The 56,001-nt window shown below is 64.9% G+C and carries 55 protein-coding genes and 1 tRNA gene (2 of these 56 only partly in view); 32 read left to right on the top strand and 24 right to left on the bottom strand.

Translation table 11 applies throughout. The features are described 5' to 3' along the window. From rng to LFL96_RS05510, 8 genes are all read right to left on the bottom strand, one after another. Nucleotides 1-862, bottom strand: partial view of a ribonuclease G gene (gene rng, locus LFL96_RS05475; protein ID WP_280998882.1) — the 5' portion only. Its footprint begins 608 nt before the window's first position; the window shows 862 of its 1,470 coding nt (coding positions 1-862); its start codon is at nucleotides 860-862; its stop codon lies off the left edge, out of view. A 9-nt stretch (nucleotides 863-871) separates the two neighbouring features. Next, nucleotides 872-1,501, bottom strand: coding sequence for a Maf family protein (locus tag LFL96_RS05480; RefSeq protein ID WP_280998884.1), 630 nt, complete (start codon nucleotides 1,499-1,501; stop codon nucleotides 872-874). Nucleotides 1,502-1,530: 29 nt separating this feature from the next. Continuing rightward, complete coding sequence (gene rlmH, locus LFL96_RS05485; RefSeq protein WP_280998886.1) at nucleotides 1,531-2,001, bottom strand: 23S rRNA (pseudouridine(1915)-N(3))-methyltransferase RlmH; 471 nt, start codon at nucleotides 1,999-2,001, stop codon at nucleotides 1,531-1,533. Nucleotides 2,002-2,076: 75 nt separating this feature from the next. Next, entirely contained in the window at nucleotides 2,077-2,529 is a 453-nt protein-coding gene (gene rsfS, locus LFL96_RS05490) for a ribosome silencing factor (RefSeq protein ID WP_280998888.1), read from the bottom strand. Between the two features lie 4 nt (nucleotides 2,530-2,533). Next, nucleotides 2,534-3,250, bottom strand: a complete 717-nt coding sequence (locus LFL96_RS05495) for a nicotinate-nucleotide adenylyltransferase (RefSeq protein ID WP_348638419.1) — start codon at nucleotides 3,248-3,250, stop codon at nucleotides 2,534-2,536. A gap of 88 nt (nucleotides 3,251-3,338) precedes the next feature. Continuing rightward, on the bottom strand, nucleotides 3,339-4,262 hold the full coding sequence (hemF, locus tag LFL96_RS05500; protein WP_280998892.1) for an oxygen-dependent coproporphyrinogen oxidase: 924 nt from the start codon (nucleotides 4,260-4,262) through the stop codon (nucleotides 3,339-3,341). Between the two features lie 393 nt (nucleotides 4,263-4,655). Then, nucleotides 4,656-5,954, bottom strand: a complete 1,299-nt coding sequence (gene purD / locus LFL96_RS05505; protein WP_280998894.1) for a phosphoribosylamine--glycine ligase — start codon at nucleotides 5,952-5,954, stop codon at nucleotides 4,656-4,658. A 102-nt stretch (nucleotides 5,955-6,056) separates the two neighbouring features. Beyond that, nucleotides 6,057-6,785 carry a YebC/PmpR family DNA-binding transcriptional regulator gene (locus tag LFL96_RS05510; RefSeq protein ID WP_280998895.1) on the bottom strand — a complete coding sequence of 243 codons (729 nt, stop codon included), beginning with the start codon at nucleotides 6,783-6,785 and terminating at the stop codon, nucleotides 6,057-6,059. A gap of 540 nt (nucleotides 6,786-7,325) precedes the next feature. Here LFL96_RS05510 and LFL96_RS05515 point away from each other — a divergent pair. Further along, nucleotides 7,326-7,748 carry a type II toxin-antitoxin system HicB family antitoxin gene (locus LFL96_RS05515; protein WP_281000582.1) on the top strand — a complete coding sequence of 141 codons (423 nt, stop codon included), beginning with the start codon at nucleotides 7,326-7,328 and terminating at the stop codon, nucleotides 7,746-7,748. A 95-nt stretch (nucleotides 7,749-7,843) separates the two neighbouring features. Here the strand turns inward: LFL96_RS05515 and upp are convergent, their stop codons facing one another. Further along, on the bottom strand, nucleotides 7,844-8,494 hold the full coding sequence (gene upp / locus LFL96_RS05520; RefSeq protein WP_280998897.1) for a uracil phosphoribosyltransferase: 651 nt from the start codon (nucleotides 8,492-8,494) through the stop codon (nucleotides 7,844-7,846). Nucleotides 8,495-8,770: 276 nt separating this feature from the next. Between upp and LFL96_RS05525 the strand changes: the two genes are divergently transcribed. The 3 genes from LFL96_RS05525 to LFL96_RS05535 all read left to right on the top strand — a co-directional run bounded on the left by LFL96_RS05525 (nucleotide 8,771) and on the right by LFL96_RS05535 (nucleotide 11,193). Beyond that, on the top strand, nucleotides 8,771-9,550 hold the full coding sequence (locus LFL96_RS05525) for an SDR family oxidoreductase (RefSeq protein WP_280998899.1): 780 nt from the start codon (nucleotides 8,771-8,773) through the stop codon (nucleotides 9,548-9,550). A 203-nt stretch (nucleotides 9,551-9,753) separates the two neighbouring features. Further along, nucleotides 9,754-10,143 (top strand): methylglyoxal synthase, encoded by a 390-nt coding sequence (locus LFL96_RS05530; RefSeq protein WP_280998901.1) that lies wholly within the window; start codon nucleotides 9,754-9,756, stop codon nucleotides 10,141-10,143. A gap of 75 nt (nucleotides 10,144-10,218) precedes the next feature. Then, a complete protein-coding gene (locus tag LFL96_RS05535) occupies nucleotides 10,219-11,193 on the top strand; it encodes a quinone oxidoreductase (RefSeq protein ID WP_280998903.1) in 975 nt (324 codons plus the stop codon). Nucleotides 11,194-11,217: 24 nt separating this feature from the next. Here the strand turns inward: LFL96_RS05535 and LFL96_RS05540 are convergent, their stop codons facing one another. Continuing rightward, on the bottom strand, nucleotides 11,218-12,477 hold the full coding sequence (locus LFL96_RS05540; protein ID WP_280998905.1) for a hypothetical protein: 1,260 nt from the start codon (nucleotides 12,475-12,477) through the stop codon (nucleotides 11,218-11,220). A gap of 274 nt (nucleotides 12,478-12,751) precedes the next feature. Between LFL96_RS05540 and LFL96_RS05545 the strand changes: the two genes are divergently transcribed. The 12 genes from LFL96_RS05545 (at nucleotide 12,752) to LFL96_RS05600 (ending at nucleotide 26,274) form a co-directional block, all read left to right on the top strand. Then, on the top strand, nucleotides 12,752-12,865 hold the full coding sequence (locus LFL96_RS05545) for a potassium ABC transporter ATPase (protein ID WP_120345708.1): 114 nt from the start codon (nucleotides 12,752-12,754) through the stop codon (nucleotides 12,863-12,865). Further along, nucleotides 12,862-12,954, top strand: a complete 93-nt coding sequence (kdpF, locus tag LFL96_RS05550; protein WP_144155821.1) for a K(+)-transporting ATPase subunit F — start codon at nucleotides 12,862-12,864, stop codon at nucleotides 12,952-12,954. Before LFL96_RS05545 ends, kdpF begins: the two co-directional genes overlap by 4 nt. Then, a complete protein-coding gene (gene kdpA, locus LFL96_RS05555; protein ID WP_280998910.1) occupies nucleotides 12,951-14,756 on the top strand; it encodes a potassium-transporting ATPase subunit KdpA in 1,806 nt (601 codons plus the stop codon). Before kdpF ends, kdpA begins: the two co-directional genes overlap by 4 nt. Nucleotides 14,757-14,823: 67 nt before the next feature. After that, nucleotides 14,824-16,908 (top strand): potassium-transporting ATPase subunit KdpB, encoded by a 2,085-nt coding sequence (gene kdpB / locus LFL96_RS05560; RefSeq protein ID WP_280998912.1) that lies wholly within the window; start codon nucleotides 14,824-14,826, stop codon nucleotides 16,906-16,908. A gap of 45 nt (nucleotides 16,909-16,953) precedes the next feature. Then, nucleotides 16,954-17,532: a potassium-transporting ATPase subunit KdpC gene (gene kdpC / locus LFL96_RS05565; protein ID WP_280998914.1), complete on the top strand. Its 579-nt coding sequence runs from the start codon at nucleotides 16,954-16,956 to the stop codon at nucleotides 17,530-17,532. Between the two features lie 118 nt (nucleotides 17,533-17,650). Continuing rightward, nucleotides 17,651-20,614 carry a DUF4118 domain-containing protein gene (locus LFL96_RS05570; protein ID WP_280998917.1) on the top strand — a complete coding sequence of 988 codons (2,964 nt, stop codon included), beginning with the start codon at nucleotides 17,651-17,653 and terminating at the stop codon, nucleotides 20,612-20,614. Beyond that, nucleotides 20,607-21,305, top strand: a complete 699-nt coding sequence (gene kdpE, locus LFL96_RS05575) for a two-component system response regulator KdpE (RefSeq protein ID WP_280998919.1) — start codon at nucleotides 20,607-20,609, stop codon at nucleotides 21,303-21,305. Before LFL96_RS05570 ends, kdpE begins: the two co-directional genes overlap by 8 nt. A gap of 121 nt (nucleotides 21,306-21,426) precedes the next feature. After that, nucleotides 21,427-21,747, top strand: coding sequence for a quaternary ammonium compound efflux SMR transporter SugE (sugE, locus tag LFL96_RS05580; RefSeq protein WP_280998921.1), 321 nt, complete (start codon nucleotides 21,427-21,429; stop codon nucleotides 21,745-21,747). 297 nt (nucleotides 21,748-22,044) lie between these two features. Then, a complete protein-coding gene (locus LFL96_RS05585) occupies nucleotides 22,045-22,656 on the top strand; it encodes a DUF4126 domain-containing protein (RefSeq protein ID WP_280998923.1) in 612 nt (203 codons plus the stop codon). Continuing rightward, on the top strand, nucleotides 22,653-25,235 hold the full coding sequence (locus LFL96_RS05590) for an FtsX-like permease family protein (RefSeq protein WP_280998925.1): 2,583 nt from the start codon (nucleotides 22,653-22,655) through the stop codon (nucleotides 25,233-25,235). The genes LFL96_RS05585 and LFL96_RS05590 overlap by 4 nt, the downstream gene beginning before the upstream one ends. 26 nt (nucleotides 25,236-25,261) lie before the next feature. Continuing rightward, the gene (locus LFL96_RS05595; RefSeq protein WP_280998927.1) at nucleotides 25,262-25,675 is read left to right on the top strand and encodes a group II truncated hemoglobin; all 414 of its coding nucleotides are present in this window, start codon (nucleotides 25,262-25,264) and stop codon (nucleotides 25,673-25,675) included. After that, nucleotides 25,672-26,274, top strand: coding sequence for a DUF924 family protein (locus tag LFL96_RS05600; protein ID WP_280998929.1), 603 nt, complete (start codon nucleotides 25,672-25,674; stop codon nucleotides 26,272-26,274). The genes LFL96_RS05595 and LFL96_RS05600 overlap by 4 nt, the downstream gene beginning before the upstream one ends. A gap of 33 nt (nucleotides 26,275-26,307) precedes the next feature. Here LFL96_RS05600 and LFL96_RS05605 read toward each other — a convergent pair whose 3' ends face one another. The 11 genes from LFL96_RS05605 to LFL96_RS05655 all read right to left on the bottom strand — a co-directional run bounded on the left by LFL96_RS05605 (nucleotide 26,308) and on the right by LFL96_RS05655 (nucleotide 36,270). Further along, complete coding sequence (locus tag LFL96_RS05605) at nucleotides 26,308-28,242, bottom strand: glycosyl transferase (RefSeq protein WP_280998931.1); 1,935 nt, start codon at nucleotides 28,240-28,242, stop codon at nucleotides 26,308-26,310. 253 nt (nucleotides 28,243-28,495) lie between these two features. After that, nucleotides 28,496-29,242: an SDR family oxidoreductase gene (locus LFL96_RS05610; RefSeq protein ID WP_280998933.1), complete on the bottom strand. Its 747-nt coding sequence runs from the start codon at nucleotides 29,240-29,242 to the stop codon at nucleotides 28,496-28,498. Between the two features lie 159 nt (nucleotides 29,243-29,401). Further along, a complete protein-coding gene (locus LFL96_RS05615; protein WP_280998935.1) occupies nucleotides 29,402-29,986 on the bottom strand; it encodes a TIGR00730 family Rossman fold protein in 585 nt (194 codons plus the stop codon). A 2-nt stretch (nucleotides 29,987-29,988) separates the two neighbouring features. After that, complete coding sequence (locus tag LFL96_RS05620; RefSeq protein WP_280998937.1) at nucleotides 29,989-30,714, bottom strand: TetR/AcrR family transcriptional regulator; 726 nt, start codon at nucleotides 30,712-30,714, stop codon at nucleotides 29,989-29,991. Nucleotides 30,715-31,007: 293 nt separating this feature from the next. Further along, entirely contained in the window at nucleotides 31,008-31,739 is a 732-nt protein-coding gene (locus LFL96_RS05625; RefSeq protein WP_280998938.1) for a diacylglycerol kinase, read from the bottom strand. A gap of 20 nt (nucleotides 31,740-31,759) precedes the next feature. Next, complete coding sequence (locus LFL96_RS05630) at nucleotides 31,760-32,791, bottom strand: glycosyltransferase family 1 protein (RefSeq protein WP_280998941.1); 1,032 nt, start codon at nucleotides 32,789-32,791, stop codon at nucleotides 31,760-31,762. A gap of 45 nt (nucleotides 32,792-32,836) precedes the next feature. Then, nucleotides 32,837-33,778 (bottom strand): UDP-2,3-diacylglucosamine diphosphatase, encoded by a 942-nt coding sequence (locus LFL96_RS05635; protein WP_280998943.1) that lies wholly within the window; start codon nucleotides 33,776-33,778, stop codon nucleotides 32,837-32,839. Between the two features lie 177 nt (nucleotides 33,779-33,955). Then, nucleotides 33,956-34,477 (bottom strand): RDD family protein, encoded by a 522-nt coding sequence (locus LFL96_RS05640; RefSeq protein WP_280998945.1) that lies wholly within the window; start codon nucleotides 34,475-34,477, stop codon nucleotides 33,956-33,958. 26 nt (nucleotides 34,478-34,503) lie between these two features. Then, nucleotides 34,504-35,265 carry a DUF3106 domain-containing protein gene (locus tag LFL96_RS05645; protein ID WP_280998947.1) on the bottom strand — a complete coding sequence of 254 codons (762 nt, stop codon included), beginning with the start codon at nucleotides 35,263-35,265 and terminating at the stop codon, nucleotides 34,504-34,506. Between the two features lie 16 nt (nucleotides 35,266-35,281). After that, the gene (locus LFL96_RS05650; protein WP_280998949.1) at nucleotides 35,282-35,710 is read right to left on the bottom strand and encodes a DUF3619 family protein; all 429 of its coding nucleotides are present in this window, start codon (nucleotides 35,708-35,710) and stop codon (nucleotides 35,282-35,284) included. Continuing rightward, complete coding sequence (locus LFL96_RS05655; RefSeq protein ID WP_280998951.1) at nucleotides 35,707-36,270, bottom strand: RNA polymerase sigma factor; 564 nt, start codon at nucleotides 36,268-36,270, stop codon at nucleotides 35,707-35,709. Before LFL96_RS05655 ends, LFL96_RS05650 begins: the two co-directional genes overlap by 4 nt. A gap of 361 nt (nucleotides 36,271-36,631) precedes the next feature. Here LFL96_RS05655 and LFL96_RS05660 point away from each other — a divergent pair, with 361 nt between their 5' ends. The 6 genes from LFL96_RS05660 (at nucleotide 36,632) to LFL96_RS05685 (ending at nucleotide 43,651) form a co-directional block, all read left to right on the top strand. Further along, nucleotides 36,632-38,395: an acetolactate synthase 3 catalytic subunit gene (locus LFL96_RS05660; RefSeq protein WP_280998953.1), complete on the top strand. Its 1,764-nt coding sequence runs from the start codon at nucleotides 36,632-36,634 to the stop codon at nucleotides 38,393-38,395. Between the two features lie 111 nt (nucleotides 38,396-38,506). After that, nucleotides 38,507-38,998: an acetolactate synthase small subunit gene (gene ilvN / locus LFL96_RS05665; RefSeq protein ID WP_117338215.1), complete on the top strand. Its 492-nt coding sequence runs from the start codon at nucleotides 38,507-38,509 to the stop codon at nucleotides 38,996-38,998. A gap of 118 nt (nucleotides 38,999-39,116) precedes the next feature. Next, nucleotides 39,117-40,133 carry a ketol-acid reductoisomerase gene (ilvC, locus tag LFL96_RS05670; protein WP_280998957.1) on the top strand — a complete coding sequence of 339 codons (1,017 nt, stop codon included), beginning with the start codon at nucleotides 39,117-39,119 and terminating at the stop codon, nucleotides 40,131-40,133. 128 nt (nucleotides 40,134-40,261) lie between these two features. After that, the gene (locus LFL96_RS05675) at nucleotides 40,262-40,900 is read left to right on the top strand and encodes a phosphatidylserine decarboxylase (protein ID WP_280998959.1); all 639 of its coding nucleotides are present in this window, start codon (nucleotides 40,262-40,264) and stop codon (nucleotides 40,898-40,900) included. A 23-nt stretch (nucleotides 40,901-40,923) separates the two neighbouring features. Then, nucleotides 40,924-41,790 (top strand): CDP-diacylglycerol--serine O-phosphatidyltransferase, encoded by an 867-nt coding sequence (gene pssA / locus LFL96_RS05680; RefSeq protein ID WP_280998961.1) that lies wholly within the window; start codon nucleotides 40,924-40,926, stop codon nucleotides 41,788-41,790. 313 nt (nucleotides 41,791-42,103) lie between these two features. After that, nucleotides 42,104-43,651 (top strand): 2-isopropylmalate synthase, encoded by a 1,548-nt coding sequence (locus LFL96_RS05685; protein WP_280998962.1) that lies wholly within the window; start codon nucleotides 42,104-42,106, stop codon nucleotides 43,649-43,651. A 123-nt stretch (nucleotides 43,652-43,774) separates the two neighbouring features. Here LFL96_RS05685 and LFL96_RS05690 read toward each other — a convergent pair whose 3' ends face one another. The 3 genes from LFL96_RS05690 to LFL96_RS05700 all read right to left on the bottom strand — a co-directional run bounded on the left by LFL96_RS05690 (nucleotide 43,775) and on the right by LFL96_RS05700 (nucleotide 47,063). Then, the gene (locus LFL96_RS05690) at nucleotides 43,775-45,376 is read right to left on the bottom strand and encodes a SulP family inorganic anion transporter (protein ID WP_280998964.1); all 1,602 of its coding nucleotides are present in this window, start codon (nucleotides 45,374-45,376) and stop codon (nucleotides 43,775-43,777) included. A 220-nt stretch (nucleotides 45,377-45,596) separates the two neighbouring features. Next, on the bottom strand, nucleotides 45,597-46,232 hold the full coding sequence (locus LFL96_RS05695) for a carbonic anhydrase (RefSeq protein ID WP_280998966.1): 636 nt from the start codon (nucleotides 46,230-46,232) through the stop codon (nucleotides 45,597-45,599). Nucleotides 46,233-46,466: 234 nt separating this feature from the next. Further along, nucleotides 46,467-47,063 (bottom strand): hypothetical protein, encoded by a 597-nt coding sequence (locus LFL96_RS05700; RefSeq protein WP_280998968.1) that lies wholly within the window; start codon nucleotides 47,061-47,063, stop codon nucleotides 46,467-46,469. Between the two features lie 161 nt (nucleotides 47,064-47,224). Here LFL96_RS05700 and LFL96_RS05705 point away from each other — a divergent pair, with 161 nt between their 5' ends. The 10 genes from LFL96_RS05705 to LFL96_RS05750 all read left to right on the top strand — a co-directional run. Next, on the top strand, nucleotides 47,225-48,697 hold the full coding sequence (locus LFL96_RS05705) for a branched-chain amino acid ABC transporter substrate-binding protein (RefSeq protein WP_280998970.1): 1,473 nt from the start codon (nucleotides 47,225-47,227) through the stop codon (nucleotides 48,695-48,697). A 262-nt stretch (nucleotides 48,698-48,959) separates the two neighbouring features. Then, entirely contained in the window at nucleotides 48,960-49,232 is a 273-nt protein-coding gene (gene rpsO, locus LFL96_RS05710; protein ID WP_280998972.1) for a 30S ribosomal protein S15, read from the top strand. Nucleotides 49,233-49,621: 389 nt separating this feature from the next. Then, on the top strand, nucleotides 49,622-51,757 hold the full coding sequence (gene pnp, locus LFL96_RS05715; protein ID WP_280998977.1) for a polyribonucleotide nucleotidyltransferase: 2,136 nt from the start codon (nucleotides 49,622-49,624) through the stop codon (nucleotides 51,755-51,757). A gap of 157 nt (nucleotides 51,758-51,914) precedes the next feature. Further along, nucleotides 51,915-52,931 carry an NAD(P)H-quinone oxidoreductase gene (locus tag LFL96_RS05720; protein WP_280998980.1) on the top strand — a complete coding sequence of 339 codons (1,017 nt, stop codon included), beginning with the start codon at nucleotides 51,915-51,917 and terminating at the stop codon, nucleotides 52,929-52,931. A 164-nt stretch (nucleotides 52,932-53,095) separates the two neighbouring features. Next, the gene (tpiA, locus tag LFL96_RS05725) at nucleotides 53,096-53,878 is read left to right on the top strand and encodes a triose-phosphate isomerase (protein ID WP_280998982.1); all 783 of its coding nucleotides are present in this window, start codon (nucleotides 53,096-53,098) and stop codon (nucleotides 53,876-53,878) included. An 81-nt stretch (nucleotides 53,879-53,959) separates the two neighbouring features. After that, nucleotides 53,960-54,337: a preprotein translocase subunit SecG gene (gene secG, locus LFL96_RS05730; RefSeq protein ID WP_280998984.1), complete on the top strand. Its 378-nt coding sequence runs from the start codon at nucleotides 53,960-53,962 to the stop codon at nucleotides 54,335-54,337. A gap of 112 nt (nucleotides 54,338-54,449) precedes the next feature. Beyond that, nucleotides 54,450-54,534: transfer RNA gene (locus tag LFL96_RS05735), tRNA-Leu, on the top strand. 164 nt (nucleotides 54,535-54,698) lie between these two features. After that, nucleotides 54,699-55,058 (top strand): NADH-quinone oxidoreductase subunit A, encoded by a 360-nt coding sequence (locus tag LFL96_RS05740; RefSeq protein WP_013339872.1) that lies wholly within the window; start codon nucleotides 54,699-54,701, stop codon nucleotides 55,056-55,058. A 62-nt stretch (nucleotides 55,059-55,120) separates the two neighbouring features. Next, nucleotides 55,121-55,600: an NADH-quinone oxidoreductase subunit B gene (locus LFL96_RS05745; RefSeq protein WP_006052903.1), complete on the top strand. Its 480-nt coding sequence runs from the start codon at nucleotides 55,121-55,123 to the stop codon at nucleotides 55,598-55,600. Nucleotides 55,601-55,621: 21 nt separating this feature from the next. Beyond that, nucleotides 55,622-56,001: the 5' portion of an NADH-quinone oxidoreductase subunit C gene (locus tag LFL96_RS05750; RefSeq protein ID WP_105511585.1), read on the top strand. Its footprint extends 223 nt past the window's final position; 380 of the gene's 603 nt are visible here — the first part of the coding sequence; the start codon lies at nucleotides 55,622-55,624; its stop codon lies off the right edge, out of view.

Genomic DNA, 56,001 nt, shown 5'->3' on the forward strand with positions numbered 1-56,001 from the left:
ACTTCAGATCCACGCGGCGCGACAACGCGCGCTGGATCTCCGCCTCGATGTTGTACAGATCGAACAGCGGCCGCTCGCCGGTGTAGTGATGCAGCTTCGCCGACACGGCCGGCGTGAACTCCGCCGCGAAGTCCGCGAGCATCTGGTACGTCTCGCGCGAATCGACCTGAATGCGCGAGGTCTCGTCATTGACGAAATCGCGCAGCACGCGCTGCGCGAGATTCAGATCCTGGTAGAGCAGGCTGGTCGGCGGCATGCGCTGACCCTGCGAGATGATGGTCGCCCACGTCTTGCGCAGATACGCGACGTCGGCCGCGAGTTCCTCGCTGGTGGCATCCTCGGCGATCGTGCGGACGATGTAGCCGCCTTTCTCGTCGGCAGGCAGCACGGCGGTCAGGCGCGCGCGCACCGCTTCGCGTTCGGCCTCGCTCTCGATCTTCTGCGAGATGCCGATGTGCGGTTCCTGCGGCAGATACACGAGCGTGCGGCCCGCGATGCTCACCTGCGTGGAGAGCCGCGCGCCCTTGGTGCCGATCGGGTCCTTCACGACCTGCACCATCAGCGTCTGACCTTCGAAGACGATCTTCTCGATCGGCTGATGCGGCGCCTGATGTTGTGGCTCGCCGGCAATGCGCGGATGCCAGATGTCGGCCACGTGCAGGAACGCGGCGCGTTCGAGACCGATGTCGATGAAGGCGGATTGCATGCCCGGCAGAACCCGGACGACCTTGCCGAGATAGACGTTGCCGACGCGGCCGCGCGACAGCGTTCGTTCGACGTGAAGTTCCTGGACGGCGCCTTGCTGGACTAGCGCGACGCGCGTTTCCTGCGGCGTGACATTGATCAGGATTTCTTCATTCATGGTGTTGTTCTAGAAGTCGATGCGCGCTGCGCGCAGGAGCGCAGCGGTTTCAAAAAGCGGCAAACCCATGATACCTGAATAGGACCCGTCGATATGTTCGATAAACTCCGCGGCGCGTCCCTGCACGCCGTACGCGCCGGCCTTGCCGAGCGGCTCGCCGCTGGCTGCGTAGCGGCGGATCGCGTCTGCGTGCAATGCAGCAAAACGCACCTTCGAAACCGACAGGGCCGCGGGCAGTAATACACCGTCTGCATCGATCACGGCGAGCGCGGTCAGCACTTCATGATCGCGGCCGGCAAGGCGCGTGAGCATCGCGACCGCGTCGTCGGCATCGAGCGGCTTGCCGAGAATCGCGCCGTCGATCGTGACGGTTGTGTCCGCAACCAGGATGGGCCGTGCCTCGTGGCCGCCGGCTTCGAGCCGTGCGCGCGCGGCGCGCGCCTTGGCGATGCAAACACGCTGCACGTAGTCGCGCGCGCTCTCGCCGGGCAGCTCGGCTTCGAGCGCTTCGGCGTCTTCATCGGGGCGGGGCAGCAGCAGTTCGAATCGCACGCCGAGCTGTTGCAGCAATTCCTGGCGGCGGGGACTTTGCGAAGCGAGATAGACGGACGGATAAAGCGAAGCGGCGGAGATGGGCATGGGCGATTCCGTGCGGCGGTCTGCTCCGCTCACACGCGATGGTAGGGATGATTTTGCGTGATGGTCCACGCGCGATAAAGCTGCTCGGCGAGCAGCACGCGGACCATCGCGTGCGGCAAGGTCAGGCTCGACACGCGCAGCAGCATGTCCGCGCGCGCCTTCAGATCGGGGTCGAGCCCGTCCGCGCCGCCGATCAGAAACGCCACGTCGCGGCCGTCCTGCTGCCACCCGGGCAGCGCGGTGGCGAGCTGCATCGTGGTCCAGTCCTTGCCGCGCTCGTCGAGCGCGACGATGCGCGCGTTCTTCGGCAACGCGGCCTCGATCTTCTGCCGCTCGGCGGCCATCACGCTTTCCGCCGAACGCCCCGACGAACGTTGCTCGGGCTTGATCTCGCGCAACTCGATGCGCAGCTCGGGCGGCATGCGCTTCGCGTATTCGTCGAAGCCGGTGGCGATCCAGTCCGGCATCTTGTGGCCGACAGCGAGAATGTGCAGTTTCATCAGCGGTGATGTCGAAGACGTGGGCGGCGCCTGGCGGCACCGGGGCCGACCCGGGCCAAGGCCAGGCCTCGGCCGTTACTTGCGGCGGGCGGCCGTTTTGCGCGCGGGCTTTTTCACGGCCGGCGCGTCGTCTTCTTCCTCGTCGTCGGGCTCGCTCGCGCGTGCGCCGCCGAACGGATCGGGCGTCGACAGCTTCAGCCGCACCGGCTTGTCGCCCCAGATCTCCTCGAGGTTGTAGTACTGGCGCAGCGCCGGTTGCAGGATGTGGACGACCGCGTCGCCGCAGTCCACCAGCACCCATTCGCCGATGTCCTCGCCCTCGGTGCTGATGATTTCGCCGCCGTTTTCCTTGACGCTTTCGCGCACGCTGGAAGCGAGCGCCTTGGTCTGACGGTTCGACGTGCCGCTTGCGACGATCACGCGATCGAACAGCGAGGTCAGGTGGCTGGTGTTGAACACCTTGATGTCTTGCGCTTTGACGTCTTCGAGAGCGTCGACGATCACGCGTTGTAGTTTGCGAATATCCATGAGGTTACCGGTGGTACAGATGATGTTGAAGAATATAGTCCCACACCGCGGTGGGGACATGGCTTGCGGCCCGCGCCTGGCTCGGGTCGCGCGGCCCGGCGCCCGCGAGGGCGAGCCGCTGGGTGGCGAGCCGTTCGGTCACCTGTTCGCGCAGATGCGCGCGAATGTCGGTGGCCGAGACGTTGAACGCAAGCGTCGTGTCGATCAGCAGATGTCCGCTGGGCGTGGCTTGCAGTACCTCGGCGCGGGCGCGGCGCGCGTCGATTTCCTGGGCGACCGCCGGCGGGATCGACGCGAGGTCGAAACCCGGCCGGGTGGCCGCGCCGATGTGCGCGTAGTCGAACAGGCGCCGCCAGTCGCGCCATGTGTCGAGATGCACCAGTTGATCCGCGCCGATCAACAGCACGATCGATGCATCGTCGCCTTCGCGTTCGCGCCAGCGTCGCAGCGTGTCGACCGTGTAGGTCGGGCCGTCGTGATCGATCTCGTCGGTCGCGACGCGCACGGTCGTGTCCGGCAACGCCAGTTCGCCGGCCGCCGCGCGGGTCATCGCGAGACGGTGCACGGCGGGCGAGACATCCGATTTCTGCCAGGGCTGACCGGCCGGCAGCAGCACCAGCTCGGTCAGTCGCAGCACCTCGGCGAACCGCCGCGCAAGCGCGAGATGGCCGTCGTGGATCGGGTCGAAGGTGCCGCCGAGCAAACCGATCCGGCGCGGCAGGGCAACAGGGTGAGCGGTCGGCTTCAGGTGAAGGTCCTTTGTCGTGGCCACGTGCGGGGCAGGGCGGAACAGGCTGGCGACGGGCGCTTTACACCCAGTCGCGCGGCACCAGAAAATCGCTGTAAAGACGCGCTTCCGGCGTGCCTGCCTCGGGTTGCCAGTTGTAGCGCCAGTTCACCACCGGCGGCATGGACATCAGGATCGATTCCGTGCGTCCGCCGCTTTGCAGCCCGAACAGTGTGCCACGGTCGAAGACCAGATTGAACTCGACGTAGCGTCCGCGCCGGTAGGCCTGGAAATCGCGCTCGGCCTGGCCGTACGGAATGTTGCGGCGCTTTTCGATGATCGGCAGGTAGGCCGCGAGGAACGCGTCGCCGACGCTTCTGAGCATCTCGAACGAACGGTCGAAGCCCGGCGCCGAAAAATCGTCGAAGAAAATCCCGCCGATGCCGCGCGGTTCGTTGCGATGCTTGAGGAAGAAATACTCGTCGCACCAGCGCTTGAAGCTCGGGTAGAGGTCCGCGCCATAGGGCTGCAGCGCGTCGCGGCAGGTGCGGTGAAAGTGCTGCGCGTCTTCCTCGTAGCCGTAATACGGCGTCAGATCCATGCCGCCGCCGAACCAGAACACCGGCTCTTCACCGGCCTTGGTGGCGATCAGCAGCCGCACGTTCATGTGCACGGTCGGGCAGTGCGGATTGTGCGGGTGCAGCACGAGCGACACGCCCATTGCCTCGAAACCGCGACCGGCCAGTTGCGGACGCGCGGCGCTTGCCGAACCCGGCAGCGCGTCGCCGGCGACGTCCGAAAAGCCGATGCCGGCGCGCTCGAAGAACCGGCCGCCTTCCAGAATGCGCGTACAGCCGCCGCCGCGTAGCTTTTCGCCGGGCGCGCGTTGCCACGCGTCGGTGGCGAACGGCGCGCCGTCGAAAGCGCCGAGCGTGTCCGCGATATGCGATTGCAGGCCTTGCAGCCAACTGCGGACAGCTTGTACGTCGTAGCTCGAATCGGTCATGAATGCAGATGCTGAGGGCGGCGCGCCGTGCGTGCCGCGGGTTCGTTGTGAGAGGCGGTGGCCGGGTGTTCGCGAATGGCGCTGCGTGAACATCCGGCGGTGAATGGCAGACCGTGTTGCGGCTGGTGGGCTTTGGTCGGCCTTGGGTTTGCCTGGGTTGCCGTCGGTAGGTGTGACGGCTAACCGCGGCGACCTTCGCGAAAACCCGCAGTGTAGCGCCGCCGGCGCTTCACGCGGGCAAGCGGGGTTGCGAATGAGACGGCCAATCCGGTTATAGGCCGGTTATGAGCCGGCTTATAAACGTGGCTCCAAGCCTGGCCACCAGCCTGTTCGAACCCGGTCGCAAGCCGGCTTGCCGAACCGCTGCAAGCCAGGCTGCAACGGGACGACGGCTTAGTGTTTGCCGTCGGCCTTCGCGTCGTGCTTGCGATTCAACGCGCGATAACCGATGTCGCGGCGATACTGCATGCCGTCGAACGCGATCTGGTTGATCGTTTCATAAGCCACCGACTGCGCGCTGCGCACCGAGTCCGCCAGCCCCACCACGCACAGCACGCGGCCGCCCGAGGTGGACAGCTTGCCGTCGGCGAGCGTGGTGCCTGCATGGAACGTGACCGAATCCGCCGTTTCCGCCGGAATACCGTTGATACGGTCGCCCTTGCGCGGTGTGTCCGGGTAGTTGTGCGCGGCAAGCACCACGCCGAGCGCGGTGCGGCGGTCCCATTCCAGCTCGACCGTATCCAGCGTCCCGGCGATAGCCTGCTCGACCACCTTCGAGAAATCGCCCTTCAGGCGCGCCATGATCGGCTGCGTTTCGGGGTCGCCCATCCGGCAGTTGAATTCGAGCGTCTTCGGGTTGCCTTGCGCGTCGATCATCAGACCCGCGTACAGGAAGCCGGTGAAGCGGATGCCTTCCTTCTCCATGCCGCGCACGGTGGGCAGAATGATTTCGCGCATCACGCGCGCATGCAGTTGCGGCGTGACGATCGGCGCGGGCGAGTAGGCGCCCATGCCGCCGGTGTTCGGGCCCTGGTCGGCATCGAGCAGGCGCTTGTGGTCCTGGCTCGACGCGAGCGGCAGCACATGCTTGCCGTCGACCATCACGATGAAGCTCGCTTCCTCGCCGGCGAGGAATTCCTCGATCACGACGCGCGCGCCGGCATCGCCGAGCTTGTTGTCCGACAGCATCATGTCGACCGCGGCGTGCGCTTCCTCCAGCGACTGCGCGACCACCACGCCCTTGCCGGCGGCGAGGCCGTCGGCCTTGATCACGATCGGCGCGCCCCTGGCGTCCAGATACGCGTGCGCGGCGGCGACGTCGGCGAAGGTTTCGTACTCGGCCGTCGGAATCGCATGGCGCTTCATGAAGGCCTTCGCGAAGTCCTTCGAGCTTTCGAGCTGGGCGGCTTCTTTGGTCGGCCCGAAAATCTTCAGACCGCGCGAGCGGAACAGATTGACGATACCTGCCGCCAGCGGCGTTTCCGGCCCGACCAGCGTGAAGGCGATCTGCTCCTTCTCGACGAAATCGGCGAGCGCGGCCGGCTCGGTGATGTCGACGTTGCGCAGGCGTTCGTCCTGCGCGGTGCCGCCATTGCCCGGCGCCACGTAGACGAGCTGGACCCGCGGCGATTGCGCGAGCTTCCATGCGAGCGCATGTTCGCGACCGCCGGAACCGACGACGAGTAACTTCATGTGAATCCCCGAGACTTAAAAACCATAAACGGCTGAGGCAACCCGCTCAGCCGTGCAATAACAGCCAGTTCGCGATGCGCGGCGCGCATTGCCCGCGCACGCTCATTCGTCGGCGATCGCGGCGTTTGTGTAGACTTCCTGCACGTCGTCCAGATTCTCCAGCGCGTCGAGCAGCTTCTGCATTTTCAGCGCGTCGTCGCCGGTGAATTCGACTTCCGTCTGAGGTTTCATCGTGACCTCGGCCAGTTCGGCCTTGAAGCCCGCGGCTTCGAGCGCGGCCTTCACCTTCGGGAAATCGTTCGGCGGGCACAGCACTTCGATACTGCCGTCTTCGTTCGTGACGACGTCGTCGGCGCCGGCTTCGAGCGCGGCTTCCATCAGTTTGTCTTCCGCCGTGCCGGGTGCGAACAGGAACTGGCCGACGTGATCGAACATGAACGACACCGAGCCGTCCGTGCCCATGTTGCCGCCGTTCTTCGAGAACGCGTGACGCACTTCCGCGACGGTGCGGGTGCGATTGTCGGTCATGGTGTCGACGATCACCGCCGCGCCGCCGATGCCGTAGCCTTCGTAGCGGATTTCTTCGTAGTTTGCGCCGTCCACACCGCCCACACCGCGCTGGATCGCACGGTTGACGTTATCTTTCGGCATGTTGGCGTCGTACGCCTTTTCGACGGCGAGCCGCAGACGCGGGTTCGAGTCGATGTCGCCGCCGCCCATGCGCGCCGCGACCTGGATTTCCTTGATGAGCCGCGTCCAGACCTTGCCGCGCTTGGCGTCGGCCGCTGCTTTCTTATGCTTGATGTTGGCCCATTTCGAATGACCCGCCATACCTTTCTCCATCGCGCGCGCCGCTCTGGCGCACGCATAGTGCCATTGTCGTTGCGATGCTGGGGCGCTTGCGCGTGAGTCGCGAATGCGCGCCGTTGCGCCTTGATGTCTAACCGTCTGGGGTTCGCCGCCCGCTTGAGGCGCGCCGCGCCGGGTGGTCGCACCGGTTGATCGCGCAGTTGAGTCGCTCTTTGACTCGCTCATTGAGCGGATTCGAATTTTATCACGCCGGGGCCGGGCGGCCGAGGGGAGATGGCGCGAAATGGGCGGGGCGGACAGCGTTTGCGGGCATCTCCGGCGACTTAATGCACGTCCGGGATGGCGGCATCATGTGCAAAAGTAAACATTTTTGTTTATATTTTGCTTTGTGTTCATGGACACAGGAGGGCCGGTGAAGCAAAGCGAGTTCAGACGATGGCTCGCTGACCAGGGAGCGACTTTCGAACAAGGCAGCAAGCATTGCAAATAAAGGCAAGCCCCGCGAGGGGCTTCGTCACCGCCCGACGTTTCACCCGTGCACGGACTTTTGGAGAGTTATTTATGTTTCGCTATCCAGCCCGCATCGAAGCGGACGAAGCTGGTTTTACCGTGTCGTTTCGCGATATTCCGGAGGCGTTGACGTCCGGCGCGACGCTTGACGAAGCGCGCGAGATGGCGGCCGACGCGCTCGCGACGGCGATGGATTTTTACTTCGAAGATAAGCGCCAGGTGCCCGTGCCGTCGAAAGCGCGGCGGGGCGAGGAGGTCATCGAGCTGCCCGCCAGCCTGGCGGCCAAGGTGCTGTTGCTCAACGAAATGCTGGCCCAGAAGGTGACGCCTTCCGAGCTGGCGCGGCGCCTGCACACGCGCGCGCAGGATATCCAGCGGGTGATCGATCTTGGCCACGTGACCAAGATCGATACGATCGCGTCCGCGTTCGCGGCGCTCGGCAAACGGCTCGAACTGTCGATCGTGCCGGCATAAGTGAAAATCAGCTGAAAATCAGGCAACCACGAAAAAAATCGACGCGGGCGGCGCGACCTTATCTCGCGCCGCACGGTGACGCTTCCATCATCCCGTCAGTTCTTCGTCCCGAACAACCGGTCACCGGCATCGCCGAGACCCGGCACGATGTACGCGTGTTCGTTCAGATGCGAATCCAGCGAGGCCACGTACAGCTTGACGTCCGGGTGCGCGTCCTGGAACACCTGCACGCCTTCGGGCGCGGCCACCAGCGCGAGGAACATGATGTTCTCGCCGGCCACGTTGCGGCGCTTGAGCACGTCTACCGCGTGCACGGCCGAATAGCCGGTCGCGACCATCGGGTCGCACAGAATGAACGTGCGGTCTTCCAGGTCCGGCAGGCGCACCAGATACTCGACCGGGCGATGGTCCTCCGCGCGGTACACGCCGATGTGACCCACCCGCGCCGACGGCACCAGTTCCAGCAGTCCGTCCGACATGCCGATGCCGGCACGCAGCACCGGCACGATCGCGAGCTTCTTGCCGGCGATCACCGGCGCGTCGATATCGACGAGCGGCGTGGTCAGGCGGCGCGTGGTCATCGGCAGGTTGCGGGTGATTTCATAGCCCATCAGCAGCGTGATTTCGCGCAGCAGTTCGCGGAACGTGCGGGTCGAGGTGTCCCGGTCGCGCATATGCGACAGCTTGTGCTGGATCAGCGGGTGATCGAGGATGAATAGATTGGGAAAACGGCTGTCCTGGGTCATGGCGGGGGCGCAAACGGCGGCTAGAGGGATCGGGGATCCGGGGATCGTTCCGGCGCGCCGCCGCCGGCCGAAGCGGGCTGGCGGACGCGCCACGGCGCAAGTTTACCGAAAGAGCGCCGCGCGACATACCGGAGATTGCAGCGTCCCGGCGCAGTCCGGCACCGATTCTTCTAGAATCGGGGGATTCCGCCGCGCGCGTCGATCGTCGAGGATCGTCAGGCATTGTCAGCCTTCAGGTCTGGGCCCGCGCGCCGCCACCATCACGAGGACACGCACATGGACATGGGAATCGCCGGACGCACCGCGCTGGTCTGCGCGGCCAGCAAGGGCCTGGGGCGCGGCTGCGCGGAAGCGCTCGCCGCCGAGGGCGTCAACCTGACGATCGTCGCGCGCACCGCGGAGACGCTCGAGGCGACCGCCGCCGAGATCCGCAAGCAGAGCGGCGTGGAAGTGCGCACGGTGGCCTGCGACATCACCACGCCCGAAGGCCGCGCGGCGGCGCTCGCCGCGTGTCCGCAGCCGGACATTCTGGTCAACAACGCGGGCGGGCCGCCGCCGGGCGATTTCCGCGACTTCTCGCACGAGGACTGGATCCGCGCGCTGGAAAGCAACATGCTCACGCCGATCGAACTGATCCGCGCGACCATCGACACGATGAGCGCGCGCGGTTTCGGGCGCATCGTCAACATCACGAGTTCGGCGGTGAAGGCGCCGATCGACGTGCTGGCGCTGTCGAACGGCGCGCGCTCGGGGCTGACGGGTTTCGTCGCGGGCCTCGCGCGCAAGGTCGCGCCGACCGGCGTGACGATCAACAACCTGCTGCCGGGCATCTTCGACACCGACCGCATCGCCGTCACTTTCGACGCGCAGGCCAAGGCGCAAAACATTTCCGTCGACGACGCCCGCAAGCAGCGCATGAAGACGATTCCCGCGGGCCGCTTCGGCACGCGCGACGAATTCGGCCGCGCGTGCGCGTTCCTGTGCAGCGCGCATGCGGGCTACATCACCGGCCAGAACTGGCTGATCGACGGCGGGGTGTATCCGGGCACGTTCTGACCGGTCGCGTTCCGGGCGCGTAAGTGTCCGGCGCGGCTTCGCGGTTTGCGCCTTGATAGGTCTTAGGGCTGGATAGCTTCACAGCTTCACGGCTTCGCAGAAAGTTTCACCGACAACTTCCCGGTTCCACGGCAGCGCCGCCGCCGGCAGTTTCATCCTCACTACAACAACGACAATCACAACGGTTTCAGGAGTCTTACGTCATGAGTACCCGCATTGCCCTGATCGCGCACGATCACAAGAAGGACGACATCGTCAAACTGGCCGGCGAGTACGTCGATACGCTGCGGCGTTGCGAGATCGTCGCGACCGGCACGACCGGCGGACGCATCGCCGACACGCACGGCCTGACGGTCGAGCGCATGCTGTCGGGCCCGCACGGCGGCGATCTACAGATCGGCGCGCAGCTCGCGGAAGGCCGCGTGGACATGGTGATCTTCCTGCGCGACCCGATGACGCCGCAGCCGCACGAACCGGACATCAACGCGCTGGTGCGCGCCTGCGACGTGCACAACATCCCGTGCGCGACCAATATTTCCACCGCGCGCATGCTGCTCGACGCGCTGACCTTGCGCGTGAGCCAGCAGGTTTGAGACGGCAGGTCTGAAGCGGAAGCGCCCAGGCGGCGCGTCCGGCTGCTCACGCAACAACACCATCAAGGAGACGTAATGGTCAAAGCAATCCGATTCGATAAAACCGGCGGCCCGGAAGTCATGAAATGGGTCGACGTCGAGGTGGGCGAGCCGGGCGCGGGCGAGATCCGCATCCGCCAGACGGCGGTCGGGCTGAACTATATCGACGTCTATTTCCGCACCGGTCTGTATCCGCTGCCGCTGCCCGGCGGGCTCGGCATGGAGGCCGCCGGCGAAGTGACGGCGGTCGGCGCGGGCGTGACGGACCTGAAGGCGGGCGACCGCGTCGCCTATGTCGCGCGGCCGCCCGGCGCCTACACGCAGGAACGCGTGCTGGCCGCCGCGCAGGTGGTGAAGGTGCCCGACGCGCTGACCGACGAGCAGGCCGCGTCGGTGATGCTGCAAGGCTTGACCGCGCAGTATCTGCTGCGCCGCACGTATCCGGTGAAGGCCGGCGACACGATCCTGATCCAGGCCGCGGCGGGCGGCGTCGGGCTGCTGGTGTGCCAGTGGGCGAAGGCGCTGGGCGCTACGGTGATCGGCACCGTCGGCTCGGATGAAAAGGCGGAGATCGCGAAAGCGCACGGTTGCGACCACGCGATCGTCTACACGCGCGAGAACTTTACGAAGCGCGTGCGCGAAATCACCAACGGCGCGGGCGTGCCGGTGGTGTACGACTCGATCGGCAAGGACACGTTTGCCGCGTCGCTCGACTGCCTCGCGCCGCTCGGTATGTTCGTGAGCTTCGGCAATGCGTCGGGGCCGTTGCCGCCGATCGATTCGTCCGAGTTCGCGGGGCGCGGCTCGCTGTTCTTCACCCGTCCGACGTTGTTCACCTATATCGCGAAGCGCGGCGATTACGAGGCGATGTCGAAGGAACTGTTCGACGTGCTGGTGTCGGGCAAGGTGAAGACGAGCATCAACCAGCGCTATGCGCTCGCGGATGTCGGTCAGGCGCACGCGGACCTGGAAGGGCGCCGCACGACGGGGTCGACGATTCTGTTGCCGTAATCGTCGTTCGCAGGGTGGGGCCGCTTACTTCGCGGCCACGTTGGGACCGCTGGCTGCATCGCCGGTGGAATCCGCGGCGGGCGCGGCGCTCGCGCCACCCGTCGCCGCCGCGTTGCGCTCCTTCAACCGGTCGATCCGTCCATTCACGACGGCCTTCAGGAACGCCTCCGGGAAACCGTCCGCCATCGTCCAGCTATTGCCGCTGCCGACGAACACGAACTCCCCGCGCACCTTCGTCACCGCCGGCGCGCCGACGATCGCCATCAGATCGTCGCGATAGTCGATCGCCACCGGGCACGACTGACGGCCGTCGGCGACCGTCTTGCAATCGGCGCTCGGCACGACGTCCAGCACGCTCTCGGCGAGCGTCGGCGGAAGATCCTCGCCTTCCTTGCGCACCAGCGCCGGGCCATGCGTCTGCTCGTCGAACTTCGCGAGCGCGGCCTTGATCGCCGACTCCATGTTGTCGCGGCCGACCGGTTTGCCGAACGTATTGTTCAACGCAGCCGCGTCATAGCGCGACTGAATGTACTCGGGCGGGAAGGCCTGCACCGCGAACTTGTCCTTGTCGTCCGGCGTACGGAGCACCATGTAGCCGATCGCCTCCTTCTCGGCACCGTCGCCGATATCGGCGAGACAGCCACGCGAATGATCCTTGCTGTCATAACCGACCTCGCGATGATTGCGCACGGCCGGCATGCCGCCTTTCGCGAGCATCTGCGCGCCGGCCATGCTCTTCAGCGCGCCTTCGAACAGGAGCGAGTGCAGCGCCGCCGTGGTGGACGACGCCGTGCAACCCGGCGTCGAATCGGGCATGAGCGCATAAATGCCGAAGCCGCCCAATATCGCCGCGACCACGCCGAAATTGATCAGCAGACTTCTTTTCGCTTTCTTTTTGCGCAAGTCGGCCAGCGCATGCAAACGCGCGTCGATACGCGGATCGATCTCGCGAATAAACAGCAATATCGCCAGCCGTTTTTCGATATCGACGCTATTGTCTTCCGACCATTGCAAGGTCTGAAGCGTGGCTTTTTCCTCGATATCCCGATCCGTATACTTTTCGGCGATCAGCCAGTCCAGCATGCGCCTCACCGTTGCCGGTTCGAATTGAATCTCCGGATGCGCGATCAGCCGCTGACGTACCGTTTCGGCAGGTTCCGCCTCGATATATTCCTTGAATTCCAGAATGGCCAGCATGGTCAGGCGATCGTCTTCGGGCGTTTCGGTCCCGTTAAGGCCTTGCTGGTTATCCTGGTTATTCTGGGTATCAGTATCGGTTGTCATATCGGGCGTCGTTATTGAATGGAATATCGGCGCGTCATTATGCGCGAACGATTCGCCGTCTGACCAGAGTTAATTCTTCCCAATGCGTATTCCCACCACCTGATCGGCATTCGCCGATTTAAATCGCCCGGCCGAATGGATCGCGTGACCGGAATGCCGATTCAGGTTCTTTCGTTTACGCAATTTTTACATCGCGCCTCGACTCTTTGACCAGCCCTTTACGCGGTTCGGCATAACGTTCCATCCATCCAAAGTCCGTGAATGGAGAACAAAAATGGATGTGCTGTATGTCGGGGGGCTGGTGCTGTTTTCCGCGCTGACCTTTGCATTGATTGCCGGCTGCGAGAAGTTGATGCAGTTCCGTCGTGGGCAGGGAGCGCGGTCATGAGCTGGATTCTCTGGTTGTCCGGCGCCGCCACCGCGCTGCTGTTTATCTACCTGGTCTATGCGCTGTTGCGCGCGGAGGACATTGAATGAACGCGAACAATGTCCTGCAAGCCGGACTCTTCATCGTCGTGCTGCTGGTCGCCGCGGTGCCGATGTCCCGCTACCTGAGCGCCGTGATGGACGGCAGCTCGCGCGTCGTGCGCGTGGGCGGTCCGCTCGAACGTCTGCTGTACCGAATCGCCGGTGTCGATCCGTCGGCGGAAATGGGCTGGAAGCACTACGCGATCGCGACGATCGCATTCAACGTGCTCGGCGTGCTGTTCCTGTACGCGCTGCTGCGCGTGCAGCAATGGCTGCCGGGCAATCCGCAGCAGTTCGGCCCGATGACGGTGGACGGCGCGTTCAACACCGCCGTCAGCTTCGTCACCAATACGAACTGGCAGGACTACACGCCCGAGCAGACCGTCGGCTATCTGACGCAGATGCTCGGCCTGACCGTGCAGAACTTCCTGTCCGCGGCCACCGGCATCGTGGTGGTGATCGCGCTGATTCGCGGCTTCGCGCGTCACACCGCGCAAACCATCGGCAACTTCTGGGTCGACATCACGCGCGTGACGCTGTACGTGCTGTTGCCGATGGCGGCGATCGTCGCCGCGTTGCTGATGAGCCAGGGCGTGGTGCAGAACTTCAAGGCCTATCAGGACGTGCCGACCCTGCAGACCACCACCTACGCCGCGCCGAAGCTCGACGCGCAAGGCAATCCGGTGAAGGACGCGAAGGGCAATCCGGTCACGGTCGATACGCCGGTGAAAACGCAGACCCTCGCGATGGGTCCGGTCGCGTCGCAGGAAGCGATCAAGATGCTCGGCACCAATGGCGGCGGCTTCTTCAACGGCAACTCGGCGCATCCGTATGAAAACCCCACGCCGTTCTCGAACTTCCTGCAGATCTTCTCGATCCTGATCATCCCGGCGGCGCTCGCGCTGGTGTTCGGCCGCATGATCGCCGACCGCAAGCAGGGCGTGGCGGTGCTCGCGGCCATGACGATCGCGTTCGCGGCCTGCGTGTTCGGCGAGATAACCGCGGAGCAAGGCGGCAATCCGGCGATCGCCGCGCTGCACGTCGATCAATCGGCCAACGCGCTGCAATCGGGCGGCAACGCCGAGGGCAAGGAAACGCGCTTCGGCATCGCGCAGTCGGGCATCTTCACGGTCGCGACCACGGCAGCCTCGTGCGGCGCGGTCGCCAATACGCACGATTCGCTGACGCCGATCGGCGGCCTCTATCCGATGCTGCTGATGCAACTGGGCGAGGTGATCTTCGGCGGCGTCGGCTCCGGCATGTACGGGATGCTCGTGTTCGCACTGCTGGCCGTGTTCGTCGCGGGCCTGATGATCGGCCGCACGCCGGAATACGTCGGCAAGAAGATCGAAGCGTACGAAATGAAGATGGTATCGATCGTGGTGCTGCTCACGCCGCTGCTGGTGCTGGTGGGCACGTCGATCGCGGTGTTGACCGACGCGGGCAAGGCCGGCATCGCCAACCCCGGCGCGCACGGCTTCTCCGAAATCCTCTACGCGTTCAGCTCGGCCGCCAACAACAACGGCAGCGCGTTCGCCGGCTTGACCGTGAGCACGCCGTTCTACAACTGGCTCACCGCGATCGCGATGTGGTTCGGCCGCTTCGGCACGATCATCCCGGTGCTCGCGATCGCCGGTTCGCTGGCGGCGAAAAAGCGCATCGGCGTCACGGGCGGCACGCTGCCCACGCATGGCCCGCTGTTCGTCGTGCTGCTGCTCGGCACGGTGCTGCTGGTCGGCGCGCTGACCTATGTGCCGGCGCTCGCGCTCGGTCCGGGTGTCGAACATCTGATGATGATGGGCGCGCATTGAGCCGCCCGTCGAAATCACATGAATGAACCGCGACTGAACAGGCGCAAACGGGAAATTCGAGGATTCAATGACTGAACATAATGCAACCAGGTCCATGTTCGATCCGGCGCTGCTGCGCCCGGCGATCGTGGACTCCTTCAAGAAGCTCACGCCGCGCACGCAATTCCGCAACCCGGTGATGTTCTGCGTGTACGTCGGCAGCATTCTGACCACCATTCTGTGGATCGCCGCGCTCGGCGGCCAGGCCGAGGCGCCCGCAGGCTTCATTCTCGCGGTCGCGTTGTGGCTGTGGTTCACGGTGCTGTTCGCGAACTTCGCGGAAGCGCTCGCCGAAGGCCGTTCCAAGGCTCAGGCGGCGTCGCTGCGCAGCGCGAAGAAAGACGTGATGGCCAAGAAGCTCAACGAGCCGCATCCGAAATCGCCGATCCGCATCATGACCGCCTCGGACCTGCGCAAGGGCGACGTCGTGCTGGTCGAAACTGGTGACGTGATCCCGGCCGACGGCGAAGTGATCGATGGCGTCGCCTCCGTCGACGAATCGGCGATCACCGGCGAATCCGCGCCGGTGATCCGCGAGTCGGGCGGCGACTTTTCGTCGGTGACGGGCGGCACGCGTGTGCTGTCCGACTGGATCGTCGTGCGCGTCACGGCCAATCCGGGCGAGGCGTTCCTTGACCGCATGATCGCGATGGTCGAAGGCGCGAAGCGTCAGAAGACGCCGAACGAAATCGCGCTGACGATCCTGCTGGTCGCGCTGACGATCGTCATGCTGCTCGCCACCGCGACGCTGCTGCCGTTCTCGATGTTCTCCGTCGAAGCGGCCAAGGCCGGACACGTGGTGACGATCACCGCGCTGGTCGCGTTGCTGGTGTGTCTGATTCCGACCACCATCGGCGGCCTGCTGTCGGCGATCGGCGTGGCCGGCATGAGCCGCATGATGCAGGCCAACGTGATCGCCACCTCCGGCCGCGCGGTGGAAGCCGCCGGCGACGTCGACGTGCTGCTGCTCGACAAGACCGGCACGATCACGCTCGGCAACCGTCAGGCGTCGCAGTTCGTGCCCGCGCCGGGTTTGACCGAGGAAGCGCTCGCCGACGCCGCGCAACTGTCGTCGCTCGCCGATGAAACGCCGGAAGGCCGCAGCATCGTCGTGCTGGCCAAGCAGCGCTTCAACATCCGCCAGCGCGACATGGCGTCGCTGCAGGCGACCTTCCTCGCGTTCACCGCGCAAACGCGGATGAGCGGCGTGGACTTGCACGGCCGCGAAATCCGCAAGGGCGCGGCCGACGCGGTCAAGCATTACGTCGAAGCCAACGGCGGCCGCTTCCCGAACGAAGTCAGCAACGCGGTGGCCGAAGTCGCGCGGCGCGGCAGCACGCCGCTGGTGGTCGCCGAGAAGGGCGAGCAGGGCGCGCGCGTGCTCGGCGTGATCGAGCTGAAGGACGTGGTGAAGGGCGGCATCAAGGAACGCTTCGCCGAACTGCGCAAGATGGGCATCAAGACGGTGATGGTGACGGGCGACAACCGCCTGACCGCCGCCGCGATCGCCGCCGAGGCGGGCGTCGACGATTTTCTCGCCGAAGCCACGCCGGAAGCGAAACTCGCGACGATCCGCGCGCACCAGGCCGAAGGCCGCCTTGTCGCGATGACCGGCGACGGCACCAACGACGCCCCGGCGCTCGCGCAGGCCGACGTCGCGGTGGCGATGAACACGGGCACGCAGGCGGCCAAGGAAGCGGGCAACATGGTCGACCTCGATTCGAATCCGACCAAGCTGATCGAGATCGTCGAAATCGGCAAGCAGATGCTGATGACGCGCGGCTCGCTCACCACCTTCTCGATCGCCAACGACGTCGCCAAATACTTCGCGATCATTCCGGCCGCGTTCGCCACGACCTACCCGGCGCTGAACGCGCTGAACGTGATGCATCTGGCCACGCCGGCCTCGGCCATCATGTCGGCGGTGATTTTCAACGCGCTGATCATCGTGCTGCTGATTCCGCTGGCGCTCAAGGGCGTGCGCTATCGCGCGCTCGGCGCGGCGGTGCTGCTGCGTCGCAATCTGCTGGTCTACGGGCTGGGCGGGATCATCGTGCCGTTTATCGGCATCAAGCTGATCGATATGGTGCTGGCCGCGTTCGGCTGGGTTTGAATACCGCCGGGCGTTCGCGGCAAGACCTGACAAGGAATACCCATCATGAAAAATCTGTTCCGTCCATTGCTGGTGATCTTCGCGGTGCTGACCGCGCTCACCGGACTCGCTTACCCCGCGGTGATGACCGCCGTCGGCCAGGCCGCGTTCCGCGATCAGGCCAACGGCAGTCTCGTCGAACAGAACGGCAAGGTGGTCGGCTCGAAGCTGATCGGCCAGCAGTTCGATGCGCCGCAATACTTCTGGGGCCGTCTGTCGGCCACCAGCCCGATGCCGTACAACGCGACCAATTCGGGCGGCTCGAACCTCGGGCCGACCAATCCGGCGCTGCTCGATGAAATCAAGGGCCGCCTCGACGCGTTGAAGGCAGCCGGCACGGACATGTCGAAGCCGGTGCCGGTGGATCTGGTGACTTCGTCGGGCAGCGGTCTCGATCCCGAGATCAGCCCGGCGGCGGCGGCGTATCAGATCGCACGTGTCGCCGCGGCGCGCAAGCTGGGCGTCAACGACGTGCAGGCGCTGGTCGACCGTTACACGACTGGACGCCAGTTCGGCGTGCTCGGCGAGCCGCGCGTGAACGTGCTGCAATTGAATCTCGCGCTCGACGAGATGAAGCGCGGGTAAGTGGGCTCGGGCGCGGGGCGTGCGCCCACGCGCGCGCCCCGCGCCGCGATTTGCGGGCCGGCGGCCGGCGTGCCACCATGCACGCACCGCCGCTCGCCATACGAAGAAAACATTGCGCATGAACCGCCCCGATCCCGATGAACTGCTCGACAAACTGCAACGCGACGAAGAGAAGCGTCAGCGTGGCCGGCTGAAGATTTTCTTCGGCGCGTCGGCTGGTGTGGGCAAGACTTACGCGATGCTGCAGGCCGCGCGGCGCCGCTTCGACGAAGGCGCGGATGTGCTGGTCGGTATCGCCGAAACGCATGGGCGCCGCGAGACGGCGGCGCTGCTCGACGGGCTCGACGTGCTGCCGCTCGCGCATATCGAGTATCGCGGCCGCAAGCTCGGCGAGTTCGATCTCGACGCCGCGCTCGCGCGCAAGCCGCAACTGATCCTGGTCGACGAGCTCGCGCATTCCAACGTTCCGGGCGCGCGGCATCTGAAGCGCTGGCAGGACGTGTACGAACTGCTCGACGCGGGCATCGACGTCTACACGACCGTCAACGTGCAGCACCTCGAAAGCCTGAACGACGTGGTCGGCCAGATCACCGGCATCCGCGTGTGGGAGACGGTGCCGGACCGCGTCTTCGATCGCGCCGACGAAGTCACGCTGGTGGATCTTCCCGCCGAGGAACTGCTCGACCGGATGCGCGACGGCAAGGTGTACATGCCGCAGCAGGCCGAGCGCGCGGTGCGCAATTTCTTTCGCAAGGGCAACCTGATCGCGCTGCGCGAGCTGGCGCTGCGCCGCACCGCCGACCGCGTCGACGCGCAGATGCGCGAGTACCGCGCCGACCGTTCGATCCAGCGGATCTGGCAGGCGCGCGAGCGCCTGCTGGTGTGCGTCGGTCCGGGTCCGGAAGCACCGTTGCTGGTGCGCGCGGCGGCGCGTCTCGCCGCGAGTCTGAAGGCCGACTGGCTCGCCGTGTATGTCGAAACGCCGTCGCTGCAACGCCTGCCCGATGCACGCCGCGAACGCACGCTCAATGCGTTGAAGCTGGCCGCCGAACTCGGCGCGGAAACCGCGACGCTCGCGGGCGCCGATGCGGTTGCCGCGCTGGTCGGCTACGCGCAGGCGCGCAACGTGTCGAAGCTGGTGGCGGGGGCGTCGACGCGCAGCGGCTGGCAACGGCGTCTACGGCCGCCGTTCGGCGAACGGCTCGCCGAACGCGGCGGCGAACTCGATCTCACCTTGATCCGCGCGTCGGCCGAACAGGGCAGCGAGCATCGTCATCTGCTGACCACCACCGCGAACGCGTGGCGCGAAGCGTTGACGGCGGCGCGCGAGCGTCGTTCGCCGCCGCGCGCGTACGCCATCGCGCTGGCGATCTGCACAGGCATCACGCTACTGTCGAGCCAGTTGATCGACCACATCGATCTGACCAACCTCGTGATGCTGTACCTGCTCGGCGTGATCTTCGCCGCCGTGAAACTGGGACGCGGCCCCGGCGTGATGCTGTCGTTCCTCAGCGTCGCCGCGTTCGATTTCTTCTTCGTGCCGCCGCGCCTGTCGCTGTCGGTGTCGGACACGCAGTATCTGCTGACCTTCCTCGGCATGCTGCTGACTTCGCTCGTGATCAGCCACCTGACGTCGAGCCTGCGCCGCGAGGTGCTGGTCGCGCGGCGCCGCGAGCAACGCACCGGCGCGATGTACGCGATGGCGCGCGAACTCGCGGCGGCGCTCACCACCGAACAGATCGTCGAGATCGGCAGCCGGCATGTCAGCGAAGTATTCGGCGCGCGCGTCGCGATCCTGTTGCCGGACAGCGCCGATCAGGTGAAGCAGAAGATCGAGGACCCGGACGCGTCGGTCACGCTCGACGGCGAACTGCTGGACAGCGACGTCGGCCAATGGGTCTACGACCAGCAGAAGCCCGCCGGTCACGGCACCGACACGCTGCCGGCGGCCGCGGCGCTGTATCTGCCGCTGAAAGCGCCGATGCGCACGCGCGGCGTGCTCGCGGTCGCGCTGCGCGATCACGGCGAGCTCGACGTGCCCGAACAGCAGCGCATGCTCGACGCGTTCGCCGCGCAGATCGCGCTGGCGCTGGAACGCGTGCACTACGTGGACATCGCGCGCGATGCGCTCGTCAACATGGAGTCCGAGCGGCTGCGCAATTCGCTGCTGTCCGCGATTTCGCACGATCTGCGCACGCCGCTGACGACCATCGTCGGGTTCTCGTCGATGCTGGCGCAGTCGCGTGAGCTCGCGCAGTCGCGTGATGCGCACGACGCGTCGCCGGGCGCCGCGAACCCGGTTGTGAGTCCGGCTGCGAGCCCAGCTGTGAACCCGGCGGCGAAAAATCCCGCGCAGCCTGGCGACGATCTCGTCGATGCGATCCACGAGGAAGCGCTGCGCATGACCGGCATCGTCACAAACCTGCTCGACATGGCGCGGCTGCAGGCGGGCAGTCTGCAACTGAACCGGCAGTGGACGCTGCTCGAGGAAACGGTCGGCGCCGCGTTGCGCGCCTGCAAGCGCGTGCTGGCGAAACATCCGGTGCAGGTTCGGCTACCCGCCGATCTGCCGCTGCTGCATCTCGACGCGGTGCTGATGGAGCGGCTCTTTTCGAACCTGTTCGAAAACGCGGCGAAATACACCGCGCCCGACACGCCGCTGACCATCGGCGCGCAGCGTCTCGACGCGGACGGTCATGCGTTCGTGCGCGTGACCGTCGACGATAACGGCCCCGGCTTGCCCGCCGGCATGGAAGCGCGCGTGTTCGAGAAATTCACGCGCGGCGAGAAGGAGTCGGCCAAGCCGGGCATCGGACTCGGCCTTGCGATCTGCCGTGCGATCGTCGAGGCGCACGGCGGTACAATCGGCGCGCTCAACCGGGTCGCCGCGGACGGCCGGCTCGAAGGCGCGCGCTTCTGGTTCACGCTGCCCGTGCAAACGCCGCCGGATGCGCCCGACGTGCTGGAAGACGAAGGCGCGGACGACGACGAAGCCGCGGCCGGCCACGATGCTTCGACGCCGTTGCCCGCTTCATCCCCTTTGCCTCTTAACTCCCCGCAGCCCAAGCCTAGCCATGAGTGACCCCAGCATCACCGTCGTGCTGATCGAAGACGAAAAACAGATCCGCCGTTTCGTGCGCACCGCGCTGGAAGGCGAGGGGATCGTCGTGCACGACGCCGAGACCGGCAAGCAGGGGCTCGTGGAAGCGGCCACGCGCAAGCCCGACCTCGTGATCGTCGATCTGGGCCTGCCCGACACCGACGGCCTCGACGTGATCCGCGAATTGCGCGGCTGGAGCGAACTGCCGGTGATCGTGCTGTCGGCGCGCACCCAGGAAAGCGAGAAAGTCGCCGCGCTCGACGCCGGCGCGGACGACTACCTGACCAAACCGTTCGGCGTGTCCGAACTGCTCGCGCGGATTCGCGCGCATATGCGGCGGCGCAATCAGGGCGGCGCGAACGAATCGCCGCAGGTGCGTTTCGGCGCGGTGACCGTCGATCTGGCCTTGCGCCAGGTCACGCGCGAAGGCGCGGCGATTCATCTGACGCCGATCGAATACCGGTTGCTGGCGACGCTGGTGCGGCACGCCGGGCGCGTGTTGACGCACCGGCAACTGCTGCGCGACGTGTGGGGGCCGTCGCATGTGGAGAGTCATCACTATCTGCGTATCTACATGGCGCATCTGCGCGGCAAGCTGGAGCGCGACCCGGCGCAGCCGGAGCATATCGTGACGGAGACCGGCGTCGGCTACCGGTTGGTGGGCGCGGTTTGAAGGCTTGCGGTGCCGGCGCGGGCGGCAAATCGCCAATTTTGATATAATTTACAGTTCGTAAGGACGACCTTACGCATCCGCTACGAACGGGGACGGCCCCATCTGACCATGGAGTTGTCTCATGTCCTGGTTTCTCCTGCTGATTGCCGGCTTGCTCGAAGTTGCCTGGGCCGCCGGTCTCAAGACCTCCGAAGGTTTCACCCGCCTGTGGCCGTCCGTGTTCACGATCGTGACCGCGCTCGGCAGCTTCGCGCTGCTCGCCATGGCCATGCGCCAACTGCCGCTCGGCACTGCGTATGCCGTCTGGACGGGCATCGGCGCGGTCGGCGCGTTCATCTTCGGCATCGTGATGATGGGCGAGGCGTTGACCGTCGCGCGCGTGGCCAGCGCCGCGTTGATCGTGATCGGACTGATCGGGCTCAAGCTGTCGTCGGGACACTGAATTCGCGGTTCGGGCGAAAAACGCCGGCCATCGTCAGGCAGCCCGGCCCGCCACATCCCGCCACATCCCGCCACATCCCGCGCGAAGCACCCGCCACAAGGGCCGGCCGAACCCGCCAAATGTTCGCGTCTCTGCGTTCTGCGAATTAACGTGGCTATAATGAGATCGAATCCAACCTGACATTCCGCGGCCTGCCCGGCGCGGCCTGCTTGGCGCGGGTCTGACGACTTCGGTGCGGTGGCGGCGTCCACGTATCCGTCGAAGCGCCCGGCACGCACCGCGCGCCTGGAGGCGGCCATGCTTGAATCTCTTTCGCTTGCTGCGGGCCTTTCCTGGGGCAGCGGCCTGCGCCTCTATCTGACGGTCCTGCTGGCCGGCGTGTTCGCCCGCCTCGGGCTGGTCCATCTTCCCGATACGCTGTCCGCGCTGTCGTCGCCATGGGTGATCGGCGTGGCCGGCGTGCTGACCGTCACCGAATTTCTCGCCGACAAAATCCCCGCGTTCGATTCGCTGTGGGACGCGATCCATACCTTCATCCGCATTCCGGCCGGCGCCGTACTGGCCGCCGGCGCGCTCGGTCACGCCGATCCGGCGCTGCTGACCGTTGCCGCGCTCGCGGGCGGCACGCTGGCCGGCACCGCGCATCTCGCGAAGGCGGGCACGCGGGCGCTCATCAACCTGTCGCCGGAACCGGTGTCGAACGTGGTCACCTCGACCGCCGAGGACGGCCTCGTGTTCGGCGGCATGCTGCTCGCGCTGTTCGTGCCGCTGCTGTTCCTCGTGCTGATGGTCGGTTTCCTGATGCTCGCGGCCTGGGCGCTGCCGCGTTTGTGGCGCGGCGTGCAGGGCGGTTTTCGCGGGATGGCGACGCACATGGTGTCGCGCTTCGCAAGGAGCCGGCACGATTGAGCGACACGGCACGAGGTTCCACCGCGCGCGCTGCCGCGTCGCAGACGCGCCGTCTGGGCGGCATGGATGTCGTGCGTCAGGCGATCCGCATGACGGCGCGCGACTGGCGCGCGGGCGAGCTGACCATGCTGCTGCTCGCACTGGTGCTGGCGGTCGCCGCGCTGTCGAGCGTCGGCATTCTGGCTGACCGGCTGCACCTGGGGCTGGAGCGCGACGCGCGGCGCATGATTGCCGCCGACTTCATCGTGCGGGCCGATCATCCGGTCGATCCGCAGTTCGCCCAGCAGGCCAGGTCCCTTGGGCTGAACACCGCCACCACGGCGATCTTTCCCAGCATGATCAATTCGACCGGCGCGCAGCCGGTCTCGCGGCTTGCCGCCGTGAAGGCGGTGTCGACCGGTTATCCGCTGCGCGGCGAATTGCGGATCGCGCCCGCGCCCGGTGCGCCCGATCACGCGACGCGCGACATTCCCGCGCCCGGCACCGTGTGGGTCGATCAACAATTGCTCGATGCGTTGAAGCTGCACGTCGGCGACACGGTCAAGGTCGGCAGCCGCGATTTCAGGATCGGCGCGCTGATCACGCGCGAGCTGGACCGCGGCTTCGCGTTCGTCAATTTCTCGCCGCGCCTGATGCTGCGTGCCGACGACGTGCCGTCCACCGGCCTGATCGCCTACGGTAGCCGCGTGACGTACCGGCTGCTGGTGGCGGGCGCGGACGCCTCGGTGGCGAGCTTCGCGCGTTTTGCGCACCAGCGCGTGGACGACGGCAAGATGCGCGGCGTCGCGCTCGAATCGCTGCAGGACGGTCAACCGCAGGTGCGGCAGACGCTCGATCGCGCGAGTCACTTCCTCACGCTGGTGTCGCTGCTCACCGCGCTGCTCGCGGCGGTGGCGATCGCGATGGCCGCGCATCGCTACATGCGCCGGCATCTGGACGGCTGCGCGGCGATGCGTTGCCTCGGCGTCAGTCAGGCGACGCTGCGCGCGCTGTTCACGCTGGAATTCGCGGGGCTGGGGCTGATCGGCGGGCTGGCGGGCGTGGCGCTCGGCTTTCTCGGTCACCTCGCGCTGCTGACGTGGCTCGGCACGCTGATCGACGTGGTGCTGCCGTATCCGACCGTCTGGCCGATGCTCGAAGGCATCGCCGCCGGTCTCGTGCTGCTGCTCGGCTTCGCGTTGCCGCCATTGCTGCCGCTCACGCGCGTGCCGCCGGTGCGTGTGCTGCGTCGCGAGTGGGGCGAGGCGGGGCGCACCGCATGGGCCGCTTACGCGCTCGGCATCCTGCTGTTTGCCGCGCTGCTGATCGTCGCGGCGGGCGAGTTGAAGCTCGGCGGCATCGTCGCGGGCGGTTTCGCGGGCGGCATGCTGGTGTTCGCGGCCATTGCGCGGTTCGCGCTGTGGGGCGCGGCGCGCGTCGTGCGCAGCGAGCGCGTCAATGCGGGGATCGGCTGGCGCTACGCGCTCGCGTCGCTGGAGCGGCGCAGCGGCGCGAGCGCGTTGCAGACCACCGCGCTCGGCATCGGCCTGATGTGTCTGCTGCTGATCGCGATGACGCGCAACGACCTGGTCGCCGGCTGGCGCAAATCGACGCCGCCGGATGCGCCGAACGAATTCATCATCGACATCCAGCCGGATCAGCGCGATGCCGTCACGGGCTATCTGAGCGCGCATCGCATCGCGGGCGTGGAACTCTCGCCGATGGTGCGCGGCCGCCTGATCGCGATCAACGGCAAGCCCGTCAATCCGGATTCGTTCAAGGGCGACGACGCGAAGCGTCTGGTGGATCGCGAATTCAATCTGTCGTACACGACCGAGTTGCCCGACGACAATCTGCTTGCCGCCGGCAAGTGGTACGGCGACACCACGACGCCGCAGATCTCGATCGAACAGGGCCTCGCCAGGCTGCTGAGCGTCAAGCCCGGCGACACGCTGCGCTTCGACGTGACCGGCATGCAGGTCGACGCGCCCGTGACCAGCGTGCGCAAGCTCGACTGGGGTTCGTTCAAGGTCAATTTCTTCGTGCTGATGCCGCCGGCCGCGTTGCGGGATTTCCCGGCGACCTTCATCACGAGTTTTCATTTGCCACGCGAACAGCAATCGACCATCGACGGCCTGATCGCGGCTTACCCGAACCTCACCGCGATCGACACCGGTCCGATCCTCGCGCAGGTGCAGCGCGTGCTCGAACAGGTGATCGGCGCGGTGCAGTTCCTGTTCGCGTTCACGCTCGCGGCCGGCGTGCTGGTGCTTTACGCGGCGCTGGCCGGCACGCGCGACGAGCGTATGCGAGAATCCGCGCTGCTGCGCGCGCTGGGGGCGTCGCATCGGCAGGTGCGCGCGGTGCAGATCGCCGAATTCGTCGCGGTCGGTGCGTTGTCCGGCGCGATGGCGGCGATCGGCGCGCAGGTGATCGGCTATGTGCTGGCGACGCGCGTGTTCGAGTTCTATCTGAGTTTCGATCCGTGGGTGCTGCCGGCGGGGATCGCGGCGGGCGTGGCCTGCGCGGCGATCGGCGGATGGCTGAGCTTGCGGCATGTGCTGGCGCGGCCCGCGTTGCAATCGCTGCGGGACGCGTGATTTTTCTTTCTGTTTGACGAGCAGGTATGAGCGATCTTGACGACGAAGTGTCCGCGGCGCAGCCGACGGCCTTCGAGCTGGTGGGCGGCGAAGCGCGGGTGCGCGAACTGGTCGACCGGTTTTACGATTTGATGGATCTCGAAGCGGAATTCGCCGGGATCCGGGCCTTGCATCCGGAATCGCTCGACGGTTCGCGCGACAAGTTCTTCTGGTTCCTGTGCGGCTGGATGGGCGGACCAGATCACTACATCAGCCGGTTTGGGCATCCGCGTCTGCGGGCGCGGCATCTGCCGTTCGCGATCGCATCGAGCGAGCGCGATCAGTGGCTCCGGTGCATGGCGTGGGCGATGCAGGACATCGGGCTGGACGAGCCGCTGCGCGAGCGCTTGCTGGGGTCGTTCTTCGAGACCGCGGACTGGATGCGGAACCGCAACGGATGAGCGCCGGCGACCCGAGCCTTCCCGCCGATGCACGCGCCGTACTCGACTGCTGGTTCGGCGCACCGGATGCGCCGGACTTCGGCGCGCCGCGCAAGGCGTGGTTCTCCCGCGACGATGCCTTCGACGCGATGTTGCGCGAGCGCTTCGGCGCGTTGATCGACGCGGCGCGCGAAGGGCGTCTCGATCGCTGGGCGGACACGCCGCTTGGCGCGTTGGCGCTGATCGTGGTGCTGGATCAGTTCTCGCGCAATTGCCATCGCCATACGCCGCGAGCGTTCGCGGCGGATCACAAGGCTTTGCAGATCGCCCGCGAGATGGTGGCGCAGGGTGCCGATCTTCTGCTGCCGGGCGCGCATCATCGCGCGTTCGCGTATCTGCCGTTCGAACACCACGAAACGCTCGACGCGCAGCGCGAATCGCTGCGTCTGTTCAAACGCCTGGAGGCGGAGCCCGGCGGCGAATCGTATTACCGCTTCGCGCTGCGGCATGCGGAGATCATCGAGCGATTCGGGCGGTTTCCGCATCGCAATGCTTTGCTGGGACGGGTGTCGACCGGCGAAGAAATGGCATTTCTGCGCGAGCCCGGATCGTCGTTCTAGTGGCGCGCCGTACGGCCCGCGGCGCGCGTCACCTTATTCGCCGTCGGGCGCCGCGCCGTCCGCCGGCGTGCGCACGAATACCCTCAGCAGCTCGTCCGTATCGCCGGGGCGCGCGCCGGACCAGAACAGCCGCCAGTCGCCTGCCGGCGTCTTCGCATTGTCGCGGCGGCTCTGCATGATCAGCCACGTGCATTCGGTGGAACGCGTGTCCGCGGCCGGATGATGTTCGATGCCCGTGTAGTAGTACAGCATCGGCGCTTCCGATTCGCCGAGCGGACTGCTCGCCATGCAATCGCCGTCGTTCCATTCGATATTCATCTTCGCGCCGAGATCCTCGAAGACCGAGCGATAGCTCTTGCCATAGTCGAGCCAGGGCAGCAGCAGCGTACTCACCAGCCCCCACGCCAGAATCGCGCCCGCGCACCAGCTCAGCACGCCGCGCCATTTGCCCGTGAACTTCAGCACCGGCAGCAGCCAGAGCCAGCCGAGCGTCATCGCGAGCGCGGCGGCGATCAGGCCGGGTTTGATCGGCAGCACCCAGTCCAGCGGCAGCCAGCGGCCGAGCCTGTGCAGCGACGCGTGCGTGTTGGCCGGATCGCTCATGATCGACCAGACGATCCACGCGAGCGCGGCGACGCTCGCGAACAGCACGCGGCTCGTCATGTCCCACACGACATGCACGGCGCGCGGCAGGCGTTCGATGCCCTGCATGGCCAATACCGCGAGCGGCGCGATGAACGGCAGGATGTACAGCTCGCGCACGGTCGCCGAACTTTGCAGCACGGCAAAGCCGGTGAACGCGAAGATCGCCGGCAACGCCACGCGCGGGTCGCGCCAGCGCCGCCACGCGCCGCCGGCCAGTGCGACGAGCGCGAGCGGCACGACCGGAAAGCCGACGCTCAGCACCGTGCGCAGCACGAAGAGACGACTCTCGTTTTCCGAGCCGAGTTGCGCGACCGAAAAACCGAAAAAGCGGCCGATGTTGTTATCCCACAGCCACACCATGAAAAGCGGCTCGGAGCGCAGATAGAAGCAGACTGGCCAGATCAGCGCGAACGGCGCGCAGACCAGCGCGGCGACACCGAGCGAGCCCGCGAAGCTGCGGCCGCGGCAGGCCGGATACAGCGCCATCGCCGCGCAGACGGTCGCGCCGAACACGAGCGGCACGAACAGCCCCTTGGCCAGCAAGGACACGCCGACGCCCGCGCCGAACATCGCCGCCGCGCTGCGCAGCGCGGCACGGCGGCGGCGCACGTCGACCGGCAACAGACGCGCCTCGTCACGCAGATGCACCAGGACCAGCTCGAACAATCCGCAGAAGCCGAGCGCGGCGCCGGCCATCAGCGCGACGTCGGTCATCATGTCGTGCACGTGCTTGACGACCACCAGCGTGCTGGCGAACAGCGCGAGCGTGCCGATCACGCGCAGGTCGAACCAGCTCGATGCATTGACCGCGCGGCGCGCGACGCGTGCGGTGTAGTAGACGGTCAGCGCGGCGAACAGCGCGCTCGCGAGACGCGCGGCGTCGTGCAGCGGCAGATAGCGGCCGAACATCCACGCGAGGCCGGCGGCGACCCAGTCGTAGATCGGCGGTTTTTCGACGAAGGGTTGGCCGGCGTTGGTCGGCACGACCAGATCGCCGGTGTCGAGCATGTGCTGGATGATGCCGAAGGTGTAGGTCTCGTCCTGCTTCCACGGCTCATGGCCGAGGATGCCCGGCAGGAGCCACGCGCACAGAATGGCCAGCGCGACGAACCAGCGCAGCGGACGCGCGCCGGCGAGCGCTCGCCAGCGTCGTGCGCCACGATCGGGCGGACGCGGCGAGCTGCCCGCCGTGCCCGATGTTCCCGGTGTTCCCGCCGCACCCGATCCGGCGGACGCGGCAGGGGAGCCGGACTGCATGGTCGACGCGGCCGTCGCGACCGCGACAGCGCCTCTGCGCACCGGCGCGGATGGCTTTTCTTGCATGAGGATCTCTAATCGCCGTAGACGGCAACGTGGGCCGCTACTGGTATGTGCTATGCGTCGCACGCAAAGCGTGCGATCCGCAGCGATTGTAGTCCGAGTTTATTACCGTCAATTACAGAAAATGCGTGGAATCCTGGGGTTAATTTCACGCAAGACGGAGATTTCTCATCAAATCGATAAGAATTCGTGGGAGTGGGATAAGAAAACGGCCGCGAAGCGCGGCCGGGAGGAGGGAATGGGGAGGTGGGCGCGCTCAGCGGCCGCCCGATACGTCGAGCAGCGCGCCCGTCACGTACGAAGCGGCGTCGCCCAGCAACCACGCGATGGATTGCGCGACTTCGTCGGCGCTGCCTGGACGCCCGAGCGGCGTGGTCGCGCCGAGTTGGGCGGCGCGATCCGGCTTGCCGCCGCTCGCGTGAATCTCGGTATCGATCAGACCCGGACGCACTGCATTCACGCGCACGCCCTGCGGGCCGAGTTCCTTCGCGAGACCCAGGGTCATCGTATCGATCGCGCCTTTCGAACCCGCGTAATCGATGTATTCGTTCGGCGACCCCAGCCGCGATGCCGCCGACGAGATGTTGACGATCGCGCCGCCCGCGCCGCCGCGCGTGGTCGACATGCGCCGCGCGGCTTCGCGCGCGCACAGATAGGCGCCGAGCACGTTGACGTCGAACATGCGCTTCAGGCGCGCGAGGTCCATGTCGGCGAGCTGGCTCGACGGCGCGACGATGCCGGCGTTGTTGACGAGCGCGTCGACGCGGCCGAAATGGGCCGCCAGCGTGTCGAACATCGCGATCACGTCGGCTTCGCTGGCGACATCGCCGGCAATCGCCACGGCCCGGCCGCCGGCGCGTTCGACGTCGGCCACGGTGGCCTGCGCCGCCTCACGATTGGTCGCGTAGTTCACGCCGATGGACCAGCCTTGCGTGCCGAGCAGACAGGCCGCCGCGCGGCCGATGCCGCGGCTGCCGCCGGTGATCAGAACGGTTTTTGCCATGGGACTCCCAGGATTCGAAGCAATGCGGACGGAGACGGCGACGGAGACGGAGACAGCGGCGACGGCAGAGGCGAAAACGACGAATGGGACAAATGCGAAGAGGGCGGTGAAGGCGAACCCGGCAGCCGGCGCAACCGGATCACCCACCGCCGCCGCGACTCAAACCGCGTCGCGCTTGATCGCCCACTTGTCGCTGGCGGGCGGCTGATAGCGTTGCAGCTTGCCGATCAGCGCGGCGGGATCGGCATCGACCTGCAGGATGTCGAAGTACGTCTCGCGCATGAAGCCTTCCTCGACCGTATGCCGCAGCAGGCTGATCAACGGATCGTAGAAGCTGTCGATATTGAGCAGCGCAACGGGCTTCTGGTGATAGCCAAGCTGCGCCCACGTGTAGACCTCGAAAAACTCCTCGAGCGTGCCGGCGCCGCCGGGCATCGCCACGAACGCATCGGACAGATCCGCCATCATCTTCTTGCGATGATGCATGTCCGGCACCACGTGCAATTCGGTCAGCCCGTCATGGCCGACTTCCTTGTTGACCAGCAGTTCGGGAATCACGCCGATCGCGCGGCCGCCTTCGGCCATCACCGTATCGGCGATCACGCCCATCAGGCCGACCTTGCCGCCGCCGTAGACCAGCGCGAGATCGGCCTGCACCAACGCGCGGCCGAACGCGCGCGCCGCATCCGCGTACAACGGTTTGGCTCCGTTCGAGGAGCCGCAATACACACACACCGACTTCATGCTCAAACGTCCTTCGGTTCGTTGCGGGGCGCGGCGCCTTCCTTCTGCGGCAGGTAGTCGTAAAACTCGCGCTTGGGCAGCTTGCCCGACACGAGGTCGTCGAAAATCTGCCGCGAGCGGCCGCGCAGATAAGGCGCCATCAGCGACACGATCTGCACGCTAACCTGATGCAGTTCCGCGCGAATCGCTTCCTGCTCGTTGTATTTGCGCGGGTTCATCACGAACTGGTACGACAGCCAGTAAGTGCCGATCACGCCGACGTTGGTGGCGATCACGTGCAGCTCTTCCGGCGTGGCGACCATTTCGCCGTCGGCGACGAGCTGGTCGCAGAACTGGCTGGCAAAGCGCACCTTGTGGCTGATGATCTGCTTGAAGTGCGTTTCGAGCGTGCGGTTACGCGCCAGCAGATCGTTCAGATCACGATACAGAAAACGGTAGCGCCATGTGAAATCGACCATGTACTGCAGGTACGACCACATTTCGTCGATGGTCGCGCGATGGTCGTCGGGGAAACGCAGACGCTTCTCGATCTCCTGCTCGAACTGGCTGAAGATGCTGTTGATGATGTCGTCTTTGTTGCGGAAGTGGTAGTACAGGTTGCCTGGACTGATTTCCATTTCCTCGGCGATCGTCGTCGTCGTGACGTTCGGCTCGCCGATTTCGTTGAACAGCTTCAACGAGAGTTCGAGAATCCGTTCGCGCGTGCGGCGGGGAGGTTTGGCTTCCATGTCGTCCGGCCCTGGTTACGCCGGGCTGGGCGCGTGGCGGCATGCCGCTGTTGCGTGATCCACCCGGATGCGGTTGGTATAGTGAGTGCCCTCAAACCTGCCGTTGTGCGTCAGGCCCCCCGCGGGGGCGGGAAAAGCTGGGGAAGGCCCAGCGTTTTCCCGTGGGACTGTCGGACGATTATAAACCGACCGTTCTTATACCAAGCAGATACTCAGGGTTTTCATTCTTTCGGACGGCTTGCACGGCGGCTGGCTGCATCGCCGGGCGTCGTCCGGTCTGCGCGGCACGGCGGTCAAAGCCACGCCTTCACCCAGTGCACGACGAGCGGACCGACGATCAGCCCCCACGTCATCACGCACATGCCGAGCGCGACCATCACCGCCGCGCTGCCGAGATCCTTCGCGCGGCGCGACAGTTCGTGGCGTTCCAGCGAGATCCGGTCGATCGCCGCCTCGACGCTCGAATTCAGCAACTCGACGATCAGCACCAGCAGCACGGAACCGAGCAGCAGCACGCGCGACAACGGCTCGACCGGCACCAGCACGCCGCACGGAATCAGGATCGCCGCGAGCGTCAGTTCCTGGCGGAACGCGCTTTCCTCGCGAATCGCGACCTGGAATCCGGCCAGCGAATTTTTCATCGCGTGCCATGCGCGCGTGAGGCCGCGATTGCCTTTGTAGGGATTGAAGGGCAGCGGGGCGAGCGGATCGTCGGGGCTGAGCGGTTCGTGCGCGGCGTCGTTCGCGTGATCGGCGTGGCTGGAGAGATGGGCCTGAGCCGAGGTCGTGCGCGCCGAGCCGGAATGCTTCGCCGCCACGTGACTTGCGGCTTGCGCGCCGTTCACGTTGCTCACGTTGTTCACGCCGTTGAGTCCCTGCGCGTGATCAGCATGATCCGCATGATCCGGCGCGCCGGGTTCGCGAACGTCGTCGAACGGTTCGGGATGCGCGGTGTCGGCGTCGCCGTCCACCGCGCGCAGCGCGCGGCGATTCGCACGCGCCGCGGGGAAGGGTCTGATTGGCATGGACGACCTGGCGCGCCGCATCACGCAGCCGCGCTTTCCTCGCGGTACGACGTGCGCGGCAGCGGTTTCAGATGGGCGGCGAACTGCTCGGAGGCGGCCGTCCACGAGAAGCGCTCGGCCCACGCGCGGGCGTGGTCGCGATCGATCTTCAGCGCTTCGAGGCAGGCCTCGCGCAGGTCTTCGTGCATCGCGCCCGCGCCGCCGTCGCCGAGTACGTCGATCGGACCCGTGACCGGATACGCCGCGACCGGCGTGCCGCAGGCGAGCGCTTCGAGCAGCACCAGCCCGAAGGTGTCGGTGCGGCTCGGGAACACGAACACGTCGGCGGCGGCGTACACCTTCGCCAGTTCAGCCTGGGTCAGCACGCCCAGATAGTTCGCCTGCGGATAGCGCGACTTCAGTTCGGCAAGTGCCGGACCTTCGCCGGCCACCCACTTCGAGCCGGGCAGATCGAGCTTCAGGAACGCCTCGACATTCTTCTCGACGGCCACGCGGCCCACGTACAGGAAGATCGGCCGCGCGGTGTTGAGCACCTTCGAGTCCATCTGGTGAAAGATCTCCAGATCGACGCCGCGCGTCCACAGCACGACATTGGTGAAGCCGAATTTTTCGAGGTCGCTCTTGACCACCGGCGTGGGCGCCATCACCGCCAGCGACGGCTTGTGGAACCAATGCAGGAACTTGTACGTCGCGCTGAGCGGAATGCCGAAACGCGCCTGCACGTACTCCGGAAAGCGCGTGTGATAGGCGGTCGTGAACGGCAGCTTGTGCTGGATCGCGTAGGCGCGCGCGGCCATGCCGAGCGGACCCTCGGTGGCGATGTGCAGCGCGTCGGGCGCGAACGCGTCGATGCGCGAGCGCAGCTTGCGGCGCGGCAGCAGCGACAGGCGAATCTCGGGATAGGTCGGGCAGGGGATCGTCTTGAATTCGAGCGGCGTCAGCAGTTCGACCTGGTGGCCAAGCGCGGTGAGTTCGCGCGTGGTGTTCTTCAGCGTGCGCACGACGCCGTTGACCTGCGGTTCCCACGCGTCGGTGACGATCATGATCTTCATCGGTATTGGCCCTATCGAAGTTAAGCGGGATGAAGTGAAGCGGGATTACGCGGTCGCCCGGGCCTTCTGCACGCCGGCTTCCGGGGCGCGCATCACGGTCCAGTAGATCACCTTGAGTTCACCTTCGAACGTCTCGACGAGTGCCGACAGACTCTCGACCCAGTCGCCGTCGTTGCAGTACAGCACGCCGTCGATGTCGCGGATCTCGGCCTTGTGGATATGCCCGCAGACCACGCCGTCGCAGCCGCGGCGGCGCGCTTCGTCGGTCATCACGCGTTCGAACGAGGAGATGAAATTCACCGCGTTCTTCACCTGATGCTTCAGATACTGCGACAGCGACCAGTACGGGAATCCGAGCCGGCTGCGGATCCGGTTGAACCAGCGGTTCAGGATCAGGATCATCGTGTAGAGCGTGTCGCCGAGATAGGCGAGCCATTTGGCGTGCTGGATCACGCCGTCGAACAGATCGCCGTGCACGATCCACAGGCGCTTGCCGGCGAGGGTGGTATGGAACGCCTCGCCGCGCACGTGGATGTCGCCGAACGCGAGGTCGCAGAACTGGCGCGCGGCTTCGTCGTGATTGCCGGGCACGTAGACGACCTGGGTGCCCTTGCGCGCCTTGCGGAGGATCTTCTGCACGACGTCGTTGTGCGCCTGCGGCCAGTACCAGCCCTTCTTCAGCTGCCACCCGTCGATGATGTCGCCGACCAGGTACAGATACTCCGACTCGTTGTGCCGCAGGAAGTCGAGCAGATACGGCGCCTGGCAGCCGCTGGAACCGAGATGGATGTCCGACAGCCAGATGGTGCGGTAGCGTTGCGGTTCGGCGTGATCGTCGTCGTGATGACCGGCGGACGCGTCGAGCGGCAAGGAGGCGACGGGCAGCGGCAGGCCGTGTCCAGGAGTGGGTTCCGGGCGGAACGCGACAGGGTCGACGCTCGGGCCGGTTTGGCGGAACAGGGAAGTCGCGGACGTTTTGGGGTCCATGGCTCACGCGTCGAGTTGCAGTGCCCGTATTGAGCCAGGTGCGCGTGACTATGCCGTGACAGTCATGAGAAGTTCTTATTACTGCGGGGAGGGTGTTGCGGGCGGGTCACGCCGAGGCGGTGGACGCACGGCGATCGGCGCCGCCTGGCGATGAAAGACCGGCGGCGTGTGCGTGTCTCAGCGCGACACGTTGACGATGCGCGTGCCGGCCAGCCGATCGTGCAGAAACTGACGCCGCGGATCGAACCGGCCGGTCGCGGCCCACAGCACGAACCAGACCGCGGCGACGATCAGCGTCTGCGGCAGCTTGAGCCCGAGCAGCGGATGCAGCGCGAGCGGCGGCAGAAACCACAGCCACGTCAGCAGGTAACGTGCGATCGCGCGGATTGTGCCGAGCGGCGCGCCGTCGGCGGCGACCACGCGCAGGCGCCAGGTTTTCATCGGCAGGGTCTGGCCGCTGTGGGTCCAGAACCAGACGAAATACACGCCGACCACGAGGCCGATCCAGGCCGCCAGCAGGTTGTGATGCGTGAGGCCGTTGCGTTGCTGCGTCAGCGTGCTGAACAGATATCCGGCGACGAACACCACGCCGAACAGGATCATCGCTTCGTAGAGCAAGGCCGCGAGACGGCGCCGGACGGTGGGAGCGATGCCCGGAGCATCAACGGCAGGTGTCGAGGTCGCGAGCGGTTGGGACACGGATGGCGGGGGCAGGGCGGGCCGGCTCAGGAGCCGTTGAAAATGGACGGTGCCTCGGCCGGCGAAACCGGCACCGGCGTGGCGGGCACGAAACTGCCGGCGGCGGGAATCGCCGGCGCGACGGCCGGACTCGGCAACGACGCGGCGGCTGCCGCGCTGGCCGCCGCCACGCCGCTCGCGCCATGTTCGCGCGCATTGACGAGACGGTCGATACCCTTGATTTCGGTGCGTCCCGACGGCGGCGCGCTGACCACGCTCGGACGGCGTTTGCGTTCGCTGGCGGCAAGCCGTTCCTTCTGCTCCTCGGGCAACTGCTGATACGCCTTCCACGCATTCTGGCGGGTTTCGCGCGGCAGTTCCTTCGACACCTGATAGTTTTCGCGCGCGACGCGCCGTTGATCCGGCGTCATGCGGACCCATTCGGTCATGCGGTCATGCAGGCGTTTTTGCGCGTCGGGCGACATCTTGGGATAGCGCGACGCGATCTTCAGCCACTTGCGCTTGCGTTCGTCGCTGAACGAATCCCACAGCGGTTCGAACGGAGCAAGAGCGAGATGTTCGGCCGACGTCAGCCGCGACCACGCGATCGGACTGTTGCTGCCGGGCAGGCCGGGCAGTTCGACGGCGAGCGTGGGCGCGGGCGCCTTGGCGGTGACGGTAGTGCCGGCCGCAGCGGGCGCGCTGGGCGCCGCGGGGCTCGGATAGAAGCGCGGATAGGTCGCGGCGAACGACACCAGGGCCGCGATCGTGCATCCGAAAACAACGGCCAGGCCGCGCTTGTAACTCACCCGAAAAATCTCCCGCTCAGTGGGCGCGTGAAAGGTACGCGTTGAAGCCGTGGTCGAGATAGGCATTGAGCGGCAGATCGTCGCTCAGCATGGCGGCGTCGATATCGGCGAGCTCGGCGGTGCGTTGCTGGTCTTCCCAGTAGGCGATACCCACCAGGCTCACGACCAGCGCGACCAGCGGCCAGGCCAGCGCGAAGCGGCGCAGCGGCGAACGGCGGCGCTGCGGCAGTTCGACCGGCGGCATGCCGGCGGCCATGCCCGCGCCGGCGAAGGCCGGCACGAACACCGGCGCGCTGACCGTTTCGGGCTTCTTGCGGGCGAGCGCGGCACGACGCGCCGCGGCGAGCCGGTCGACGGCGGCGGTGGGAATGCTGGCGGCGTTTTCGTCGAGCGCGCGGCGCATTTGGCGGGCGAACTCGAGTTCTTTGGTTTCCAGGGAGCTCATAGCGTGATTCCTTTAGCCTTGAGCGCTTGCGCCAGCGTGTGGGTGGCCCGCGAGCAGTGCGTTTTCACACTGCCTTCGGAGCAGCCCATCGCGGCGGCAGTCTCGGCGACATCCATATCTTCCCAATAACGCATGAGAAACGCCTCCCGTTGACGTGCCGGTAACTTTTGGATCTCGTCGTCGATTACCTGCAGAACCTGTTCGCGTTCGAGTTTTTGTTCGTTGCTCTCGGAGCCTGCCGCGCCCTCCTGGGCCTCGAAGGTTTCGAGGGGGTCGAAATCCTCGTCGTCGGCATTGCCGAGCGACGAAAACAGACTCACCCACGTATTGCGCACTTTGGCACGACGGAAATAGTCGTGCATCGCATTCTGGAGAATACGCTGAAACAGCAGCGGAAGTTCGGCCGCCGGACGGTCGCCGTATTTTTCGGCGAGCTTGATCATCGCGTCCTGCACGATATCCAGCGAGGCGTCGTCGTCCCGCACGGCGTAGACCGTCTGCTTGAATGCGCGCCTTTCGACGCCCGCCAGAAAATCGGCGAGTTCCTTGTCTGATGCCATCCGTTGGGGGTCGGCGCAGCGAGCGTGCGCGTAATCGGTCGAAAAATGTCGTAAAACTCGCGGATGCTAACAAACTTTTGCGTCGCTGGGGCGAAACGTGATTCACCTTGCATCTCTATAACAAGCTTTCGGTCGATTCGGGCATCCGGCGAGGGCGCAGCCGAGGCGTCGAGGCAATAATTGCTTGACCGCGTCAGCATCTACGGATATCTTCGCTGGTTCGCAACACAAGTGACTTGTCTCAATTGAGGTGTGGCCCAAGAAGCTCACCTGTCAACTGGACGCGCAGCTTGAACCCGAGCCACAAGCCCGGCAGAGAGCACCCGATCAATTTTTTGCCGAAAATTCGAAAGGTGAATAAATGAATATGCCCAGCGCGGAATTCTCCACGTCGGATACGACTCCTCATCCCGAAGCTGACTCTATCGGCGCCACCGTGCTCATGAAGGCACTGGCCGACGAAGACGTCGAGTTCATCTGGGGCTATCCCGGCGGCTCGGTACTCTACATTTACGACGAGCTGTACAAGCAGGACAAATTCCAGCACGTTCTGGTGCGCCACGAGCAGGCCGCGGTCCACGCCGCCGACGCTTACGCGCGCTCCACCGGCAAGGTCGGCGTGTGCCTCGTGACGTCCGGTCCGGGCGTCACCAACGCGGTCACCGGCATCGCCACCGCGTACATGGATTCGATCCCGATGGTGATCATCAGCGGCCAGGTGCCGACTGCCGCCATCGGCCAGGACGCGTTCCAGGAGTGCGACACGGTCGGCATCACGCGTCCCTGCGTGAAGCACAACTTCCTCGTGAAAGATGTGCGCGACCTCGCCGCCACCGTCAAGAAAGCCTTCTTCATCGCCCGTACTGGCCGTCCCGGCCCGGTGCTGATCGACATTCCGAAAGACGTGTCGAAGACGCCCTGCCATTACGAACCGCTGAAGAGCGTGTCGCTGCGCTCGTACAACCCGGTCACGAAGGGCCACTCCGGCCAGATCCGCAAGGCGGTCTCGCTGCTGCTGTCGGCCAAGCGTCCGTATATCTACACTGGCGGCGGCATCATCCTCGCCGACGCGGCGCGCGAGCTGAACCAGTTCGCCGATCTGCTCGGCTACCCCATCACCAACACGCTGATGGGTCTGGGCGGCTACCGCGCGAGCGATAAGAAATTCCTCGGCATGCTCGGCATGCACGGCACGTACGAAGCCAACATGGCGATGCAGCACTGCGACGTGCTGATCGCGATCGGCGCGCGTTTCGACGACCGTGTGATCGGCGATCCGGCGCACTTCGCGTCGCGTCCGCGCAAGATCGTCCATATCGACATCGATCCGTCCTCCATCTCCAAGCGCGTCAAGGTCGATATTCCGATCGTCGGCGACGTGAAGGAAGTGCTGAAGGAGTTGATCGAGCAACTGCAAACGGCCGAACACGGTCCGGATACCGCGGCGCTCGCCGACTGGTGGAAGGACATCGAAGCCTGGCGCGCGAAAGACTGCCTGAAGTTCGACCGCAAGAGCGACATCATCAAGCCGCAGTACGTGGTCGAAAAGGCGTGGGAATTGACCGACGGCAATGCCTTCGTGTGTTCCGACGTCGGTCAGCATCAGATGTGGGCGGCGCAGTTCTACAAGTTCAACAAGCCGCGCCGCTGGATCAACTCCGGTGGTCTCGGCACGATGGGCTTCGGCCTGCCGGCGGCGATGGGCGTCAAGATGGCGCACCCGGACGACGACGTGCTGTGCATCACGGGCGAAGGCTCGATCCAGATGTGCATTCAGGAACTCTCCACCTGCAAGCAGTACGAGACGCCGGTGAAGATCATCTCGCTGAACAACCGCTATCTGGGCATGGTGCGCCAGTGGCAGCAGATCGAATACAGCAAGCGCTATTCGCATTCGTACATGGATGCGCTGCCGGATTTCGTGAAGCTCGCCGAAGCGTACGGCCACGTCGGCATGCGTATCGAACGCACGGCGGACGTCGAGCCGGCGCTGAAGGAAGCGCTGCGCCTGAAGGACCGCACGGTGTTTCTCGATTTCCAGACCGATCCGACCGAAAACGTCTGGCCGATGGTTCAGGCCGGCAAGGGCATCACCGAGATGCTCATGGGTTCGGAAGATCTATAACGACGGCTGCCAGCGCCGGCTTCGCCTGCGCGCCTTCACGAAGGGCGCGGGCAGGCGGGGCGGCGCGCAACCGCTCGCGGACATCGACAAAACATCTGGAAGAAGCGAAACATGAGACACATCATTTCAGTCCTGCTGGAAAACGAACCGGGCGCGTTATCGCGCGTGGTGGGGTTGTTCTCGGCACGCGGCTACAACATTGAAACCTTGACGGTGGCTCCGACCGAAGATCGTTCGCTGTCGCGCATGACCATCGTCTCCATTGGCTCGGACGACGTGATCGAACAGATCACGAAGCATCTGAACCGCCTGATCGAGGTGGTGAAAGTGGTCGACCTTACCGAGGGCGCCCACATCGAGCGCGAGCTGATGTTGATCAAGGTGAGGGCGGTCGGCAAGGAACGTGAGGAAATGAAGCGGATGTCGGATATTTTCCGCGGCCGCATCATCGACGTCACCGAAAAGACCTACACGATCGAACTGACGGGTGCGAGCGAGAAGCTCGACGCCTTCATCGAAGGGATCGACGCCACGGCGATTCTCGAAACCGTCCGCACGGGCGGGTCGGGCATCGGCCGCGGCGAGCGCATCCTGAAGGTGTGACGCGCACGCCACCCGCAGCGTCTCGATCAGGCCGGGCAGCGCGAGCGTCCGGCCACGCAATACCACATTCGCAGTCTCTGAATTTCACCGAATCATCGAATTTAGCCAAGGAACCGACATGAAAGTTTTCTACGACAAGGACGCCGATCTCTCCCTCATCAAGGGCAAGCAGGTCACCATCATCGGCTATGGCTCGCAAGGCCATGCGCACGCGCTGAACCTGAAGGAAAGCGGCGTGAACGTCACGGTCGGTCTGCGCAAGGGCGGCGCATCGTGGAGCAAGGCCGAGAACGCCGGCCTGCAAGTGAAGGAAGTGGCCGAAGCGGTCAAGGGCGCGGACGTCGTCATGATGCTGCTGCCGGACGAGCAGATCGCCGAAGTCTATGCGAAGGAAGTGCACGGCAACGCCAAGCAAGGCGCGGCGCTCGCGTTCGCGCACGGCTTCAACGTGCACTACGGCCAGGTGATTCCGCGCGCCGACCTCGACGTGATCATGATCGCGCCGAAGGCCCCGGGCCACACCGTGCGCGGCACGTACTCGCAAGGCGGCGGCGTGCCGCACCTGATCGCGGTTGCGCAGGACAAGTCGGGCTCGGCACGCGACATCGCGTTGTCGTACGCAGCGGCGAACGGCGGCGGCCGTGCCGGCATCATCGAAACCAACTTCCGCGAAGAAACGGAAACCGACCTGTTCGGCGAACAAGCCGTGCTGTGCGGCGGTACGGTCGACCTGATCAAGGCCGGCTTCGAAACGCTGGTGGAAGCGGGCTACGCGCCGGAAATGGCGTACTTCGAGTGCCTGCACGAACTGAAGCTGATCGTCGACCTGATCTATGAAGGCGGCATCGCCAACATGAACTACTCGATCTCGAACAACGCCGAATATGGCGAGTACGTGACGGGTCCGCGCATCGTGACGGCTGAAACGAAGAAGGCGATGAAGGCCGTGCTGACCGACATCCAGACGGGCGAGTACGCGAAGAGCTTCATCATCGAAAACAAGGCCGGCGCACCGACGCTGCAATCGCGCCGCCGCCTGACGTCCGAGCATCAGATCGAACAGGTCGGTGCGAAGCTGCGCGCAATGATGCCGTGGATCGCGAAGAACAAGCTGGTCGACCAGTCGAAGAACTAAGCGAGTCACTGCCGAATCGCTGTTTTTACCCGCCGGGTTAGGCGGGTAGATCAAAAAGCCGCCCAAGGGTGCTGAACCCTGGGCGGCTTTTGCTATCCTACGGTTTTACAAAAACACAGAAGCCATTCATGAATTACCCTCATCCGATCATCGCGCGAGAAGGCTGGCCGTTCATCGCCATCGCGGCCGTCGTTGCACTTCTGATTCACTTCTTCGCGGGATTCGGCATTTCATGGCTGTTCTGGCTGTTGCTGATTTTCGTCGTCCAGTTCTTCCGCGATCCCGCCCGGCCGATTCCCACGCAGGCGAACGCGGTGCTGTGTCCGGCCGACGGCCGCATCGTCGCAGTCGAAACCGCGCATGATCCGTATGCGAATCGTGAAGCGTTGAAGATCAGCGTGTTCATGAACGTGTTCAACGTGCACTCGCAACGCTCGCCGGTGGATGGCGCGATTTCCAAGGTCGAATATTTCCCGGGCGCGTATCTGAATGCGGCGGTGGATAAGGCATCGACGGAAAACGAACGCAATGCGGTGGTGATCGAGACGGCCGGCGGGCAGACCGTGACCTCGGTGCAGATCGCCGGTTTGATCGCGCGGCGCATTCTTTGCTACGTCAGGGCAGGCGAGCCGCTCACGCGCGGTCAGCGCTACGGTTTCATCCGCTTCGGTTCGCGCGTCGACGTGTATCTGCCGGTGGGCAGCCGACCGCGTGTATCGATCGGCGAAAAGGTTTCCGCGTCGTCCACGATCCTCGCTGAACTCTAAAGCGGCATAAGGAGGTTTTCCGAATGGCCGCATTCAAACCGCGTCGCCCCCGCAATAGCGGGCCGCTTCCGCGCCCGTTCCGCCGTAACAAGCCGATGGTGGCGGAAGCGGCGGTCGACAGCCGGCGCGCGCAGCGTCAGCAGTTCCTCCGCAAGCGCGGCATCTACCTGCTGCCGAACGCGTTTACCACCGCGGCGCTGTTCTGCGGCTTCTTCGCCGTCGTGCAGGCCATGAACGTGCGCTTCGAAGTCGCGGCCATCGCGATCTTCGTCGCTATGGTGCTCGACGGCATGGACGGCCGCGTCGCCCGCATGACGCATACGCAGAGCGCGTTCGGCGAGCAGTTCGACAGTCTGTCGGACATGGTGTCGTTCGGCGTCGCGCCGGCGCTCGTCATGTACGAATGGATTCTCAAGGACCTCGGTCGTTGGGGCTGGCTCGCGGCGTTCGTCTATTGCTCGGGCGCGGCGCTGCGTCTCGCGCGCTTCAACACGAACATCGGCGTGGTCGACAAGCGCTTCTTCCAGGGCATGCCGAGCCCGGCCGCGGCGGCGCTGATCGCCGGTTTCGTGTGGCTCGCCACCGACAACCGCGTGCCGCTCAAGCTGGTCTGGCTGCCGTGGGTCGCGTTCGTGTTGACCATCTACGCCGGCGTGACGATGGTGTCGAACGCGCCGTTCTACAGCGGCAAGGCGCTGGACGTGCGGCATCGCGTGCCATTCGGCGTCATTCTGCTGGTGGTCGTGGCGTTCGTGCTGGTGTCGTCCGACCCGCCGTTGATGCTGTTCGGCCTGTTCGTGCTGTATGGTCTGTCGGGCTATGTGTTCTGGGGATACCAGGCGCTGCGCGGACGGGCAAATCCGGCGCGCTCCGTACAGCGGGAGAGGTAGCAATCCGGCAACACGCGTACCCGGCGCGAGTAGAAACCGTGAATGAAACGGCGGCCTTCGGGCCGCCGTTTTGCGTTTGGAAAAAGGCCGTCGCGCGAGGCTGAGCGGGGCGGCCGGGCGCTAATTGCACCGCTTGGGGAATGCCGCTATAGTCGGTCGTTGAATGCGGTTGCGCGTGGTGTGCCGATGCGCTCCGTTCCTCGATGCGCCTCGCGCGGCCGCCGCGGGTTGTGTCCACAGCGGCGTCCACCGCGCTGCTCGAAGCCCCCAGAATCCGATCCCCACAATCGAACGACTCCTCAGGAGACCCGACATGTCCGACAAACTGATCATATTCGACACCACGTTGCGCGACGGCGAACAATCGCCCGGCGCGTCGATGACGAAAGAAGAGAAAATCCGCATCGCCAAACAACTCGAGCGGATGAAGGTGGACGTGATCGAGGCGGGCTTCGCGGCCAGTTCGAACGGCGACTTCGACGCGATCCAGACCATCGCGGGGCTCATCAAGGACAGCACGATCTGCTCGCTGGCCCGCGCGAACGACAAGGACATTCAACGCGCGGCCGACGCGCTCAAACCCGCCGATCATTTCCGCATCCATACATTCATCGCGACGTCGCCGTTGCATATGGAAAAGAAGCTGCGCATGACGCCCGACCAGGTGTTCGAGCAGGCGAAGCTGGCGGTCCGTTTCGCGCGCAAATTCACCGACGACGTCGAGTTTTCCCCCGAAGACGGCAGCCGCTCGGACATGGACTTCCTGTGCCGCGTGCTCGAAGCGGTGATCGCCGAAGGCGCGACCACCATCAATATCGCGGATACGGTCGGCTACGGCGTGCCGGAGTTGTACGGTCAACTCGTGAAGACGCTGCGCGAGCGTATTCCGAACTCGCACAAGGCGGTGTTCTCCGTGCACTGCCATAACGACCTCGGCATGGCGGTGGCGAATTCGCTGGCTGGCGTGCAGATCGGCGGCGCGCGCCAGGTGGAGTGCACGATCAACGGTCTCGGCGAGCGCGCGGGCAACACGTCGCTCGAGGAAATCGTGATGGCGGTGAAGACCCGCAAGGATTATTTCGGCCTCGAGCTTGGTCTCGATACCACGCAGATCGTGCCCGCATCGAAGCTGGTGTCGCAGATCACCGGTTTCGTCGTGCAGCCGAACAAGGCGGTGGTCGGCGCGAATGCGTTCGCGCACGCGTCGGGCATCCACCAGGACGGCGTGCTGAAGGCGCGCGACACCTACGAAATCATGCGTGCCGAAGACGTGGGCTGGAGCGCGAACAAGATCGTGCTCGGCAAGCTGTCGGGCCGCAATGCATTCAAGCAGCGTCTGCAGGGACTGGGCATTTCGCTGGACAGCGAAGCGGAACTGAACTCCGCATTCGCGCGCTTCAAGGAACTGGCCGATCGGAAGGCGGAGATTTTCGACGAGGACATCATCTCGATCGTCACGGAGGAATCCGCCGAGGCGCAGGAGAAGGAACACTACAAATTCCTGTCGCTGTCGCAGCATTCGGAAACCGGCGAACAGCCGCACGCGAAGATCGTGTTTTCCGTCGAAGGCAAGGAGATTACCGGCGAGGCGCGCGGCAACGGTCCGGTGGATGCGACGCTGAACGCGATCGAAACCGAAGTGGGCAGCGGGTCGGAGCTGCTGCTGTACTCGGTGAACGCGATCACGACCGGCACGCAGTCGCAGGGCGAAGTGACGGTGCGCTTGTCGAGGAGCGGGCGGATCGTCAATGGCGTCGGCACCGATCCGGATATCGTCGCGGCATCCGCGAAGGCTTATATCTCGGCGCTGAACAAGCTGTATTCGAATGTCGACAAGCTGAATCCGCAGCGCTCGGAATGAAGGCGGCGGCGGTGCCACGCGGCGACTAAGCCGTCTGGCGGCGCCGCTCGTGATTGTGATAACTGAACGCCCTGTGCAGTGACATGCTGCACAGGGCTTTCTGCTTTTAAGGCGCTGATACGTTTATTCCGTCGCCGCCCTTCGCATGGACCAGCCACGCGCCGCGCGCGCCTGCGCCTGAACCTGATGCCGCACATCGACCGCAATCCCCCGGGCCGGTGCCTCGGCGACAAACGTATCGAGCAACTCGCGCACGTCGTGATCGACGAAATCGGCGCGCGTCGCGTCGACGATCAGCGTTGCGCCGTCCGGAATCTGCTGCAGGTAATGCTTGAGCGGCACCTTGCCGAGAAAGGAAACGTCCTTGCGAAACGACAGCAGATAGTGATCGCCATGCTGCGCGAGCACGATCGGACCGCGCAGATTCGCATACAGCGCGAGTAGCACGCTGCTCAGAATGCCGAGCACGATGCCGATCAGCAGATCGGTCGCCAGCACGCCGACAAGCGTGATGATGAACGGGGCGAACGGCGCGAACCCTCGCTTTGCGATGGCGACGAACAACGAAGGCTTCGCGAGCTTCACGCCGGTGAAGATCAGGATCGCCGCGAGACACGCGAGCGGAATCAGGTTGATGACGCTGGTGAGCGCGAATACGCTGATCAGCAGCAACACGCCGTGGAAGATTGCCGACAGCCGGCTCTGTGCGCCCGCATGGACGTTGGCGGAGCTACGCACGATGACCGACGTGATCGGCAGGCCGCCGATCGCGCCGGCGATCAGATTGCCCACGCCTTGCGCCTTGAGTTCGCGATCCGGCGGCGCGGCGCGGCGCGCGGGGTCGATCTGTTCGACGGCTTCGAGGCTCAGCAAGGTTTCGAGACTGGCGACGATGGCCAGCGTGATGGCCACGCGCCAGATGTCGGGATTCACGAGTTGCGAAAAGTGCGGGCCGAAGTCGGCCCATTGAAACGCGAGCTGCAAAGCGGCGAACGATTCGAGCGAAGGCAGCGCGACCCGATGTTCGGCCGGCGGCGCCAACGCGGGAGCCAGCGCGCCGAGCAGCAGAGTAGCGCCGATGCCGAGCAGCACGACGGCAAGCGGTGCCGGCAGCAGGCGCACGAGTTTGAAGCGGCGCATCGCGCGGGTTTCCCAGCCGGCGAGGATCGCGAGCGACAGCAGCGTGATCGCACAGGCGGCGATCGAGATCGAGCCGAACGGCGTGGCGATGGCGCCGTTGGCGTGAACGCTTGCCGATGCGCCGGTTACGGCAGTTGCGGTCGTCGCCGCAGCCGCGCCGCCGCTCAACCCCAACGCCAGCGGAAACTGCTTGACGATCAGCAGCACGCCGATCGCGGCGAGCATCCCCTTGATCACCGGCGACGGCACGTACGCCGCGAACCGTCCGGCCTTGAGCATGCCGAAGCCGAACTGGATCGCCCCCGACAGCAGTACGGCCAGCAGGAACGCGGAGAAACTGCCGAGCTGCGCGATCCCATCGACGACGATCACGACGAGCCCCGCGGCCGGCCCGCTGACGCTGAGCCGCGAACCGCTCAACACGGCCACGACCAGTCCGCCGACGATCCCGGAAACGAGCCCGGCAAATGGCTCGACGCCCGACGCATTGGCGATGCCGAGGCAAAGCGGCAGCGCCACCAGAAAGACGACCGTGCCGGCAAGCAGGTCGCGCTGAAATGAAGAGAGGAAAGCTCGAAGATTCATGGTGTCCGTGCCGTCAGAGGAGGGTTGGCATGAGGCTCAGGCAGGTGGCCTGGCGAGCGCCGGTTGAGGAGGGCCAGATGGCTATCCCAATTCCCGATGGGTTGCGTGCGGAGTGCTTGCGCGCGTACGCAAATACGAGGTGCATTGGCATCGAAATCGTCAAATTAAGATAACTAAATAATTTGACTCAATGCCGTGAAACGATCAAAGCGGATTTCTGTCAGGCCACGCTATGCACCGCGGTTGTGCAGGTCATGGCGTCATCGGTTTCATAACCGGATGCGAGCACCTTGATGCGCCCGTCGCCGAGCGCGAAGACCCAGCCGTGCACGAGCGGCGTTGTTTCGGCCTCGCGTACGATCGAATGTGCGCGTAAGCGCCGCACCTGATCGAGCACATTCAGTTCGGCGAGACGGTCGACGCGCGCATGCTCGTCGGCACAGCCGGCCAGTTCGTCGCGATGCGCGCCGGCCAGCGCGCACAACGGCGCGATCCGTCGATTCACGTGCGGCAGGCTCGACTCCGGGGGCAGCAGCGCAGCGCGCACGCCGCCGCATCCGTAATGCCCGCAGACGATCACGTGGCCGACCTTCAGCACCTTCACCGCGTATTCGAGGACGCTCGCCGAGTTGTCGTCGTCCGGCACGAACAGATTGGCGATGTTGCGATGGACGAACAGGTCGCCGGGTTCGCAATGCGTGATGGTTTCGGCGGGCACGCGGCTATCCGAGCAGCCGATCCACAAAACATAAGGATTCTGGCCACGCGCCAGATTTCGAAAGAATTCGGGGTTGCGCACGGCGGTTTCGTGCGCCCATGCGACGTTGGCGACCAGCAGGCGTTTGGGACGGTTCATCGATAGCGGCTCCTTGAAGTGGCGGGCATGGATTTAGCCGGATCTCACGGGTGCAGCGCGACGATCCCGGGCAGTAGGATGGATCGTCAGAGGGTGAATGAATCTTACTAATACCTTTCTACTATAAAATAAGTCCGCCGTGTAGCGACAAAAAATTCTCCATAATGCGAAATAAATAAAAAAAGCCGCCATGAAAAGGCGGCTTGCTAGATGCGGATTGATTCGAGCGGGCTGCTAGAACAGACTGCGGCGGTCCGGATCGTGCAGCGGATCGGGCGTCTTTTGCGTGAGGCGCACAACGCCCTGATCGTCGAAGTAGAAGCTGTACATCATGTACCAGAAGTTGTCCTCCAGATACCGGTAGGTCCAGACTTCGCGCTTCATCAACGGAAAATACGAGGTTTCCACCGGGCGGCCGAAATTGACCAGCACGTCGCTCTTGGTCCATTTGCCGATTTCGGCGCGGTAGAACTCGTTCGGCTGCAGCACCTGGCGGACGTTGACGATCTTGCCGGACGCGTCGATGTCGGCGGCGGTGGTGGTTTCGCCCATCGGCTGGGTCGGCCACATCAGGCGTTTGCCGCCGTTCGGCAGGTCGTAGGTTTCGCGCGGCGGGCCGAGGCGCGTGACGATGGTCGATTCGTCCGCGCCTTGCTGGAATTGCTGCCAGGGCTGCGCGCAGCCGGCGAGCATCAGCGCGCCGAGGCAGACGAGCGCGGCGCGGCGCAAACGCGACCTTGCCGGCGACCCGGCAACGGGCGCCCCGGCGGCCGGCGCTCCGGCGGCCGGCGCACCGGTCGAAGCCACCGTATGGGCGTGGCGGTTGAGCATAAATTCCTCCGATGGCATTCGAGTAGCGGTTTTTATCATCGAGACGGGGTATTTTGACATGCGCCACGGCAAAACAGCGACGCTTCGCGCGCGGCGACCAGGGCAATCCGTTCAGTACGGTAACGCTTGCGGCGGCTTGCTTATTCCGTCTTGAACGACCTATGATCCGCGCTTTCCACGAATCGAGCGGGGCAATCCAGATGGCGAAGTGGCAAAGGGCGGCGGGCACAGCGCTGGCGGTGATGTCGATGACGGTGGCCGGCTACGCGGTCGCGCAGAGCGCCAGACAGAATGCCGCGGGCGGCGCAGCGCAGGCTGTGACGACGCTGGCCGCCACGGATAGCGCCGCGCGGACCGCCGGGAATGGTGCCGGCGCGAAGGCCGGCGTCACGCCAACCGCCGCGCCGGGCGCGAAAACCAGCGCAAACCCCAGCGCTAAACCAACTGGCACGCCGATCCAGCTCGCGCTGATCGAAGGCATGTCCGGCCCGTTCGCGAACGCGGGCGCGGCCGTCGAACGCAATCTGCGCTTCGGCGTCGAGCAGGTGAACGCGCAAGGTGGCGTCAAGCTCGCCGACGGCGCGCATCCGCTGGAACTGGTCGTCCTCGACAGCAAAGGCAGCCCCGAGGAAGCGCTCACGCAACTGCGCGCGGTCGCCGACCGCCATATCGGCTACATCATGCAAGGCAACAGTTCAGCGGTGGCCGCCGCGCTGATCGGCGCGATCGACAAACAGAACAGCCGCGAGCCCGCCAATCGCGAACTGTTCCTCAACTATTCCGCCGACGACCCCGCGCTGACCAACGCCAACTGCAGTTTCTGGCACTTCCGTTTCGACGCGCACGCGGGCATGCGCATGGATGCGCTGGCCGATGTGATCCAGCGCGACAAGGCGGTGAAGAAGGTTTATCTGCTGAACCAGGACTACAGCTTCGGGCACGACGTCAGCAGTCTTGCGCGGTCGACGCTGGCGGCGAAACGGCCGGACATCGCGGTGGTCGGCGACGAGTTTCACCCAATCGGCCGCGTGAAGGACTTCGCGCCGTACATCGCGAAGATCCGCGCGAGCGGCGCGGACGCGGTGATCACCGGCAACTGGGGCAACGACCTGACGCTGCTCGTCAAGGCGGCCCGCGAGCAGGGGCTGGACACGAAGTTCTACACCTTCTACGGCAACAGCCTCGGCGCGCCGGCCGCCCTGGGCGACGCGGGCGTCAAGCACGTGATCGCGGTGGCGGACTGGCATCCGAACGCGGGCGGCGCGGCCTCGGACGCCTGGTACGCAGCGTTCCGCGCCCGTTTCCCGGCCGCTCAGGACGACTACCCGGTGCTGCGCATGCCGCTGATGATCGAAACGCTCGCCGCGGCGATGAACCGCGCGAGCAGCGCGGACCCGCTGGCCGTCGCCCGCGCGCTCGAGGGGATCAGGTTCGACAACGGCTTCCACGCATCCTGGATGCGCGCCGACGACCATCAACTGATCCAGCCTCTTTACGTGATGGAGATGGACAAGGCGGGCACGCCGGGCGTGCATTTCGACAACGAGGGTTCCGGCTACGGTTTCCGCACGGTGCTGGCTCTGGCGCCGGAGCGGACCGTGCCGCCGACGACCTGCAAAATGAAACGCCCCTGACGAGGGTTTGAGACGTCGGGACCGGAAGCAATGCCAGCGCCGCAACACAACCCGCCGCGGCAGAACCAAGTCCCCCGATCCGCCCCGGCGCAGCAGGGTTCGCGGCCGAAACAGGCTGTGCTACAATACGCGTCCCGTTGTAAGGCCGGGCAGTAAACGCCTCGTCTGACACGGGAATATGAGTCAGTAGTGAATCATCACAAGTAACCCACGGCACGGCCTTTCTTCCGTGACCGCCTGTCCAGTTCTTAAGGAAATCGACATGTCCGCAGTTGAAACAAGCAAGAAGTCCGACGTCGTCGCGCAATTCGCACGCGCAGCCAACGACACCGGCTCCCCCGAAGTTCAGGTCGCGCTGCTCACGACCCGCATCAATGAACTGACCGTTCACTTCAAGGCCCACGCGAAGGACCACCACAGCCGCCGCGGTCTGCTGCGCATGGTGAGCCGCCGTCGTAAGCTGCTCGACTACCTGAAGGCCAAGGACGCGGACCGTTACCGTTCGCTGATCGAGAAGCTGGGTCTGCGTAAGTAATCGGGCGCGCGGTAAGGCGCTCTCAGCAAGATGCCTGTGTCAGTTCCACTGATGCAGGCATTTTGTTTTTGCGCGGTGCGCTTCATGTGAAGTGCGTCGCCCGCGCCTCGCGGCAGCGTGTGTCGATTCACGCAGCGGGCGCGGATATCAAGTGGAAGCAGCGGTAGCCGCAGTAAAAGCAGTCAAAAGAAAGCAGTAGAGCAAGCAGCAAAAACGGAAATACGGCCGGGCTTCAGGGCAGAGCTTTGTGTCATTCCAGCGGTTCGCGCGTGTCCTTCGCATCAGGCGCGGTTCTCTGGAATGGCATAACACTACTCTCCCCATGCGGCGCCGGCCTTGGCGTAGCCGCGCCGCTTCTGGTCCGCGCGGCATTACGAAGAGGAAAAGCAATGACTATGTTCAATAAGATCGTCAAAGAGTTTAAGTGGGGACAACATAACGTTCGCCTCGAAACGGGCGAAATCGCTCGTCAGGCGAGCGGTGCGGTGATCGTCGACGTCGAAGACACCGTCGTGCTGGCAACCGTGGTCGGCGCCAAGACCGCGAAGCCGGGCCAGGACTTCTTCCCGCTGACCGTCGACTACCTCGAAAAGACCTACGCCGCCGGCAAGATCCCCGGTGGTTTCTTCCGCCGCGAAGGCCGTCCGTCGGAAGGCGAGACGCTGATCTCGCGCCTGATCGACCGTCCGCTGCGTCCGCTGTTCCCGGAAGGCTTCTACAACGAAGTCCAGGTCGTGATCCATGTCCTGTCGCTGAACCCCGAAATCCCCGCCGACATTCCCGCGCTGATCGGCGCGTCGGCGGCGCTCGCCATCTCCGGGCTGCCGTTCAACGGCCCGGTCGGCGCGGCTCGCGTGGCTTACATCAACAACGAATACGTGTTGAACCCGACGCGTCCGCAAATGAAGGAATCGGCGCTCGACCTGATCGTCGCCGGTACGGAGCGCGCGGTGCTGATGGTGGAATCGGAAGCGCAGCAACTGAGCGAAGAAGTGATGCTCGGCGGCGTGGTGTTCGGTCACGAGCAGATGCAGATCGCGATCGACGCGATCCATGAGCTGGTCCGCGAAGGCGGCAAGCCGGAATGGGACTGGCAGCCGGCAGCGAAGAACGAGCCGCTGATCGCGCGCGTGACGGAACTGGCGCAAGCCGATCTGCTCGCTGCTTATCAGATTCGCGACAAGCAGGCACGTTCGGCCAAGCTGAAGGAAGTCTACGCGGCGACGTCGGCGAAGCTCGAGGAAGACGCAGCCGCAGGCGGCGCTCCGGCCGCCGACAAGGCGACCGTCGGCAACGTGCTGTTCGACATCGAAGCGAAGATCGTCCGTACGCAGATCCTGAACGGCGAGCCGCGTATCGACGGCCGCGACACGCGCACCGTGCGTCCGATCGAAATCCGTACCGGCGTGCTGCCGCGTACGCACGGTTCGGCGCTGTTCACGCGCGGCGAAACGCAGGCGCTGGTGGTGGCCACGCTGGGCACCAAGGGCGACGAGCAAAGCATCGACGCGCTCGAAGGCGAGTACCGCGAACGCTTCATGCTCCACTACAACATGCCGCCGTTCGCCACCGGCGAAACGGGCCGCGTCGGCTCGCCGAAGCGCCGTGAAATCGGTCACGGCCGTCTGGCCAAGCGCGCACTGGCCGCGTGCCTGCCGAGCGCCGACGAATTCGGCTACTCGATCCGCGTGGTGTCGGAAATCACCGAATCGAACGGTTCGTCGTCGATGGCGTCGGTGTGCGGCGGCTGCCTCGCGCTGATGGACGCCGGCGTGCCGATGAAGGCGCACGTCGCCGGCATCGCGATGGGCCTGATTCTCGAAGGCAACAAGTTTGCCGTGCTGACCGACATCCTCGGCGACGAAGATCACCTCGGCGACATGGACTTCAAGGTGGCCGGTACGGAGCAGGGCGTGACCGCGCTGCAGATGGACATCAAGATTCAGGGCATCACGAAGGAAATCATGCAGGTCGCCCTCGCGCAAGCGAAGGAAGGCCGTATGCACATCCTCGGCAAGATGACCGCGGCGGTGTCGGGTGCGAACACGGTGCTGTCGGACTACGCGCCGCGCATGATCACCATCAAGATCAATCCGGAAAAGATCCGCGACGTGATCGGCAAGGGTGGTTCGGTGATCCGCGCGCTGACCGAGGAAACCGGCACGACGATCGATATTTCGGACGACGGCGTCGTTACCATCGCGAGCACGAGCAGCGAAGGGATGGCCGAAGCGAAGAAGCGCATCGAGAACATCACGCTGGAAGTCGAAGTGGGTCAGGTGTACGAAGGCACCGTGCTCAAGCTGCTCGATTTCGGCGCGATCGTGAACATCCTGCCGGGCAAGGACGGTCTGCTGCACATCTCCGAAATCGCCAACGAGCGTATCAAGGACATCAACGACTACCTGAAGGACGGCCAGCAAGTGAAGGTCAAGGTCATCCAGACGGACGAAAAGGGCCGCGTGCGTTTGTCGGCCAAGGCGTTGCTGAACGACGCGCCGCAAGGCGAGCCGACGCCGCAGTAATGCGGTAGCGGAGCAACGGCCGGCAGCGCGAATGCGCGCCGGCCGTTTTTCATGATGGGTGCAGGATGGATTGCGTTGCGAACCGGGCAGCGCGCATGCGGGTCGCGATTAGCGGGTACTCTGTGTGCAACCCAATCCAATCTTGGAGTCGATGCAGATGAAAGCGATCGAAATCACCGAATTCGGTGCGCCGGACGTCCTCAAACTCGCCGAGCGGCCCACGCCGCAACTGAAGGCGGGCGAGGTGCTGATCAAGGTGGCGGCCGCCGGTATCAATCGTCCGGATGTGTTTCAACGCAAGGGCGGCTATGCGCCGCCGCCGGGCGCGTCGGATATTCCGGGCCTGGAGGTGGCGGGCGAGATCGTCGGCGGCACGATCGACGAAAAGAACAATCCGTTCGGTCTGAAGATCGGCGATCGCGTGTGTGCGTTGCTGGCCGGCGGCGGTTACGCGGAATACGCGGCCGCGCCGTTGCCGCAGTGTCTGCCGGTGCCGAACGGCTTGACGGATATCGAGGCGGCGTCGTTGCCGGAGACGTTTTTCACGGTCTGGAGCAATGTGTTCGACCGGGCGCAACTCGGCAACGGCGAAGGCGCGCCGAACGAGACGCTGCTGGTGCAGGGCGGCTCGAGCGGCATCGGCGTGACGGCGATCCAGATTGCGCATGCGCTGGGTTTCCGGGTGTTCGCCACGGCCGGTTCGGACGAAAAATGCCGCGCGTGCGAAGCGCTCGGCGCCGAACGGGCGATCAACTATAAAACCGAAGACTTCGTCGAAGTCATCAAGTCGCTGACCAATGACCGCGGTGTCGACGTGGTGCTCGACATGGTGGCGGGCAGTTACGTGCCGCGCGAGTTGACGGCGCTCGCCGACGGCGGCCGGATCGTGGTGATCGCGCTGCTGGGCGGCGCGAAAGCGGAGCTGAATCTGAACGAGGTGCTGCGTCGCCGTCTGACGGTGACGGGGTCGACGCTGCGTCCGCGGCCCGTCGAATTCAAGGCGAAGATCGCCGCGCAACTGAAGGAGCGCGTGTGGCCGCATCTGGAAGACGGGCGCATCAAGCCGGTCGTGCATCGCGTGTTTCCTGCCGCGCGGGCGGCCGAGGCGCACGAGTTGATGGAAAGCAGCACGCACGTCGGCAAGATCGTGCTGAGCTGGGGACAGGACGCCTGACCTTTGGCGTTCGACCCAGCCGGCTCGATCCGGCCGGGTTGACGCGGGTCGTTTGACCCGATCCACCCCACGCAGTAAAATTGCGCGTTTTGCGCACGCCGCATGAATCCGAAAAGGCGGACTGTCAGCGCAAACGAAGTCCGCCGCCAAGACAAGACGAGACGATGTCGAAACAACGAGCCAAGCTGGTAGTCGGTAACTGGAAGATGCACGGGCGCCTCGCTGAAAATGCGCCGCTCCTGCAGGCTGTGGCACAAGGTGCGGGCGCATTGCCGGCCGAAGTGCGCGTCGGTGTCTGTGTACCGAGCCCGTATCTTGCGCAGGCTCAATCGCTGTTGCAAGGTAGCCCCGTCGTGTGGGGTGTGCAGGACGTGTCAGCGTTCACGCACGGCGCCTATACGGGCGAAGTGGCCGCGCCGATGGTGTCGGATTTCGGCGCAACGCTCGCGATCGTCGGGCACTCGGAGCGTCGTGCCTATCATCGTGAAAGCGCGGAGCTGGTGGCGGTGAAAACGCAGCGCGTGCTGGAAGCGGGGTTGACGCCGGTCGTCTGCGTCGGCGAAACGCTCGAAGAGCGCGAAGCGGGTCTGACCGAGCAGGTTGTCGGCGTGCAGCTGGACGAAGTGCTGGCGAAGCTGTCGGTGCAGGATGCGGCGCGTATTGTCGTCGCATACGAGCCGGTCTGGGCAATCGGCACCGGCAAGAGCGCGACGGCGGAGCAGGCGCAGGCGGTTCACGCGTTCCTGCGTTCGCGCCTGGCGGCTAAGGGTGCGGCGGTGGCGGATGTACCCGTGTTGTACGGCGGCAGCGTAAAGCCGGAAAACGCGGAAGAATTGTTCCGGCAAGCGGATATCGACGGCGGCCTGATTGGCGGCGCGTCGTTGAAGGACCAGGATTTTCTGGCGATCTGCAAGGCGGCAGCGGCTGTGTTGGGCGTTGCCGGTTAAGCAGGGCGCCTCGGCGAAGATGCCTCATTCCCGCGCCATGCGTTTTGTGTGGTGCGGTTAATAAAGACTCAGGTGAGTGTGATGCTGTATTTGAAAACATTGATTATCGTCGTTCAGTTGTTGTCGGCGCTCGGCGTGATCGGCCTCGTGTTGTTGCAGCACGGCAAAGGCGCCGATATGGGCGCGGCTTTCGGTAGCGGCGCATCGGGTAGTCTGTTCGGTGCGACCGGTTCGGCAAACTTCCTGTCGCGAACCACGGCCGTGCTCGCGGCGGTGTTTTTTGTCACCACGCTGACGCTCACGTATCTCGGTGCGTATCGCTCGAAGCCCTCTGCTGGCGTGCTCGGCGCCGCGGTGACCGCTCCGGTCGCGGCGTCCGCCGCTTCGGCGCCGGCTGGTGGTTCGGCTGCGTTGCCGGCATCGGCTGCGTCTACGCCGGCCACGGACGTGCCGAAATAAATTTTCGTGAAAAGTGGGTTTGTGCGTTGAACAAACTGCTTAACCAAGTTATACTTTGAGTCTTGAAGCGATTCGCGGGTTTCACAAGTTGTTTTCCCGGATTGCATGCAGTGCCGACGTGGTGAAATTGGTAGACACGCTATCTTGAGGGGGTAGTGGCGAAAGCTGTGCGAGTTCGAGTCTCGCCGTCGGCACCAAAATGTTATCTAAATGCCAGCCGCTTGCTTCAGCTTCGGCTGGCATTTTTCACTTCTAGGGCATGGCTTGCGTTGGGCTTGCGGCTTGTGCGTTTGGGAAGTGATTTCGCGGCAGGAGTGCTATGCTCCTGTCGGCACTCAGAACCAACCGATTGAGGACAGTCTTGAACCTCGCAGCCTATTTCCCCGTCTTGTTGTTCCTCGTTGTGGGCACCGGTTTAGGCGTAGCACTGGTCAGCATTGGCAAGATCCTCGGTCCCAACAAGCCCGACACCGAGAAAAACGCACCGTACGAGTGCGGCTTCGAAGCATTCGAAGATGCGCGCATGAAGTTCGACGTGCGCTATTACCTCGTCGCCATTCTCTTCATTATTTTCGACCTTGAAACCGCATTCCTGTTTCCGTGGGGCGTAGCTCTGCGCGACATCGGCTGGCCGGGCTTCATGGCAATGATGATTTTCCTGCTCGAATTCCTGCTGGGCTTCGCCTACATCTGGAAGAAGGGCGGCCTCGACTGGGAATGATGGATTAACCGCCGGTTTGCGTGGGTGGCCAGGCTTGCCGCCCCGTCTGGAGTGGAAAGCAAATGAGTATCGAAGGGGTCTTGAAGGAAGGGTTTGTCACCACCACGGCTGACAAGCTGATCAACTGGACGCGCACCGGTTCGCTGTGGCCGATGACGTTCGGTCTTGCGTGCTGCGCGGTCGAGATGATGCATGCGGGCGCTGCCCGTTATGACCTTGACCGTTTCGGCGTGGTGTTTCGTCCGAGTCCGCGTCAGTCGGACGTGATGATCGTCGCCGGCACGCTGTGCAACAAGATGGCGCCGGCGCTGCGTAAGGTCTACGACCAGATGGCCGAGCCGCGCTGGGTGATTTCGATGGGCTCGTGCGCGAACGGCGGCGGCTACTACCACTATTCGTATTCGGTGGTGCGCGGCTGTGACCGGATCGTCCCGGTCGACGTCTACGTGCCGGGTTGTCCGCCGACTGCGGAAGCGCTGGTTTATGGCGTGATTCAGCTTCAGGCCAAGATTCGCCGCACCAACACAATCGCCCGTCAATAAGGCCAACGCCTCCCCCACAATATGGCAAGCAAACTCGAGACCCTGAAAGCGAACCTCGAGGCGGCCTTTAGCGGCCTCCTGTTGAGCACGACCGAGGCAATCGGTGAGTTGACGATCGTCGTGAAGGCCAGCGACTACCTCAGCGTGGCAACCCGTCTGCGCGACGACCGTTCGCTCGGTTTCGAGCAATGCGTCGATCTGTGCGGCGTCGACTATCAAACCTATGCCGATGGCGCGTACGACGGTCCGCGTTTCGCGGCCGTTCTGCATTTGCTGTCCGTGCAGAACAACTGGCGTCTGCGTCTGCGCGTGTTCGCACCGGACGACGAAGTGCCCATCCTCCCGTCGGTCGTCGACATCTGGAATTCGGTCAACTGGTACGAGCGCGAAGCGTTCGATCT

The organism is Paraburkholderia sp. D15 (assembly GCF_029910215.1).
GTDB lineage: Bacteria > Pseudomonadota > Gammaproteobacteria > Burkholderiales > Burkholderiaceae > Paraburkholderia.

Bases quoted from the DNA above. Each gene is read 5' to 3' on its own strand.
- LFL96_RS05700 (WP_280998968.1), bottom strand. From the start codon at position 47,063: ATGCTCAACCGCCACGCCCATACGGTGGCTTCGACCGGTGCGCCGGCC.
- secG (WP_280998984.1), top strand. From the start codon at position 53,960: ATGCTGTATTTGAAAACATTGATTATCGTCGTTCAGTTGTTGTCGGCG.
- LFL96_RS05685 (WP_280998962.1), top strand. From the start codon at position 42,104: ATGTCCGACAAACTGATCATATTCGACACCACGTTGCGCGACGGCGAA.
- LFL96_RS05535 (WP_280998903.1), top strand. From the start codon at position 10,219: ATGGTCAAAGCAATCCGATTCGATAAAACCGGCGGCCCGGAAGTCATG.
- LFL96_RS05595 (WP_280998927.1), top strand. From the start codon at position 25,262: ATGAGCGATCTTGACGACGAAGTGTCCGCGGCGCAGCCGACGGCCTTC.
- LFL96_RS05515 (WP_281000582.1), top strand. From the start codon at position 7,326: ATGTTTCGCTATCCAGCCCGCATCGAAGCGGACGAAGCTGGTTTTACC.
- LFL96_RS05545 (WP_120345708.1), top strand. From the start codon at position 12,752: ATGGATGTGCTGTATGTCGGGGGGCTGGTGCTGTTTTCCGCGCTGACC.
- kdpA (WP_280998910.1), top strand. From the start codon at position 12,951: ATGAACGCGAACAATGTCCTGCAAGCCGGACTCTTCATCGTCGTGCTG.
- LFL96_RS05625 (WP_280998938.1), bottom strand. From the start codon at position 31,739: ATGCCAATCAGACCCTTCCCCGCGGCGCGTGCGAATCGCCGCGCGCTG.
- ilvC (WP_280998957.1), top strand. From the start codon at position 39,117: ATGAAAGTTTTCTACGACAAGGACGCCGATCTCTCCCTCATCAAGGGC.
- LFL96_RS05610 (WP_280998933.1), bottom strand. From the start codon at position 29,242: ATGGCAAAAACCGTTCTGATCACCGGCGGCAGCCGCGGCATCGGCCGC.
- LFL96_RS05615 (WP_280998935.1), bottom strand. From the start codon at position 29,986: ATGAAGTCGGTGTGTGTGTATTGCGGCTCCTCGAACGGAGCCAAACCG.
- LFL96_RS05480 (WP_280998884.1), bottom strand. From the start codon at position 1,501: ATGCCCATCTCCGCCGCTTCGCTTTATCCGTCCGTCTATCTCGCTTCG.
- LFL96_RS05620 (WP_280998937.1), bottom strand. From the start codon at position 30,714: ATGGAAGCCAAACCTCCCCGCCGCACGCGCGAACGGATTCTCGAACTC.
- rsfS (WP_280998888.1), bottom strand. From the start codon at position 2,529: ATGGATATTCGCAAACTACAACGCGTGATCGTCGACGCTCTCGAAGAC.
- LFL96_RS05705 (WP_280998970.1), top strand. From the start codon at position 47,225: ATGATCCGCGCTTTCCACGAATCGAGCGGGGCAATCCAGATGGCGAAG.
- sugE (WP_280998921.1), top strand. From the start codon at position 21,427: ATGTCCTGGTTTCTCCTGCTGATTGCCGGCTTGCTCGAAGTTGCCTGG.
- LFL96_RS05585 (WP_280998923.1), top strand. From the start codon at position 22,045: ATGCTTGAATCTCTTTCGCTTGCTGCGGGCCTTTCCTGGGGCAGCGGC.
- LFL96_RS05720 (WP_280998980.1), top strand. From the start codon at position 51,915: ATGAAAGCGATCGAAATCACCGAATTCGGTGCGCCGGACGTCCTCAAA.
- pssA (WP_280998961.1), top strand. From the start codon at position 40,924: ATGGCCGCATTCAAACCGCGTCGCCCCCGCAATAGCGGGCCGCTTCCG.
- LFL96_RS05660 (WP_280998953.1), top strand. From the start codon at position 36,632: ATGAATATGCCCAGCGCGGAATTCTCCACGTCGGATACGACTCCTCAT.
- pnp (WP_280998977.1), top strand. From the start codon at position 49,622: ATGACTATGTTCAATAAGATCGTCAAAGAGTTTAAGTGGGGACAACAT.
- LFL96_RS05650 (WP_280998949.1), bottom strand. From the start codon at position 35,710: ATGAGCTCCCTGGAAACCAAAGAACTCGAGTTCGCCCGCCAAATGCGC.
- LFL96_RS05745 (WP_006052903.1), top strand. From the start codon at position 55,121: ATGAGTATCGAAGGGGTCTTGAAGGAAGGGTTTGTCACCACCACGGCT.
- LFL96_RS05605 (WP_280998931.1), bottom strand. From the start codon at position 28,242: ATGCAAGAAAAGCCATCCGCGCCGGTGCGCAGAGGCGCTGTCGCGGTC.
- LFL96_RS05600 (WP_280998929.1), top strand. From the start codon at position 25,672: ATGAGCGCCGGCGACCCGAGCCTTCCCGCCGATGCACGCGCCGTACTC.
- kdpF (WP_144155821.1), top strand. From the start codon at position 12,862: ATGAGCTGGATTCTCTGGTTGTCCGGCGCCGCCACCGCGCTGCTGTTT.
- hemF (WP_280998892.1), bottom strand. From the start codon at position 4,262: ATGACCGATTCGAGCTACGACGTACAAGCTGTCCGCAGTTGGCTGCAA.
- kdpC (WP_280998914.1), top strand. From the start codon at position 16,954: ATGAAAAATCTGTTCCGTCCATTGCTGGTGATCTTCGCGGTGCTGACC.
- purD (WP_280998894.1), bottom strand. From the start codon at position 5,954: ATGAAGTTACTCGTCGTCGGTTCCGGCGGTCGCGAACATGCGCTCGCA.
- LFL96_RS05570 (WP_280998917.1), top strand. From the start codon at position 17,651: ATGAACCGCCCCGATCCCGATGAACTGCTCGACAAACTGCAACGCGAC.
- LFL96_RS05525 (WP_280998899.1), top strand. From the start codon at position 8,771: ATGGACATGGGAATCGCCGGACGCACCGCGCTGGTCTGCGCGGCCAGC.
- LFL96_RS05655 (WP_280998951.1), bottom strand. From the start codon at position 36,270: ATGGCATCAGACAAGGAACTCGCCGATTTTCTGGCGGGCGTCGAAAGG.
- LFL96_RS05690 (WP_280998964.1), bottom strand. From the start codon at position 45,376: ATGAATCTTCGAGCTTTCCTCTCTTCATTTCAGCGCGACCTGCTTGCC.
- LFL96_RS05675 (WP_280998959.1), top strand. From the start codon at position 40,262: ATGAATTACCCTCATCCGATCATCGCGCGAGAAGGCTGGCCGTTCATC.
- LFL96_RS05635 (WP_280998943.1), bottom strand. From the start codon at position 33,778: ATGGACCCCAAAACGTCCGCGACTTCCCTGTTCCGCCAAACCGGCCCG.
- LFL96_RS05530 (WP_280998901.1), top strand. From the start codon at position 9,754: ATGAGTACCCGCATTGCCCTGATCGCGCACGATCACAAGAAGGACGAC.
- upp (WP_280998897.1), bottom strand. From the start codon at position 8,494: ATGACCCAGGACAGCCGTTTTCCCAATCTATTCATCCTCGATCACCCG.
- ilvN (WP_117338215.1), top strand. From the start codon at position 38,507: ATGAGACACATCATTTCAGTCCTGCTGGAAAACGAACCGGGCGCGTTA.
- tpiA (WP_280998982.1), top strand. From the start codon at position 53,096: ATGTCGAAACAACGAGCCAAGCTGGTAGTCGGTAACTGGAAGATGCAC.
- rlmH (WP_280998886.1), bottom strand. From the start codon at position 2,001: ATGAAACTGCACATTCTCGCTGTCGGCCACAAGATGCCGGACTGGATC.
- LFL96_RS05510 (WP_280998895.1), bottom strand. From the start codon at position 6,785: ATGGCGGGTCATTCGAAATGGGCCAACATCAAGCATAAGAAAGCAGCG.
- LFL96_RS05540 (WP_280998905.1), bottom strand. From the start codon at position 12,477: ATGACAACCGATACTGATACCCAGAATAACCAGGATAACCAGCAAGGC.
- LFL96_RS05695 (WP_280998966.1), bottom strand. From the start codon at position 46,232: ATGAACCGTCCCAAACGCCTGCTGGTCGCCAACGTCGCATGGGCGCAC.
- rpsO (WP_280998972.1), top strand. From the start codon at position 48,960: ATGTCCGCAGTTGAAACAAGCAAGAAGTCCGACGTCGTCGCGCAATTC.
- LFL96_RS05630 (WP_280998941.1), bottom strand. From the start codon at position 32,791: ATGAAGATCATGATCGTCACCGACGCGTGGGAACCGCAGGTCAACGGC.
- kdpB (WP_280998912.1), top strand. From the start codon at position 14,824: ATGACTGAACATAATGCAACCAGGTCCATGTTCGATCCGGCGCTGCTG.
- kdpE (WP_280998919.1), top strand. From the start codon at position 20,607: ATGAGTGACCCCAGCATCACCGTCGTGCTGATCGAAGACGAAAAACAG.